At 58.0% G+C, this 47,923-nt stretch carries 43 protein-coding genes and 2 tRNA genes; 11 read left to right on the forward strand and 34 right to left on the reverse strand.

Going from position 1 to position 47,923, the window contains the following annotated elements:
• The coding region (locus tag BSU04_RS05460) for a transposase (RefSeq protein ID WP_144021129.1) at positions 1-283 on the forward strand (283 nt) is incomplete at its 5' end.
• Between the two features lie 280 nt (positions 284-563).
• On the opposite strand, the gene BSU04_RS05465 is transcribed toward BSU04_RS05460, so the two are convergent.
• Positions 564-1,736: a glycosyltransferase family 4 protein gene (locus tag BSU04_RS05465; protein WP_089159650.1), complete on the reverse strand. Its 1,173-nt coding sequence runs from the start codon at positions 1,734-1,736 to the stop codon at positions 564-566.
• Positions 1,737-2,037: 301 nt separating this feature from the next.
• On the opposite strand from BSU04_RS05465, the gene BSU04_RS05470 reads away from it, so the two are divergent.
• Entirely contained in the window at positions 2,038-3,288 is a 1,251-nt protein-coding gene (locus tag BSU04_RS05470; RefSeq protein WP_256982194.1) for a glycosyltransferase family 4 protein, read from the forward strand.
• Positions 3,289-3,409: 121 nt separating this feature from the next.
• Here the strand turns inward: BSU04_RS05470 and BSU04_RS05475 are convergent, their stop codons facing one another.
• The 6 genes from BSU04_RS05475 to rnr form a co-directional block, all read right to left on the reverse strand.
• Positions 3,410-3,646 (reverse strand): hypothetical protein, encoded by a 237-nt coding sequence (locus tag BSU04_RS05475; protein ID WP_089159652.1) that lies wholly within the window; start codon positions 3,644-3,646, stop codon positions 3,410-3,412.
• A 329-nt stretch (positions 3,647-3,975) separates the two neighbouring features.
• On the reverse strand, positions 3,976-4,671 hold the full coding sequence (rpiA, locus tag BSU04_RS05480) for a ribose-5-phosphate isomerase RpiA (protein ID WP_089159653.1): 696 nt from the start codon (positions 4,669-4,671) through the stop codon (positions 3,976-3,978).
• A gap of 88 nt (positions 4,672-4,759) precedes the next feature.
• Positions 4,760-5,152 carry a SirB2 family protein gene (locus BSU04_RS05485; protein WP_089159654.1) on the reverse strand — a complete coding sequence of 131 codons (393 nt, stop codon included), beginning with the start codon at positions 5,150-5,152 and terminating at the stop codon, positions 4,760-4,762.
• A 15-nt stretch (positions 5,153-5,167) separates the two neighbouring features.
• The gene (locus BSU04_RS05490; RefSeq protein ID WP_089159655.1) at positions 5,168-5,998 is read right to left on the reverse strand and encodes an N-acetylmuramoyl-L-alanine amidase; all 831 of its coding nucleotides are present in this window, start codon (positions 5,996-5,998) and stop codon (positions 5,168-5,170) included.
• Between the two features lie 9 nt (positions 5,999-6,007).
• A complete protein-coding gene (gene rlmB / locus BSU04_RS05495) occupies positions 6,008-6,751 on the reverse strand; it encodes a 23S rRNA (guanosine(2251)-2'-O)-methyltransferase RlmB (RefSeq protein WP_089159656.1) in 744 nt (247 codons plus the stop codon).
• Between the two features lie 113 nt (positions 6,752-6,864).
• The gene (gene rnr, locus BSU04_RS05500; RefSeq protein WP_089159657.1) at positions 6,865-9,381 is read right to left on the reverse strand and encodes a ribonuclease R; all 2,517 of its coding nucleotides are present in this window, start codon (positions 9,379-9,381) and stop codon (positions 6,865-6,867) included.
• 325 nt (positions 9,382-9,706) lie between these two features.
• Between rnr and BSU04_RS05505 the strand changes: the two genes are divergently transcribed.
• A tRNA-Leu gene (locus tag BSU04_RS05505) sits at positions 9,707-9,791 on the forward strand.
• Between the two features lie 261 nt (positions 9,792-10,052).
• Here the strand turns inward: BSU04_RS05505 and BSU04_RS05510 are convergent.
• The 14 genes from BSU04_RS05510 to BSU04_RS05575 all read right to left on the reverse strand — a co-directional run bounded on the left by BSU04_RS05510 (position 10,053) and on the right by BSU04_RS05575 (position 23,689).
• The gene (locus tag BSU04_RS05510; RefSeq protein WP_089159658.1) at positions 10,053-10,436 is read right to left on the reverse strand and encodes a nuclear transport factor 2 family protein; all 384 of its coding nucleotides are present in this window, start codon (positions 10,434-10,436) and stop codon (positions 10,053-10,055) included.
• Between the two features lie 33 nt (positions 10,437-10,469).
• Complete coding sequence (locus tag BSU04_RS05515; RefSeq protein WP_089159690.1) at positions 10,470-11,408, reverse strand: aldo/keto reductase; 939 nt, start codon at positions 11,406-11,408, stop codon at positions 10,470-10,472.
• A gap of 552 nt (positions 11,409-11,960) precedes the next feature.
• On the reverse strand, positions 11,961-12,269 hold the full coding sequence (locus BSU04_RS05520; RefSeq protein ID WP_089159659.1) for an H-NS histone family protein: 309 nt from the start codon (positions 12,267-12,269) through the stop codon (positions 11,961-11,963).
• Positions 12,270-12,579: 310 nt separating this feature from the next.
• Positions 12,580-13,752 carry an NAD(P)/FAD-dependent oxidoreductase gene (locus tag BSU04_RS05525; protein WP_089159660.1) on the reverse strand — a complete coding sequence of 391 codons (1,173 nt, stop codon included), beginning with the start codon at positions 13,750-13,752 and terminating at the stop codon, positions 12,580-12,582.
• A 227-nt stretch (positions 13,753-13,979) separates the two neighbouring features.
• Positions 13,980-14,777: an NAD(P)-binding domain-containing protein gene (locus tag BSU04_RS05530; RefSeq protein WP_179258214.1), complete on the reverse strand. Its 798-nt coding sequence runs from the start codon at positions 14,775-14,777 to the stop codon at positions 13,980-13,982.
• A gap of 23 nt (positions 14,778-14,800) precedes the next feature.
• Positions 14,801-15,169 (reverse strand): cupin domain-containing protein, encoded by a 369-nt coding sequence (locus BSU04_RS05535; protein WP_089159662.1) that lies wholly within the window; start codon positions 15,167-15,169, stop codon positions 14,801-14,803.
• Positions 15,170-15,200: 31 nt separating this feature from the next.
• The gene (locus tag BSU04_RS05540; protein WP_089159663.1) at positions 15,201-16,037 is read right to left on the reverse strand and encodes a substrate-binding periplasmic protein; all 837 of its coding nucleotides are present in this window, start codon (positions 16,035-16,037) and stop codon (positions 15,201-15,203) included.
• Positions 16,038-16,106: 69 nt separating this feature from the next.
• On the reverse strand, positions 16,107-16,769 hold the full coding sequence (locus BSU04_RS05545) for an amino acid ABC transporter permease (RefSeq protein ID WP_089159664.1): 663 nt from the start codon (positions 16,767-16,769) through the stop codon (positions 16,107-16,109).
• Positions 16,770-16,869: 100 nt separating this feature from the next.
• Complete coding sequence (locus tag BSU04_RS05550) at positions 16,870-17,400, reverse strand: amino acid ABC transporter permease (protein WP_256982199.1); 531 nt, start codon at positions 17,398-17,400, stop codon at positions 16,870-16,872.
• Positions 17,401-17,405: 5 nt separating this feature from the next.
• Positions 17,406-18,221: an amino acid ABC transporter ATP-binding protein gene (locus BSU04_RS05555; RefSeq protein ID WP_089159665.1), complete on the reverse strand. Its 816-nt coding sequence runs from the start codon at positions 18,219-18,221 to the stop codon at positions 17,406-17,408.
• A 243-nt stretch (positions 18,222-18,464) separates the two neighbouring features.
• Complete coding sequence (locus BSU04_RS05560) at positions 18,465-18,983, reverse strand: MarR family winged helix-turn-helix transcriptional regulator (RefSeq protein ID WP_089159666.1); 519 nt, start codon at positions 18,981-18,983, stop codon at positions 18,465-18,467.
• An 85-nt stretch (positions 18,984-19,068) separates the two neighbouring features.
• A complete protein-coding gene (locus BSU04_RS05565) occupies positions 19,069-20,028 on the reverse strand; it encodes an ornithine cyclodeaminase family protein (protein WP_089159667.1) in 960 nt (319 codons plus the stop codon).
• Positions 20,025-21,338, reverse strand: a complete 1,314-nt coding sequence (locus tag BSU04_RS05570) for a M24 family metallopeptidase (protein WP_089159668.1) — start codon at positions 21,336-21,338, stop codon at positions 20,025-20,027. The genes BSU04_RS05565 and BSU04_RS05570 overlap by 4 nt, the downstream gene beginning before the upstream one ends.
• Positions 21,339-21,649: 311 nt before the next feature.
• Entirely contained in the window at positions 21,650-23,689 is a 2,040-nt protein-coding gene (locus BSU04_RS05575) for an NADH:flavin oxidoreductase (protein WP_089159669.1), read from the reverse strand.
• 264 nt (positions 23,690-23,953) lie between these two features.
• Here BSU04_RS05575 and BSU04_RS05580 point away from each other — a divergent pair, with 264 nt between their 5' ends.
• The 4 genes from BSU04_RS05580 (at position 23,954) to BSU04_RS05595 (ending at position 26,620) form a co-directional block, all read left to right on the forward strand.
• Complete coding sequence (locus BSU04_RS05580; protein ID WP_089159670.1) at positions 23,954-24,580, forward strand: TetR/AcrR family transcriptional regulator; 627 nt, start codon at positions 23,954-23,956, stop codon at positions 24,578-24,580.
• Positions 24,581-24,810: 230 nt separating this feature from the next.
• Positions 24,811-24,895 (forward strand) — tRNA-Leu (locus BSU04_RS05585).
• A 418-nt stretch (positions 24,896-25,313) separates the two neighbouring features.
• Positions 25,314-25,985 (forward strand): cation diffusion facilitator family transporter, encoded by a 672-nt coding sequence (locus BSU04_RS05590; RefSeq protein ID WP_089159671.1) that lies wholly within the window; start codon positions 25,314-25,316, stop codon positions 25,983-25,985.
• Positions 25,986-26,233: 248 nt separating this feature from the next.
• Positions 26,234-26,620: a nuclear transport factor 2 family protein gene (locus BSU04_RS05595; protein ID WP_089159672.1), complete on the forward strand. Its 387-nt coding sequence runs from the start codon at positions 26,234-26,236 to the stop codon at positions 26,618-26,620.
• Between the two features lie 4 nt (positions 26,621-26,624).
• Here BSU04_RS05595 and BSU04_RS05600 read toward each other — a convergent pair whose 3' ends face one another.
• Both BSU04_RS05600 and BSU04_RS05605 read right to left on the reverse strand, forming a co-directional pair.
• Positions 26,625-27,014, reverse strand: coding sequence for a VOC family protein (locus BSU04_RS05600; protein WP_089159673.1), 390 nt, complete (start codon positions 27,012-27,014; stop codon positions 26,625-26,627).
• Between the two features lie 157 nt (positions 27,015-27,171).
• Entirely contained in the window at positions 27,172-28,737 is a 1,566-nt protein-coding gene (locus BSU04_RS05605; RefSeq protein ID WP_089159674.1) for a methyl-accepting chemotaxis protein, read from the reverse strand.
• Between the two features lie 523 nt (positions 28,738-29,260).
• Here BSU04_RS05605 and BSU04_RS05610 point away from each other — a divergent pair.
• Positions 29,261-30,358 (forward strand): DNA alkylation repair protein, encoded by a 1,098-nt coding sequence (locus BSU04_RS05610; RefSeq protein WP_089159675.1) that lies wholly within the window; start codon positions 29,261-29,263, stop codon positions 30,356-30,358.
• 3 nt (positions 30,359-30,361) lie between these two features.
• Here BSU04_RS05610 and BSU04_RS05615 read toward each other — a convergent pair whose 3' ends face one another.
• Positions 30,362-31,255 carry a LysR family transcriptional regulator gene (locus BSU04_RS05615; protein ID WP_089159676.1) on the reverse strand — a complete coding sequence of 298 codons (894 nt, stop codon included), beginning with the start codon at positions 31,253-31,255 and terminating at the stop codon, positions 30,362-30,364.
• Between the two features lie 158 nt (positions 31,256-31,413).
• Between BSU04_RS05615 and BSU04_RS05620 the strand changes: the two genes are divergently transcribed.
• Positions 31,414-32,163 carry a sulfite exporter TauE/SafE family protein gene (locus BSU04_RS05620; protein WP_089159677.1) on the forward strand — a complete coding sequence of 250 codons (750 nt, stop codon included), beginning with the start codon at positions 31,414-31,416 and terminating at the stop codon, positions 32,161-32,163.
• Positions 32,164-32,412: 249 nt separating this feature from the next.
• Here the strand turns inward: BSU04_RS05620 and BSU04_RS05625 are convergent, their stop codons facing one another.
• From BSU04_RS05625 to mdeB, 3 genes are all read right to left on the reverse strand, one after another.
• A complete protein-coding gene (locus BSU04_RS05625; protein WP_089159678.1) occupies positions 32,413-33,759 on the reverse strand; it encodes a pyridoxal phosphate-dependent decarboxylase family protein in 1,347 nt (448 codons plus the stop codon).
• Between the two features lie 22 nt (positions 33,760-33,781).
• Positions 33,782-34,552, reverse strand: coding sequence for an AraC family transcriptional regulator (locus BSU04_RS05630; protein WP_089159679.1), 771 nt, complete (start codon positions 34,550-34,552; stop codon positions 33,782-33,784).
• Positions 34,553-34,684: 132 nt separating this feature from the next.
• The gene (mdeB, locus tag BSU04_RS05635; protein ID WP_089159680.1) at positions 34,685-37,405 is read right to left on the reverse strand and encodes an alpha-ketoglutarate dehydrogenase; all 2,721 of its coding nucleotides are present in this window, start codon (positions 37,403-37,405) and stop codon (positions 34,685-34,687) included.
• A 152-nt stretch (positions 37,406-37,557) separates the two neighbouring features.
• On the opposite strand from mdeB, the gene BSU04_RS05640 reads away from it, so the two are divergent.
• A complete protein-coding gene (locus BSU04_RS05640) occupies positions 37,558-38,088 on the forward strand; it encodes an Lrp/AsnC family transcriptional regulator (protein ID WP_089159681.1) in 531 nt (176 codons plus the stop codon).
• A 115-nt stretch (positions 38,089-38,203) separates the two neighbouring features.
• A complete protein-coding gene (locus BSU04_RS05645) occupies positions 38,204-38,455 on the forward strand; it encodes a hypothetical protein (protein ID WP_089159682.1) in 252 nt (83 codons plus the stop codon).
• A gap of 175 nt (positions 38,456-38,630) precedes the next feature.
• Here BSU04_RS05645 and BSU04_RS05650 read toward each other — a convergent pair whose 3' ends face one another.
• The 7 genes from BSU04_RS05650 to BSU04_RS46245 form a co-directional block, all read right to left on the reverse strand.
• Positions 38,631-42,305, reverse strand: coding sequence for an ImcF-related family protein (locus tag BSU04_RS05650; protein WP_089159683.1), 3,675 nt, complete (start codon positions 42,303-42,305; stop codon positions 38,631-38,633).
• Complete coding sequence (locus tag BSU04_RS05655) at positions 42,302-43,540, reverse strand: hypothetical protein (protein ID WP_089159684.1); 1,239 nt, start codon at positions 43,538-43,540, stop codon at positions 42,302-42,304. The genes BSU04_RS05650 and BSU04_RS05655 overlap by 4 nt, the downstream gene beginning before the upstream one ends.
• 3 nt (positions 43,541-43,543) lie before the next feature.
• Positions 43,544-43,801, reverse strand: coding sequence for a PAAR domain-containing protein (locus BSU04_RS05660; protein WP_089159685.1), 258 nt, complete (start codon positions 43,799-43,801; stop codon positions 43,544-43,546).
• A gap of 103 nt (positions 43,802-43,904) precedes the next feature.
• Positions 43,905-44,450 carry a hypothetical protein gene (locus tag BSU04_RS05665; RefSeq protein WP_089159686.1) on the reverse strand — a complete coding sequence of 182 codons (546 nt, stop codon included), beginning with the start codon at positions 44,448-44,450 and terminating at the stop codon, positions 43,905-43,907.
• A 646-nt stretch (positions 44,451-45,096) separates the two neighbouring features.
• On the reverse strand, positions 45,097-45,651 hold the full coding sequence (locus BSU04_RS05670; RefSeq protein ID WP_089159687.1) for a hypothetical protein: 555 nt from the start codon (positions 45,649-45,651) through the stop codon (positions 45,097-45,099).
• Positions 45,652-45,922: 271 nt separating this feature from the next.
• Positions 45,923-46,915 (reverse strand): hypothetical protein, encoded by a 993-nt coding sequence (locus tag BSU04_RS45220; protein WP_144021130.1) that lies wholly within the window; start codon positions 46,913-46,915, stop codon positions 45,923-45,925.
• 45 nt (positions 46,916-46,960) lie between these two features.
• Positions 46,961-47,923 (reverse strand): hypothetical protein (locus BSU04_RS46245; RefSeq protein ID WP_179258215.1); only part of this gene is annotated, 963 nt, incomplete at its 5' end.

The raw sequence follows: 47,923 nt of genomic DNA on the forward strand, positions 1-47,923 counted from the left end.
GCGTAAGCCCAAAATTGTTCAGGGCGACCGAGGCTATAGTTCGGAGTCACACCGGCGACGCTTTCGCGAACGCGGCATCACTCCTCAACTCGCGAAACTGCGCTCACCCCATGGCAGCGGCCTAGGCAAAACACGTTGGCCTGTCGAGCGTACGATCGCTTGGCTGCACGCCTATCGCCGCCTGAAGATGCGCTACGAGAAATATGCGCACATGCACGAGGCCTTCCTCACGCTCGCGTGTGCTTTAACTTGCTGGACCCGGCTAAAAAATATGCAAACTTAATTCTGCAACAGTCTCTTAGGGTAGCGTGGTTTGAAAGCGTTTTCTTTGCTTCGTTTCTTTGTCGCTAAGGACCAGGAAATGACGCGCCGCCACGCGCAGTGGCTAATAGTGCTAAAGAAATAAGCCAACTCAAGCAGACCGCTAAGGCCGAAAGCAGCAACCCGGCATTAACTCCGACCGCTAACCCTGGAACCTGGCAACCGGGCATCAACCCCGACCACTAAGCCCGAAACCACCAGCACCCGAACCCGTCCGCCGGTGCGAACGAAAAACCACCGCCCTATGCGGCCCTAACATACGCCGGCGGCATAACGCTCGTCAGTTCGCTTTCCCGGCTAGGACCAGCCTTGGCCATCGCGTTCAACACCTCAACAATGAACCGGCGACGGAAATCAGCAGCACCGAACCGCTCAGCATTCCTGCGGCACGCAGTAGTCGTAAACGCATGCGAGCAATCCTCGAACCGCTCCACGGCATCACACAACGACGCAGGTGTCTGGGTCATGAAATGCAAACCCGTAGCCCCCGGCGATCCAAGCGGAACCACCGACTCAAGCGCCCCACCCTTGCCATAAGCAATCACCGGCGTGCCACACGCCTGCGCTTCCACTATAGCAATGCCAAAATCCTCTTCGGCGGCATACACAAACGCCTTGGCCCGTTGCATATGATCCTTCAAGACCTCGAACGACTGATACCCCAAGATACTCACGTTAGGCGTCGCCTTCGACCGCACCAGATCCATCTGCGGACCATCGCCAATCACCACCAACTTGCGATCCGGCATGCAAGCAAACGCTTCCACGATCATATCGATACGCTTGTAAGGCACCATTCGCGAAGCGGTCAAATAGAAGTCGCCCTTCTTGTCACCCACCGCGAATGCCTGAACATCAACCGGCGGCGCAATGACCGCCGCTTCACGCCTGTAGCTCTTCATGATCCGGCGAGCAACGAACTGCGAATTCGCAATCATGCGGTCCACGCCGTTAGCCGAGCGCGCGTCCCAATTACGCAAATAATGCAGCAACATGCGCGCAGCCCATGAGCGCGGTCCATGCTCAAGACGCGCCTCACGCAAATACTGGTGTTGCAAATCCCACGCGTAACGAATGGGCGAATGCACATAGCTCACATGGGTCTGATCAGGCCCGACCAGCACCCCCTTCGCGACCGCATGCGAACTCGAGAGCACAAGGTCATAGCCGGACAAGTCGAACTGTTCGATAGCAAGCGGCATCAGCGGCAAATAGCCCCGATACTTTTTCTTCGCGTAGGGAAGCCCCTGAATAAAGGAGGTCTTCACTGGCTTGTTATGGACAATGGAGCGGTCTTCGAGGAAGTCCACCAGACTGAAGATATCTGCCTGCGGAAAGCACACAATCATCTGCTCCAGCACCTTCTCCGCTCCGCCCGATACCACCAGCCAGTCGTGAACAATAGCCACTTTCATATTGATGAAACCCGTCTGCCGCAGCCTTTGCTGCCAATGAAGCGAGTTTAAAGACAGTCACTACACGCTTTGGTGCGTACGCCCACACACCTCGATCATCGCATTGCGAATAATGAGCGCTGTGTCCACTTGCCCACGGTCGGTATCTTCATCGGCTCAGTGCTTGCCCATCGTTCATTCGACTATTCGCACCGCCCTGTCATCGATGCCCACAAAATCCGCAGCCAGCTTATCAATTCCATCCACCACGCTGCTGCGTGACAAGGGCCCCTCAACGGCCACCAACATACGCGAATCCGCTGTGCAACGCACAGATTCAGCCACTGCGTCGTTATCGAAGAGAGAACCTCGCATTCTCTTCGTCGATCAAAGCGGGCAGCTCGGCGGTGCCGAGATCTGCCTTCTGCCGCTTGCCATTCAATGCACCCGGCGCAGCGAGGTCCTGTTGCTATCGGATGGCCCATTTCGCGAACGGCTCCAGGCTGAAGGCGTGCGGGTATCGGTAGACACGGACGCACGTGTCTCAAACATCAAGAAGGACCGCATGGGGTTTGCCGCGCTTGGCTCATTGCCGGGCATCGTGCGCCAGGTCCGCTCGATTGCAACACGTGGGAAGTCCTTCGATATCATCTTCCTCAACACGCAAAAAGCCTTGATTCTGGGCGCGTTTGGCCGCGTACTGCATCGCAAGCCTACGATCTGGCATGTGCACGACATCGTCTCGCGCGATCACTTCGGCCGCCTGCATCTGTTGCTGATCAAATGGGCCGTGAAGGTTGGTGTCGATCATCTGATCGCCAATTCGCGCGCCTCCGCCGATGCGCTCATCGAACTGACCGGTTTGCCGCCCAGCGCGGTGCCGGTCGTTCATAATGGCGTCGACATGGCACGTTTTCGCGGCAACACAGTGCAAGCGCCTATGCCAATGAACCAGCGCCGTGCAGCGCTTGGGCTTCCTACCGACACTTTTCTCGTCGGCTTGTTCGGTCGCTTCACCGCGTGGAAGGGTCAGCATGTAGCGCTCGATGCGATTGCACGCATACCCCATGCTCATCTTGTTCTTGTCGGCGATGCACTCTTCGGCGAGACCGACTATGCACAGGGTCTGAGAGCACAAGCGAAAGCGCTTGGCATCGAGGAGCGCGTGCACTTCGCAGGTTTTCAACACGACGTAGCGTCATGGATGAACGTGATGGACGTGGTCGTTCATGCGTCCACGCAACCGGAACCGTTCGGCCTTGTGATCATTGAAGCCATGGCCGCAGGCAAACCCGTGATCGCCTCTGACGGAGGCGCAGTGCCAGAAATACTGAGGGATCGCGAGAACGGGTTGATCGTCGAACCGGCCAATGCGCCTGAGCTCGCAGATGCAATCAGCAGGTTGCAGCGTGAACCTGAACTGGCATTGCGTCTTGCTGCCCAAGGTCGTGCCGATGCAAGCCAGCACTTCTCCATCGAACGATATCTACGCCAGATGACACGTGTGCTTTTCGATATCGCAGCACCGGCGCCCAAAGCCGGCAGTGATATGAACCTGGCGAAACATCGCTAACCGAAATGCTAAAGCAAAGACCAAAAGACACGCAAAGGGAAATTGAACCAAACAGTTAAAGATTGAAAAAATCCTGATACATGAAATACCGGACTTTCCGATCACTGCTTGCCTGACTGCTTCAACGCTTGCTTAGATTGCGCGGCATGGCGAGCTGGATCTCGTAGAGGGCGGCTAGCATCGCCAGGTAAGCGCGCTCACTCTCTGCTTCCTGGACCGACATCCCCTTGCAGGTCTGGCCGCCCATGATCATGCCAAGACACAACGCGTAGTTGCCGGCGAATGCCGTGGGTGACGGCTCCACGTGCTTGAGCCGCGAGTAAGACGCGTCGAGCGTCTTGCGAAGATTGGTTTGCATTACCGAACTCCCTTAATTGTTAAGACTATTGACGCCACGCCCACGCATCAGCGGCTATACAAGCTATTACGCTTTCTAACGCAGACAGAATGTTCGCGGTCGCGCAATCGAGTGGGCTTAGAGCGCGTGCTCTAGGGACTGCCTTATTTTGACTGACTGCCTGTTCTTCTCGATCGGAGATATCTTACTAATCGCATACCGAATAGAAACAGTCTGTTCGGGACATACGCGCGTGAATCCGTGGTCAAACCGGCGTTCTTCATCGCAGCAAATAAAAAAGCGCGGCAAGCCTGAAGGCCTCCGCGCATTGTCAAACCTTACCGCAGGCCTTAGCGCTGCGTGTAATCGATCCGCTCCACACCGCTCGAGGTCCCGAGCAAACACACATTCGCCCCGCGCGCCGCGAACAAGCCCACCGTCACCACGCCCGGCCACGCATTCAGTTGTGCTTCAAGCGCGAGCGGATCGGTGATCCTCAGCGTCTTCACGTCGATGATCTCGTTGCCGTTGTCGGTAATAAACGGCGAGCCGTCCTGCTGCACCCGCAGCACCGGAACGCCGCCCAACGCCGTGACGCGCCGTCCGATCGCCGTGCGCGCCATGGGCACGACTTCAATGGGCAACGGGAACGTCCCAAGCACCTCGACGCGCTTGCTTGCGTCCGCAATACAGAGAAACACGTCCGCTACCGACGCCACGATCTTCTCGCGCGTAAGCGCCCCGCCTCCGCCCTTGATCATCGCGCCATGCGGGTCGATTTCGTCGGCGCCGTCCACGTACACAGGCAACGATTCGATCTCGTTCAACTCCAGCACCTTGAAGCCATGCGCTTCGAGCCGGGCGGTAGTGGCAAGCGAGCTCGATACCGCACCGCGATACCGCGACTTCGTACTGGCGATGGCATCGATAAAACAATTCGCCGTCGTGCCCGTGCCGATGCCGATAACTGCACCTTCGGGTACGTTGGCATGGACATAAGCGGCCGCTTCGGCGGCAACCAGTTGCTTCAGTTCGTCTTGGGTCATGGCAGGGGTGACAGCGTAAAAGGGGGAACCTCAATTCTAGCTGAGCGTGGCCGTACAGCGTTTTCGCGGCAGCAGCGCCGCCGTCCGCTCAGACGTGCATGAAAAACCCGAGCGGATTATGCGTATGCGCTACCGACGCAATAAATGCGAACACGATGATCGCCAGCAGACCGGACACCGCTCGCGCACCCTTCGTGCGAGCGCGTTTGAGCGCGAGCGTACCCAGCACGACATACACGATCAATCCGACAATCTTCGCCGACAGCCACGCCGCGTTTGGTCCAAAGCCGATGATTCCCACCAGCCCGATAGCGCTCAACAGCAGCAATGTATCCACGATATGCGGCACGATCTTCACCGCGCGGTTTTGCAGCAGCGGCGATTCACGCAGCATCCAGACATAGCGAATGACAAAACCCAGGATGCTAAGCGCCGCACAGGTCATATGCACGGAGCGCAGCGGCAAAAAAAGATTGGACATGAGCGCGAAGAGCCTTTAAGGAAAGTATTTATCGAGCAATGCGGCCGCGATTGCATCTGTTTGCGCGTCGGGATTGCCCGCGTAATCAGCAGGGCGAAAGTGCATCTGGAATGCAGCGATCACGCGGCGCGACTTGTCGTCGAGCACCCCGTCGGTGGCGACGTCATAGCCGTATCGCTGAAGTTTTTGCTGCAGGGAAGCGACGTCGACAAGCGACTTGGGATCGCGTCCGGCGAGATGCTGTGCCACCGTCGCGTCATCGGGCCACGCGCCAATACCGTTGTCGTAAAGCGTGCGCCAGGGGAATGCCGGACCCGGATCGGTCTTGCGTTGCGGCGCGATATCGCTATGACCCACCACGCGCGTGGGCGGAATCTTGTAGCGCGTTACAATGTCTTTCGCGAGCTTAACGAGCGCATCGACCTGCGCCGGCGGATACGGCTGCCAGGTGCGTCCCTGCGGTGTATCGATCGGACCCACGTTGACATTTTCAATGCCTATCGACGCGGCGTTGAGCTCCGTCGTTCCCTGCCATTCGCTTTTGCCCGCATGCCACGCGCGCTCCGATTCGGGCACGAGCTGATAAACCACCGGCTCGCCGTTCTCGATGGGCGGATTGTCGGGCACGACGTAATGCACGCTGACGTCATCACCCGTCAGGACTGCGAGTGATCGCGCTTCGTTGCCTTGCGTGTAATGCATGACGAGAAAGCGTACACGCGAGTCGGCGCTTGGCGCGTGATAGCGCGTGTCGGCAATATACGCGCCGCGGTTGATCTCAGTGCTGGAGCACGCCGCGAGCAGCGCGCAGCACACACCGCCAATGACGGCAGAGCTAAATCGCATGACGTGCGCTTACTTCTTCACTGACCGTTGCCGCACTGCTTCGAACAGACAAATTCCGCTCGCCACCGACACATTCAGACTTTCGACGCTGCCTGCCATCGGGATCTTCATGATCTCGTCGCAGGTTTCGCCGGTGAGGCGTCGCATGCCTTCGCCTTCCGCGCCGACCACGATCGCCACCGGACCATCAAGCTTCGTCTCGTAGACGCTCGCCGTGGCATCGCCTGACGTACCGATCACCCATACGCCGGCGTCCTTCAACTCGCGCAACGCACGCGCCAGATTCGTCACCGTGATGTACGGCACGGTTTCAGCGGCACCGCTCGCGACCTTCGCGGCGGTTGCATTCAACCCGGCCGAACGATCGCGCGGGGCGATCACCGCATGTGCGCCGGCGGCATCGGCTACACGCAAACACGCGCCGAGATTATGCGGGTCGGTGACGCCATCCAGCACCAGCAGCAAGGGTGTGCCGCTCACGCCGTCGAGCAGCTCAGCCAGGTTCTGCGCGAGCGGCATGTCGGTCGCGCGCGCCACCACGCCTTGGTGACCGACGTTGCCCGACAGGCCCCACAAGCGCGCTTCGTCGGCAGCGATCAGGCGAATGCCCGCTTCCTTCGCCGTGCGCAGGAAATCCGTCATGCGCCGGTCCTTGCGGGTCGGATCGTAGAGAATTTCCTCGATCGTCGATGCGTCGGCGCGAACCCGTGCGGTCACCGCGTGAAAACCATACAAAACTTTGAGACGTGACATGACTGGACCAGACCGTATTCAAACAAAACAAAATGGAAACGCGGCCCGGTGCATGATGCATCGGGCCGCGCATTTCAAACTGAGGCGCGTCGCCTTCGTCGCTACTGCGCGCCTCAGCGCTTCTTGCGTGGCGGGTGACTCTTGGCCGCCGCCTTCGGGGCCGCACCGCGTTTCTTCGCCACCGCTACGTCCTTGGCGATAGTAGGCGGCAGGGCAGCAGCCGCAGCGGCCTTGCCCGCAGCCTGCGACGCCGCCTTCTTGCCGCCCCGATCGCGACGCCGGCTATTCACGCTACTGCCCTCGTCCGACGGGTGCGGCCGCACACGCGGTCCGGCGCCCGCACCCACGCCATTCATGGCCGAATGCTCGACGGCCGGCGCCGAGGTCCGTCCTGGCGGCTTGACGGGGGTATCGCGGACCAGCCGGAAGTCGATCTTGCGTGAATCCAGATCGACACGGCTGACCTGCACGCGCACCCGGTCCGACATCCGGTACCGAATGCCCGTGCGTTCGCCGCGCAACTCGTTCTTGATCTCGTCGTACTGGAAGTAGTCCGCGCCAAGTTCGGTGATATGCACCAGCCCTTCGATGAACAGCGAATCCAGCTGCACGAAGATCCCGAACGTTGTCACGCCGTTCACCATGCCGCCGTATTCCTCGCCGAGCTTGTCGCGCATGAAATAGCACTTGAGCCAGGCTTCCACGTCGCGCGATGCTTCGTCGGCACGTCGTTCATTCGACGAACAATGCAGTCCCAGTTCTTCCCAGATCGCGACGTTGTTGCGCTGACGGCTGCGCGATTCGTCGTCGGATTTCTGCATGGCCCGCGCGGCCTTCGTCAGGCCCGTGCTGAGCGTGATGTCGTGGCCAACCTCGGGCTGATATTTCTTGCCCTGCAAGATGGCGTAGATGGCGCGATGCGTGAGCAAGTCGGGGTATCGGCGAATCGGGCTCGTGAAGTGCGCATACGCTTCGTACGCGAGCCCGAAGTGACCGATGTTGTCCGGACTGTAGACGGCTTGCTGCATGGAGCGAAGCACCATGCTCTGCAGCATCTGCGCGTCCGGCCGGTCGCGAACCATCGCCATGAGCGCGGCGTAATCGCTTGCATGCGGCTTCTCGCCGCCACCCAGCGACAAACCCACGCCACGCAGGAACGCCCGCAGGTTTTCGAGCTTTTCGGGCGTTGGCCCAGCGTGCACGCGATACAGCCCCGGATGTTTGTGGCGCTTGAGGAAGTCGGCGGCGCACACGTTCGCGGCCAGCATGCATTCCTCGATCAACCGGTGCGCGTCATTGCGATGCCGCGGCACGATCTGCTCGATCTTGCCCTGCGCATTGCAGACGATGTACGTTTCGGTCGTATCGAAATCGATTGCGCCACGCTTCTGGCGCGCCGCGTGCAGCGACTTGTAGACACCGTACAGGTTCTGCAATTGCGGCAGGAGGTCGGCGCGCTTCGCAGCTTCCGGTCCCTTCGTGTTGGTCAGAACCGAGGCGACTTCCGTATAAGTCAGCCGGGCGGCCGAATGCATTACCGCCGGATAGAACTGGTAGGCCTTGATCTCGCCGCGCGCGGTGATCACCATGTCGCATACGAGCACGCAACGGTCCACTTGCGGATTCAGCGAACACAGCCCGTTCGACAACTTCTCGGGCAACATTGGAATCACGCGACGCGGGAAATACACCGATGTGCTGCGATCGAGCGCATCAACATCCAGCGCCTCGTTCGGGCGCACGTAATGCGACACGTCGGCAATCGCGACCAATAAACGGAAGCCCGTGCCGCGGCCGACCGTCATGGGCTCGCAATATACGGCGTCGTCGAAGTCGCGGGCATCTTCGCCATCAATAGTGACCAGCGGCATATCACGCAGATCCACGCGATGCCGGATATCGACGGGGCGCACTTCGTCCGGCAGCTTCGAGGCCTGCTCGAGCGCGCGGTCGCTGAACTCGTGCGGCACGCCGTATTTGCGCACCGCGATCTCGATCTCCATGCCCGGATCGTCAATGTCGCCGATCACTTCCGCCACGCGTCCTAGCGGCTGCGAATGGCGGCTCGGGAAGTCGGTGAGATCCACCGAGACCACCTGACCGACTTTCGCCTTCTTCGGATTCTGCGTGATCAGGATGTCGTGGCCGATGCGCTTGTCTTCGGGCACGAGGATCAGCGCGCCGTTCTCGCTGATCAGCCGGCCGATGATGCGTTTGTTCGCACGGTCCGTGACTTCCACGATATGGCCTTCAGGCCGCCCGCGACGGTCATACCCGACAATGCGCGCGAGCACGCGGTCGTTGTGCATGACCTTCTGCATTTCGCCGTTGGGCAGGAACAGGTCGTCCTGGCCGTCGTCGCGAATCAGGAAGCCGAAGCCGTCGCGATGGCCTTGAACGCGGCCGGCAACGAAGTTCGAGGGATGCGTGAGTTGGTAATAGCCGCGTTTGTCGAGACGGACCTGGCCGTCACGCTCCATGGCTCCCAATCGCTTGAAAAATCCTTCGCGCTCCTGGCGCTTGATCGACAGAGCTTCGGCGATGTCGTTCGCGGCGAGCGGTGCCTCGCTCGTGCGCAACACGCCGAGAATTTCTTCGCGGCTCGGAATCGGATACGGATATTTGTTCAAGGGCTTATCGATGATCTCTTCTCGTCTAACTGAATGTCGCGGTTAATGGGGGATCACCGTCGGTCATTACCTCTGGGCATCCCATCCCAGCTTTACTATCCGGCCCCCAGGGGCCGGATCGGCGCGTTGCCGGGACGTTGCACTTAACGTTGTTCCGGTTCGTTCACGAATAGTTTGCGAACTATTCTAACACCCGCCCACCGGGCCACATCGGCGCAAAAGCCATATGGGCAATGGCTCGGAGCCACGTTTCACTTTGGGTCTCAAAATGCTTGACAGCGCGATACGCCCGGCTATAATTGCGTTCTTTGCTGCACACGCACCTGCCCAGGTGGCGGAATTGGTAGACGCACATGGTTCAGGTCCATGCGCCGCAAGGCGTGGAGGTTCGAGTCCTCTCTTGGGCACCAAGATTCAAGTTCGGAGCAATCCGAAGAAGTCCCGAAAACCCCGTCAATCCTTGTGATTACGGGGTTTTTTGTTTTCGGCTATCAGAGGTGTATCGAGGTATTCCGGCAAAGTCCAGCACTGTTGCCCATACCCATTTCTGTGCAACGCCAGGCCCGGATACGTCGAACCGAAGTCGGAAACGGCGTTTCGACACAGTAGTCCGCGACGTCGGCGTCAACGAGATGCGGGTGACCGCAAAACAGCAATTCCTCCACCTCGATTCACGTGATCTGCTCCACCCATCGACTTCGCCAACCCGGTGCCGCGAAGGGATCCGAAAAATACTGGGTCTCGTGAACGACCTTGTCGTTGCAGAACTCCATGATGCTCACCGTGAATGCGGCTCGCCCTTCATAGGTGATCGTGTACTCCGTGATCCAGAGATTACCGTTTCCTTGAATTCGCCTGACGTCGAAACCCGATGGCTTTTCTGGATGATGACTCCGCAATGCCTGCAAATTGATCCGCCCGAGGATCCGTTCACCTGATTGCGGATAATCGCAGATGGCATTGTCATCATAAATATCGTGTTCCGCGTCGAGGTCGCCGGTTGCCGACGCATGCCAGTGCGCATTCAGGGCTTCACGTATTTTTTCCTCATGCATCGGCTGCCTCCGGACGCGGTCCACGTTTCACCATCATTTACTTTGCGGGAGAAATCCCCCGCTGCCGGTGTTGACGACCTCGTTGAACCGCTGCCTGGTCTGGATCCGATTGATCTCGTCAAACGCGTCTGCCGGCAGCGCGGAGATGTCGAAATTTTCTCTCGCGCGCTCCGCTGTCTTGGGCGTGGTAAGCAAAGCCCCGCCACGCTGCAGCGCCCAGGCAAGCAGCACCTGTGCTGGCGTCTTTCCAATTCGCGCGGCAATCTGGGAAACGACTGGGTCCTCAAGCGGCCCCGGCCTTATTCCGTGACCCAATGGCGCAAAGGCCAAAAACAGTATTCCTTTTTCCTTGCAGAATTCCATAAGTTCCGTTTCCGGAAGATACGGATGTGCTTCGACCTCCACCACCGCCGGTTTGATTCGTGCCGATTCATAGAGGGGCCGCAATCGGTCCAGGGTGATGTCAGACAGTCCGATGGCGCGGCATTGTCCATGGTCGACGAGATCCTCCATCGCCCTCCACGTATCGAGCAACGTCACGCCATTATCGTAGATGACATTGCCGTTTTCATCGCGCGGATCCTGCTCCTCCCCTGGCTGAAACGCAAACGGCGTATGAACGAGATAGAGATCCAGATAATCAAGCCCGAGCCTGCCACGACTCGCCTCGAAAGCCGGTCTGACACGCTCGGGCCGATGATTGGAGTTCCACAATTTCGTGGTCACAAAGATGTCTTCGCGCGCGACTCCTCCAGCAGCAAGCCCTAACCGCAGGCCCTCGCCCACTTCACGCTCGTTCCGATATCGCTCGGCACAATCGACGTGTCGATATCCGGCTTCCAGCGCGTCTCTGGTAGCACTGGTAGTCGTAGCTGCATCGGAAATAAGCGTGCCAAATCCGAGCGCGGGCATACGGCCGCCTCCGTGATTAAGCGCAATCCTTCTGTTACGAAAATCGGCCAGCCCTGTCATGACGACACCTCCGCACCATCTCGCACCCAGCGGGCCGGTCCGATGCTTGAGCATGCGATTGTGGTCCCGGTTCCATCAACAGAAAAAACGTCAACCTGGTTGAGTCGGCTAACTGCTCCATAGCGAATCCCTGGCTAAAGAGTTCGTGAACTGCCTACTGAGTCTCGTTATTTGAAGGAATGCCCAGTGCCTCTTCGCGGTGCCTCTTCGCAGTGCCTCTTTATTGGCAGGAACGACTTTTAAACGATACATGGCATTGCTGAGTAAGTACAAGGCGTGCTGCGATATTTTTCATTGACGGGAGAATCGCCGCGCGCATAACCGCGCCGACCGATGCTTCATACGCGGGCTGAAACGCACTGCCGTTATCTGCACGCGCTAAATTGGCGCGAGATCACAATCAGTTGCGTGACATACAGGTTCTGCTTCGGATATTGGAGGAGAAAAGCATGTCCGGAGACGTCGCGGCCTTGCCGGAACAGGCATTACGCGCCGTCAAAGCGAGACCAAAGGGCTGCGTCTTCTCGGGCGGCCGAGCACCCCTGAAAAGCCTCACTGACTCCGAAACAAGGACGGCTGAATCAGGAAATCGTCGCGGTTCTTGTCTGCGATCCACTGTGGCGCCCGTCCACGCCCGCTCCACGTCGCCCCGGTGGCCGGGTCGCGGTACTTTGCGTTCGGCACCGGCGGAACCAGACGGGCGTGAGCCCGGGTGCCTATCAGTTCTTGGAGGGAGATTTTATATTCCCTCATTTTCGCGACGATCTCGCGCAGCGCGCGATCTGCTTCTTGCTGACGTGCTTGCTCCAATTCCTGTTGAAGCGCTTCGCGCTGCGCCAGTAGTTCCTTCAAACCAGGCATTACCGTTTCCATAATTTTCGAAAATAAATTGGAGCGAATTTGACACAGCCAGGGCCCCCTGACCGCCGAATATTAACCGCTGGCGCGGGGACTTGTACCGGCGATTGTGAAGGCGCGCTTCGCGAGTGAATCCGGCGGTCGTGCCCTCATTACGTTTTGGCAATAGCCTCGGCGAACATCGTGTCGGACACCGCGTGCTCCTCGATGAAGCTTAAGTTGCGGCTCGGTCCGTTGTCGATGCAATCCCTTAATACCACAAGCCCCCAGCGCAAGCTCCGTCGTTACCCGGTCAACAGATGATCCGTCCTCCCTAAACAACGTTCTTTTCAACGATCGGACGGCCCTCCAGCACCCGCTCCCAGCTCAGCGACGACAGGTCAAGCGATGTGTATTTCCCAGCGAGAATCAACTCGCTCACGCCACGTCCGGTGGCTGGCCCTTGCTGAAGCCCGTGACCGCTGAAGCCATTGGCGAATACACAATTCTCGACGTCGGGGTGATAACCGATAATAGCGTTCTGGTCGAGCACGTTGTACTCGTAGTAGCCGGACCAGCAGTTTTCAACGCGCAGGGCTTCGAACTCCGGAACACGGTGAGCGAGCGTCGGCCAGATAACTTCGTCGAAGATAGCGTGGTCGACTTCGTCCAGCGGCAGGTCATCCGGGTCGTTGTCCGCGCTCGGCGACGTACCGCAAATATACGTCTTTCCCTCCGGGCGAAAATAGACCCCGGTCGGATCGATGAGCAAAGGGCAGTGCTCCAATCTCGCGGGAGACGACACGTTGAAGATGCTCCGGCGCCGCGCGAAAACAGGGATGTCGATACCCATCATTGCCGATGTCTTGCGCGCCCAAGCACCCGCTGCATTAACCACCGTGTCGCATGCGTAGCGCTCGCCATTGCTCGCAACGGCGTGCGTGACGCGTCGACCGTCCCGCACCAGTCCTGTCACATCCGCCGCAATGTAACGCGCGCCGAGCGACTGTGCCTTCTTGCGAAGAGCCTGCACGAGACCGTAGCCGTCGAACCACCCTTCTCCGCTCTCGCCAAACGCGCCGGCTGCGAGATCCTCGACATTCAACCACGGGAACTTCGCATGCAGCGCGTCCTGACCCATGAGCGTGATGTCCGCTCCAAGCTTCCTTTGTAGCGCGTGGTTTTCACGAAGTGTCGCGTCCCCTGCCTGAGTGGCGAGGAAAAGGTAACCGCCTTCGTGAAGATCAATAGCCGGCTTGAAGCCTTCTACTTCAAGAATGTTCCCAATCCCGCGAAGAAACTCGATGCCATACAACGACATTTGGATGGAAAGCGGCGTGGAGAACTGCTGCCGGATCGATGCGGCCGACAATGCCGACGATGACTTCACATAGCTCGGGTCACGCTCAATAACGGTCACGTCAACCGTCGGGTCCGAAGCACGCAGAAAATAGGCGATGGAACTACCAATGACCCCGCCGCCAACTATAACGACCTTAGAACTCACGACTCACTCCAAATTTATATAACCCAACGACTCGCGTTCGCAAGCACATTCCCATTGAACATTCCCTTTGAACATTCCCTTTGAACATTCCCTTCAAGCAGCCTTCATCTCCCATCACACCTGTCGCAGATTGATAACGTAGCACCAGAGTCGTCACGCGGGTAGCTTTAGCATTTGCGCAAGGCGTGCAATGGCTTCTTTCCATGGGTCGTCAAAATGACGCGCCTTCAAATGATCAAGTCCGGTCTTGGTAAATGTCTGCTCGGTCGCAATACCTGCAGAGATATCAAGAAGGCTTCTTTCCATGGGTCGTCAAAATGACGCGCCTTCAAATGATCAAGTCCGGTCTTGGTAAATGTCTGCTCGGTCGCAATACCTGCAGAGATATCAAGAAGGCTCCTTTCCGGCACGCCCAAGGCGAAGCTGGCCGGGCCCGCAATATTGCCAAGCGTCAGCGCACGAGCAACGTCCGGCTCAAGACCATGCCGCTCAAGCTCCGCCGCAAGCGCATGGGCGAGGTTGTATATCCACGTCGACGCGCAGAGGGATACCATCGCCGCGTTGAACGCAGTCTCGTTCGGCAACGCAACGACATCCCCGGCGAAAGAGAGCAACGACATGAGCCCCGGCGCGGGCGGATAGAGCGCAATGGGCCCCGGCGCGATTTCGATGTAGCTCCCCGCCATGAGCAGATGGATACCCCCCACGTCAGGCAGCAACGCGCGAAGGTCGTCGAGGCGGATACCTGCCATTGCGGAAAGAACGGTATGGCGACGCTCCCAACGAAGATCCGCCAACGCGCCTTCTGCATATTCCGGTCTCACGCTCACGAGGACCACGTCGGCACCAGCCAACACCTGTTCGGCAGACGCGGCCACCACGCAGTCGTGATTGCGCGCCAGTGTGCTGGCGATGTCGGCATTGCGCGGCGAAAGCAAAGCCTTACCGTTGTAACCTCCGCGACGAAGCGCCGCAATAAAATATGCGGCGAATTGTCCCGTTCCGATTACGCCGAGAGTGATCATGGATGGGTTCGATATCTGCATGGTTACGGCGACACCGCCGCTGTACTCCGGTAGATCAGCATAACTACACATCCCCGTTCCGACGCTGCTGTATGAAGCGTTCCCGGCGAACGCACGCAATATTGCCCACGCAGGTACGTACGCTCCTCATCCGAGAAATCGCCTTCGAGGACGTAGATCTCCTCGAACAAGGCATGACTGTGCGCGCCCGTACCTGCGCCGGGCTCAACTCTCATCATGGCAGTCGATTCGCCGGTGAACGGATTCTCGAACAAGGTCACAATATCGAATCCCGGGGTATCGGTCGGCTGCCATTGAAGCGCTGTCGCATCGAGAAAATGCGAACCCTGCACATCAGGACCCAGCGCGACTCCCGTGGTTGAGCTAATCATTTTCTTCTCCTCGATACGAGACGGAAATGGGTTACTGAATTAGCCGCGGTTGGCCAACGTCGGCGGCTGAAGGCTCCAGACCGTGCGCTTTCAGAATCCGCGCGATATCGCCAGACTTGTGCAGATCCGCGATGTCAGCACTCAAGGCGTCGCCCAGGGCCTGATTCGACTTCGTGTACGGAAATGCGGTCTGGCCCGGCTGAACCGATGCCGGGACCCTTGGGTCCGGCTTCACCGCCATGATCTTGATCGCCGAATAGCCGCCCTTTTTCTGGTCGTATTGCGCAACGGCGTAGCTGTCCGTCCCCACGTCGATCCGGCCAGCCGCCAGATCCTGAGCCATCGTGACCGGATTGGGATAGAGCGTCACCGAACTGCCGAGTACTTTCTGGAGGTCACCCGTCCAGAGATAACCCTGAACCGATCCGACGCGTTTGCCCTGCAAACCGGTGATTGTGTCTATACCTTCCTTGGAGATAACGCCCATCTGATCGAGGTACATCGGGCCGCTCAAGCCCAGGACCTTCGCGCGGTCGGCCGTCCTGTACCAGTCACCCATCCCTATGTCCGCTTTCCCCGACACGACCGACTGGATGACGGCTGCCGGATCCACCGTACTGATAGAGAGCTTCAGGCATTCCTTCGCCGCGATGAGCTTGACGATATCTCCGTCAACGCCACCGATATCGGTGCTGCCCGCCGGAATCGAATACGGAGGAAATACCCATGCTGCAACCGACAACGTGCCGGACGTAATAGTCGGGAACGTGTGAGCGGGCTTGCACTGATCCGCGAATGCAGAATAGGTGACACAGGATAAAAGGAGGCTGGCGCACAGCCTCCCCAAAAATTTCGCGGACGTTTTCATGTCGTTTTCCTATCGTGGCATCAGTGGAGGGATATTCACGGGCAGCTAAGCGGCAAAGATCGAGCGAATCTATCGAACGGCATGACGTCCCAATCTTCGTTCCAGTACGGAGACCAACAGCGTTGCGGGAATGCAGATGACAGCGAACATCAAGCCGGCGAGGATCAGTACCGGCATGTATTCAAAGGTCGTGGACCCGATATTCGATGCCCGGCTGACCAGCTCGGGAAGCGCGATCGTGAAGCAGAGAGACGTTGCCTGAAGCATCATTATCGAAAACCCGAGAAGCGCGGGCAGCGCGACTCTCAAGCCTTGAGGAACGATCACAAAGCGCAGTGCGTCGAGGCCGTTGAGTCCGATCACTAACGCGGCTTCTTTTTGTCCGTACGGCACGGCCTCGAATCCCGCCCGGATGATTTCGCTTGTATAGGCACCGGTGCAGCACGCCAGCGCAACCACCGCCGACGCGAACGATGTCAACGTAAGACCCGCCGTCGGCAAGCCGAAATAAACAAACTGGAGCAGGATAAGAACCGGCGCCCCTCTTCCGATTTCAACGAACGTCAACGCGCTGATCCTGATCGCCTTCGACTTGGCCGGCACCGCAAGCGCGAGCACGAGCCCTAGCGGAACGCCTATCCCGAGGCTCAGAGCGGTCACCTCGAGTGAGAGGCCATAACCGTCGATGAGCTCCGGAAACCAGCCCTTCCAGAGAGTCAGAAGTTCCATCATCTCGATACCCTCGAACGCAATTGAACGTCAGCCCGGCGCGACAGCCACGCAATCGGCAAACTCAGGAGTATGTAGAGAAGCGCCGCAGCCGCGTAGACGCTCAGCCCGCGAAACGTCTGTTGAGAAATGTGATACGACTGATAGGCCAGATCGGTGCGCCAATAGTCGACGCAACGGCGGAGTCCTTCAGCAAGCCAATAAGATAGGTAGCGCCCGACGGCAAAGCGATCCTCGTCAACTGCGGGAGAACGACGTCACGAAACTGTTGGCTTCTGGTCAGGTTCAACACCTTCGCCGCTTCGAACTGCCCCGGGTGAATAGCAGTCAGCGCACCTCGATAGATCTCGGACATGTTGGCGGCGGTCACCACACCGAGTCCCACCACGGCTGCGGTAAACGGGCTCATGGCTATGAGGCCGTTGCCAATGCCGAAGAACACAAAGAACAGCCAGACGATGGGTGGGATCGATCGGCAGGACACGACTATCGCCGTCGAGGTCAAGCGCAACGCACCGATAGTCGAAAGGCGCATCGCGCAAAGCGGCAATCCGAGTGACGCGCCCACAATAAACGACGCCAGGGTGAGCGCAATTGTCCACGGGACGCCATTCAAGATTGCAGTGAGATCCATGATCATTACCGGTCCCTCACTGCGCTAAGGAACTTGGCTGCTCGTTCGGTTTTCGGCGCACGCATGATTTCAGCGCTGGGTCCTTCTTCGAGTATGTGACCTTCAGCCATCAGGATCACACGATCCGAAACGTTCTCTGCAAAATGCATCTCATGGGTGACGACGATCATCGTCATGCCCGACAGCGCGAGTTCCTTCATGACCGCCAGTACTTCGAGGCCCAACTCCGGATCCAGTGCGGACGTGGGCTCGTCGAACAGCATGATCTCCGGTTCGAGGGCCAATGCACGGGCAATCGCGATCCGTTGCTGCTGACCGCCGGAACATCGCGCGGGATACTGGCTCGCTTTGTCTGCCAGGCCAACGCGCGCTAGTAGATCCATCGATCGCTCGTCCGCCCCCTTTCTGGAGCGCCCCATGGTGCGCTCCTGCGCAAGACTGACGTTGCGCAGCACAGAAAGGTGGGGAAACAAATTGAACGACTGGAAAACCATGCCGATCTTCCGGCGCAAGGCGACGAGGTCCCGCCGGGAGGGTGAACGTCCAGCGTCGATCGTTACGCCTCCGATTGTCACCCTGCCTTCGTTCGGCGGCTCGAGTTGATTGATGCACCGAAGTAACGTGCTCTTTCCGGAACCACTGGGGCCAATGATCGCGATGACCTCCCCGGCACGCATCTGAAAGGTGATGTTCTCGAGTACTCTGTGCGTGCCGTATGTCTTGCTCACCGCTTCGACGCAAAGTACGGGCTCGCCCGCTAACCCCGTGCGCTGCGAGGCGGCCGGCCCGGACTCTAGAAAGGGAGAAGCGATACTATTCATGGAACTCACTCCGTGAACTTCATGCAAAGCCGGTCTCGGTCGCTTGGGCGTTCATCACTGCCTTCCAGGGGCGCCGCGCAGCACCACTCGCCCAGTTGATTTGACTAAGCCAAAAAGCGGACCTCAAGTGATGCTTTCGCACCATGTAGTGCAAAAATTGAATCAACTATTCGCGAGCGGGCTTCGTGTGCTTTTTACAGCACGCCCGGGAACTCCCTCGGCAGCCCCCTTCGCTCGGTGTCTTCACCATTCATGGCGAAACTGCATCAACTTGTTCAAGACCTGATCGAGCAAAGCGCGCTCCGATGAACTCAACCCACTCAACATGGTCGATTGCCGCTCGATAGCAACGGGTACCACGCGTTCATAGAGCTTCCGCCCGCTTTCGTTCAACATGAGCGAACTCTCACGCCGATCAAGCGGGTTGATCTTGCGCCGGATCATCTTCCTTTCGCTTAGTCGCGTTACGGCACGGCTGATGCTGTTTTTAGGGCGGCCCGTCACCTCGCAAATTGTCTTGGCAGCCATTGGACCGTAGGAACTCAGGCAGCTCATCACGTTAAACTCGTCACGGCCAACATCGAAGTCACGGCTCATCACTGAAAAGCACGGCTCGGTGTAGTAGTTAGACCAGAGCGTGAAGCGCCATGCGTCGCTGATCGGTCCGTTCGTGACCACTGCGGTGAACACGTCTTGGGCACTGACGGTGCTTTCGGACACTTTCAGTTCGGTTGCCTGAATATCCTCAACTGTACTAACCATATCTGTTTATCCTTAAATTCAACAACCAGGAAAAGTCATAAACAGACCGCATCTGACAATACGGCACGCAACACTCGCTCCATCATCAACGAAAGGACTCCGACAACCATTCCGCCACCATCAAATCCAGATGCCCACCGCCTCCGTTTTTGAACAGAGTAATTTCCTGCGGGTCGCCTCGCCCGGGCACTTCCTTTCTGCATAAGTCAAAGAGGTCTCCCCGGATGTCCGACAGGGTGATGGTTCCGTTCTTCAGTGGTTCAACGATGTCGCCGCAATGCTCCGCCGTGAGCCCCAGATGGTCTACAAAAACACTTGAGCGAAGAATGGCGGCGTCGTTTGTCTCACGCATGTCCGGAGTGAAGCCTCCGACAAGATCGACATGACACCCATGTTTCAGCCACTTCCCGTCGAGCACGGGCGTTGATGACGACGTCAGGCACACCACGATGTCAGCACCCGAAACACTCGCCTCGATATCATTCGACACCTGAAAATCGACGGGCAGAAAACGTTCTTCTATCAACTGCTCTGCCCGGCTTCGGTTCCGGTTCCAAACGTCGATCCGTTCAATGGTCGGACAAACCGCATGCAGGTAGGTCAGATGGATCCTCGCCTGCGCGCCGGCACCGAGCACGACCAGCTTTGTCGGGTTGACCGGGGCGAGGTAGCGGGCCGCCAGCGCGGAATCAGCAGCCGTCTTGCATCGGGTAAAGCTTTCTCCCACTATAAAAGACCTGAAGCGCCCATCCTGCCGGTCGACCAGTGCAAACGCGGAATGAACCGTAGGCGAAGGCTTGCTCAATTGACCGTTGTCCGGAGAGATCGCAACGATTTTCGCCCCCATCGACCCGTCCGTACGCGCACCCGCCCAAATGAGCAACTCGGCGCTAGGCCGGTCGACCCTCGATACCGCCGTATAGAGCCGGCCGATGGATTGGTAATCCTCCTGGTGCTTCTTTTCCATTGCATCAATCAGAGCAAGAGGGGAAATCCGAGACAGCACCGAGTCGGAATCAATCACGCGAGGAAGGGCTTCGGTCATGATGAGTATCGGCGGCCTATGAGCGGACTTTGCGAAAGGACGATCGAACCGCTCGCGGTAATCAGGACCTGCTCCTCAAGCTTGACACCTTCTTTACCGCCCTGCTCACCGATGTAGCTCTCCACCGATACGACCATGTTTTCCTGGAAGGTCCCGTCGTACCCCCAGGCGTCGAAGTCGACGGCATAGGCGACACTCGGATACTCATCCACCAGTCCAACGCCGTGAAGCATCATCATGTATCGGTTATGCACGTAACGCTCGGGAACCGGCCAGCACTGTTCGGCGAATTCGCGGAACGAAAGCCCCGGCCGAAGCAGACCTACATTGTGCATGATCTGGTCTTGCGCGAAGCCGAGAAGATTTCCCTGGCTTGCCGACATGCCGCGACCCGGACAAACAAAACTTCGGGAGATGTCGGACAGATAGCCGCCTGGCCCGACCATATCGGTGTCGAAGCAAACCATGTCTCCCGCCTCGATCACCCGGTTCGTTGCATCCTGGAACCACGGGTTGGTCCGCGGCCCTGAATTCAGTAATCGACTTTCGGCCCACTCGCCTCCATGCGCGATGTTTGTCTCATGCAGGATGCTCCATAGCTGGTTCTCGGTCACACCCGCATGAAGCGACTCGACCATGCGGGATATGCCTAGATCGCACACCGCCATGGACACCTCGTGCTGCACGATTTCCTCCGGCGACTTGATCAGCCTTGCTTGTTCGGTGAGCGGTTGCGCGTCGAACAATTCGATGCCATGTGCCTTCAGGCGCTCTGCGCCCCAGGGATCGCAGCGATCAACCGCAAGCCGGCGATTGCCCGCGCCGTAGGTAGAAACCAGGTCGGCAACTTCCTTGGCCCATAACGTGGCTTTTTCTTCGACCCTTGGGCCGGCTAGGAAGTACAGCCACGGAATGGCTGGACGTATCTCGTCGATGGTCTCAATGCCTTCGCTATTGTGTCGACTGCTAACGAAGTCGAACAGGATGACCGGCCCGTCTGTAGCGATATACACGTAACGACTCGGCGAATGCATGACCCACAGCCCGAGATTATTCGTATCAGTGGCATAGCGGATGTTCAGTGGATCCGCCAACAGGATTCCGCCGTAATCATGCGAACGCAGTTGCGCGCGAATTCTCTCGAGACGATAAGCGCGGAGCGAGCGCCGATCAATGCGCTCAACCCTTTCAATCAGCGACCGGTCGACAGGCGCGATCTGGTGATCCTTGACCGCCCGATCCTCTCGATACTCGCGGCCGTCGCGAGGACCTTGCAGGGGCAGGCCGGAGAGGCGCGCGTCACGATCCATGGTTACGTCCATCCAATTTCGAAGGGCCGCGGCTTGTATGAATGCGTCGAACGCCCAAGGCACGCAAAGGGACCGCCACCTTTTCGACTCGTTGTCCGACCACCGATAAATTCAGATTAGTCCCACGTGGAACCATATGTCAAGGTATCAAAAACGCCAATTTTGCGCGGACCGAATAGTCACCTTTTGAAGCGTTCGCGTAATAAATTGACGCGTCCGGAGGATTGCGGCGAAGCTACGATAATCGCAATAATTAGTTATCCAAATCTTTGTAAAAACCGATACAGGCTTTGATGAAACTGGCGCCGTCCTTACAGATCCTTGACCAGACGAAGCGCGTCGTAGATTGCCGCATGCGTGTTGCGCGCGGACACAGCGTCGCCTATACGAAAAAGCTGGAACGCGCCTTCCGGGTTGGACTTGCGTGACTGTTTCGTCCCGCCAATAAGATCGTCGTAGTCAAGCGCACCGAGGTTGCTCGACATCGGCTTCAGTTCAAAATACAGATCATCCATCGGAATGGTTCCGTGGTTCACGACGACCTGGTCATGACGCTGCTCGTTGCGGATGCCGCCGTAGTCACTGCCCACGACCGCAACGAGCCCGTCTTCGTCGCGATGTACCGAAGCGAGCCGATAGGTCACGGTGAACTTCACGTCCAGCTTCTGAAGCGATCGCATATAGGGCACGAGGTTCATGCTCATCACCTCGGGCGAGAACGAGCGGTCCGGCGTCATGATCTCGACCTTTCCTCCGGCTTGCGCGATCACTTCGGCTGCCTGCAATGCGGCGTGGTCACCCGCGTCGTCGAAGACCAGAACGTTTGAGCCAGGCTGGACGTCGCCGGAGATGATGTCCCAAGTCGATACAACCAGTTCGTTTCCGTCGCGCAAAACATCGGTGCGGGGCATTCCCCCTGTTGCCACGATCACCACGCCCGGGCCTTCGGCTTGCACTGTCGCTGACTCTGCCCACGTGTTGAACTTGAACTTCACACCGAGCCGCTCACATTGGGACATCCGCCAGTCGACTATGCCGATCATCTCCTTGCGTCGCACGTTTTGCGCGGTCAGGCGAATCTGGCCGCCGGGGTGATTCGTGGCCTCGAACACGACGACCTCGTGTCCTCGCTCACCGGCCACACGAGCTGCCTCGAGTCCCGCCGGGCCTGCCCCGACGATCACCACTTTGCGCCTGGTTGGCGCACGCGCGATATCGTGAGGCATGGTGGTTTCGCGGCCCGTGGCGGCGTTGTGGATACAGTAAGCGGCACCGCCTTGATAGATACGGTCGAGGCAATAGTTGGCGCCCACGCACGGTCGAATATCGTCTTCCCGGCGCTCGATGATCTTGCGGACAATGTGCGGGTCTGTCATGTGCGCACGCGTCATGCCGACCATGTCGATCTTGCCTGACTCGATAGCATGCCGCGCTGTCGGCACATCCTGGATTCGCGCGGCGTGAAAGGTGGGGAACTCGGTCGCCTTGCGGATCTCTCCCGCGAAGTCCAGGTGGGGCGCGCTTTTCATGCCCTGGATCGGGATGATGTCGGTCAATCCGGCATCGGTTTCCAGGTGGCCGCGAATCACGTTGAGAAAGTCGACGAGACCGCTTTCTTTCAGCTTCATCGATATATACAGCCCGTCCTCTTTCGTAAGGCCGCCTTGAATAATTTCATCGGCGGTGTATCGGATACCCAGCAGGAACTCCGGCCCCACGCGTTTGCGCATGGCGCTCAGGACGTCGAACGTGAATTTCATCCGGTTGTCGAGCGAGCCGCCGTAGGGCGCATCCAGCGTGTTCGTCAGTGGCGACCAGAACTGGTCCATCAAGTGTCCGTAGGCCTCAAGCTCGAGCCCATCGAGACCGGCCGCCTTCATCCGCTCCGCGGCGTCCGCGTAGTCCTTGATGATGCGCTCGATATCCCAATCCTCGAGCTTCTTCGGAAAAGCGCGGTGCGCAGGCTCCCGATTGTGCGAGGGCGACACCGCCGGAAGCCAGTCACCCTTATCCCAGCGCGTGCGCCGTCCGAGGTGCGTCAACTGGATCATGACCGCTGCGCCGTGCTCGTGGCATTCGTCAGCGAGATCCTTCATCCAGTGCACGACCTCGTCCTTGTACGCTAGGACGTTGTTGAACACCGGTGGGCTGTCCTTCGATACCGCCGCCGACCCCGCCGTCATCGTGAGCGCGATGCCCGCCTTCGCACGCTCGACGTGATATGCGCGGTACTGCTCCTTCGGCATGCCGTCCTGCGCATACGCCGGCTCGTGCGACGTGGTCATGATGCGGTTGCGGAACGTCAGATGTTTGATGGTGTAAGGCTGAAGGAGCGGATCGCTTGACGACATGGTGTGGCCTTTGACGATTTTGTTCGGGGGGACGCAATGAAGATTATTCACTGTGTACACCTGTGTCAAGTATCTCGACTATGATGAACATAAGAATGCTGAACGGGTCATCGACGCGACGTTGCGCCGTGGGGGGAAAGGACAACAGAAGGGGCGAAAGCGCTTTGACCGATACCGGCCCACACGCCAGAATATCGTCGCTTTCGTGATGGACCGTCGCTCCGCGAACCGGCGATCACGGCTGCTTTAAGGAATTTTTTACCTATGGATCAACCAACTGCGGATGCGGGGCGAGGGTCGCCCGAAGCATGGCTCGAGGTAGCTTACGAAAGCCTTCGAGACGCCGGCGTCGAGTCCGTTCGCATCCTCCCGTTGGCCAAGAAGCTGAATCTGTCGAGAACCAGCTTCTACTGGTTTTTCAAGGACCGCGAGGAGTTGTTGGCCGCCTTACTGGAGCGCTGGCGCGACAAAAACACCGGCAACTGGGTCAAGCAGACCGAGGCCTACGCCGAAACAATCTGCGAGGCGGTTCTGAACGTGTTTGATTGCTGGCTCGACGACCGGATCTTCGACTCACGGTTCGAAGCCGCGATCCGGAGCTGGGCACTGCAGTCGCCTGAGATTGCTGCCGAGATTCAGGTCGCGGACCAACTTCGCATTGCCGCGCTCACTCAATTGTTCGAGCGTTACCAATACGAACCGATCTCCGCCGATGTGCGCGCGCGAGCAATCTACCTGACGCAGATGGGCTACATTTCGATGAAAAGCGAAGAGGAACTATCGGTACGCATGATGCGTATCGCTGAATACGTCGAGGTCTTTACGGGCCGGCGGCCGGAAGAGCGTGAACTCGATCGGTTTTTTATGCGGCATCACTATGAAGCAGCTTGATCTTCGCTGAGCGGACCGGTTTCGCTGAATTTTGAATCGACAGATCAGTGGAGAGGTAATACTCGATACTGGCTTTTCGCGCCCAGATCGGGGGCGTGAACACTTCAATCGACGGCCGCTCGCCCCCTTCTTGCCGCCGCTGTTTTCGCTCTACTTTTGATCCATTTCTTACGCGGCCATTGACAGGTTTGAATCGTTCGCTAAAATAGCACTCTTAGCTGTATCGGTTGGCCCAGGTGGCGGAATTGGTAGACGCACATGGTTCAGGTCCATGCGCCGCAAGGTGTGGAGGTTCGAGTCCTCTCTTGGGCACCAACAAAAGTAGTCAGTAAGACAGTGGTCGGTAAGACAGTCAGCGTAGTAAAAGAAAACCCCGTAACGCCTTGAGCCTGCGGGGTTTTTTGTTTTTCAACGGCCGCACACTTCTATCAGAAGCTGTTTCGGGACGCACGGCTAGCGCTGGTTGCATCCTTTGCGGCCAAGACGGCATGCTCTCCCGGCGAGCGTTGCTTGACGCCCTCCGCCGGCTCAATCGCTCGATTACTCCACGCAAGCCGCTCCCCCATTCGCGACACAGCGGCACGATGCCCGTCAGTGCCAATCCGCTCCACAGCAGCCACGCCTCGCTGACAGTCAATCGACAAGCCCCCTCCATTCGAGCTCGGCCAGTGTCATATCTTCGCCACGTAGGGCGGTTACGGTGCTGTACCTACACTAATCATCTCCCTCCACGATGTCGTCGACGTCCGAGCACGGCCGCGAGAAGCGCAATGCCGCCTTCAAGGCAGCCCAGGTGAGCGTCCTGTTAAACGCGGCCTTGATGATCATGCAGATTGCCATTGGCTGGCTCGCTTACTCGGACGGTTTGCTGGCCGACGGGGTTCATACACTCGCGGACCTCGCAGCGGATGGAATGGTGCTGGCGGTCTTGCGCCTGAGCGCTACGGCAGCGCACCGAAGCGTCAACGATCAATATGACCGCTACGAAACCATAGGATCACTACTGATCTCCTTCCTCTTGATCGCGACGGGAATGGAAACGCTCTGGAGCAGCCTCGGGCACGTGGCCAGTGCAGCGACTACTTCCAGCGTTCACGCGAGCGCGCTGGTCGTCGCGGTGTTTGTCATCGTCGCCAAAGAGGCGCTGTTTCGGTACATCATGTCGGTCGCTAAACGCACCCGTTCCACGCTTCTCGTGGCGAGCGCCTGGCACGCGCGCTCGGACGCTATCTCGGCGCTGATAGCGGCAGTTGGTATTCTGGGCTGCATGGCCGGCTTGGTGATATCCGATCGCCTGGCCGCTGCGATCATCGGCATCATGATTGCGCGGATGGGCTTTAACCTCGGCTGGAAAGCCTTCAAAGACTCGTTCGATCGACCCGCCAGCGAGACTGCCGGGCAATAAATCCGCCTTTCACTCTCTTCGCTAGTAAAAGAAAGGTCGACATCTGTTTTCCGACGGCGCGTACAGGCAACGAAGCATGACGCTCTTCATGCTCGCCGCTATGATGTTGTTTTTTCCAAGGTCGAGCATGCTGCGGCTATGGATCGCTGCAATGCATCGCTACACTACTGGGCACTGACACCCGGTGTACGCGCTCACCACACAGCGCGTAGCCGAGGTCATTTACTACGCACAAGGAACATCACGAAATGAACGGAAGCGAGTTGAGCGACGTCGAATTCCCGGTGCAAAAACAACTCGAGGCTTATAACGCGCGGGATATAGAAGACTTCATGCAGTGGTGGGCCCACGACTGCGAGTACTATGAGTTCCCATCGCGTTTGCTGGCTAGCGGCGCAAACGCGATCCGCGAACGGCACGTCGCCCGCTTCAGCGAAGCCAATCTTTACGGCAAGCTCGTTAAGCGAATATCGGTTGGCAACATGGTGGTCGACCAGGAGGTCGTCACTCGCACCTTTCCTGACGGCCCCGGTGAGATCGATGTCGTCGCTATTTACGAAGTCGAGAATGGGAAAATAGCCAAGGCGTGGTTCAAGATGGGCGCGCCGAGGCTGCACACGGCTGAGGTGCGATAACCGCTTAGGCTCCCAGGTTGTCCGGGTCGGATTGCGAAAGCTGAAACACATTGCCCTCCGGATCCTGACCGTCACACATCGTGTAGGCAAAACCATCGTAGCGCTTCGGCGCACTCATTTGAACGCCTGCACGAAGGAGTTGCTCTCGTAGTGCCGCCATTCCTGACGGCATCGAGAAAACCAGTTTAGCGTTCCCACTGCCCGGCGCGAGCGGTCGGTCTCTGTAAGGCCGCCCCACCAGATGAAGCGCAAGTTCAACGGGCCCCGCTTTGAGCACCACCCATTCCCCTTCAATTTCCTCAAGTACGTCAAAGCCAAAGAACGTTTGATAGAACGACTTCAGCGCAGTGACGTCCCGGACGTAGAGAATCAATCTCGTCATTGCAATCGACATGAAGACCCCGGTAAATTGCGCTGCGATAACACAGCGCCAATCACGATAGGCGGGCTGATTGCGGTTAGCCCCAGGGCTTGCAATATTAGCCCAGCTTTGGCCAGCGTGAGGCCGCCGCGAACGCACGCTATCGAATTCCTTGTAGCGGCTTCAGCCCTCAGTACCGCGTGCCCCTTCCCTCGTCCGGAATCTTGAACACGGATACCGCTGCCTTCAGGTGACGCGTCTGCTCATGCAGCGACGCGGCTGCCGACGCCGCCTGCTCCACCAGCGCCGCATTCTGTTGCGTCATTTCATCCATCTGCACGACGGCCTGGTTGACCTGCTCAATGCCCGTGCTTTGCTCGTGCGACGAGGCGCTGATCTCGGCCATCATCTGCGTGAGGCGCGAGATTGACGTCGATACCTCGCGCATTGCCTGACCGGCGCGTTCTGCCAATGCCGAACCATCATTCACCTGAGAGACCGATTCGCCGATCAGTTCCTTGATCTCCTTGGCCGATTGCGCGCTGCGTTGTGCAAGCCCACGCACCTCGCTGGCCACGACCGCGAATCCGCGACCCTGCTCACCCGCACGCGCCGCCTCGACGGCCGCATTCAACGCAAGAATGTTGGTCTGGAACGCGATGCCGTCAATCACCGAGATGATCTCCGCGATCTTGTCGGAGCTCCTCGCGATGCTGGTCATCTTCTCGACCACCTGATCGACGACCCCCGTGCCGCGTGATGTCGCAGACAGCGCGTCACCTGCAAGGCTGTTCGCGTCGCGGGCATGCTCGGCGTTCTGGCGCACCGTCGCGGTCAACTCCTCCATGCTCGATGCAGTCTCCTCCAGCGATGCGGCCTGGTTCTCCGTGCGAGCCGACAGATCCGCGTTACCTGTGGCGATTTCATCGGCGCCAAGATTGATCGAGTCCGACGACTCGCGCACCGTCTTCACCGTGTGCGCGACGCTTGCCTGCATCGACGCGAGACCGGCGAACAAGCGGCCAATTTCGTTAGTGCCGCGATCGGCAATATGCTCATCGAGCTTGCCCTCGGCAATCCGTTCGAAGTGGCGGCCGGCTTCTTCGAGCGGGGCGACCACGCCGCGGCGCAACGCAACGTGGACGAACACGACACCCGCCGCGAGCGCCGCAAAAATCGCCAGACCGACGCCGCGGAAAAGGCCAAGCCGTGCATCGATGGAATCCAGATACGACTGGCTCGCTGCATCGCCAAACCGGGCGAAGTTTTGCTGCTCGGCGAGGTAGCGGTCCTGGAACCCTTGCGTCGGCTGGTCGAGGAACGCCTGGAGATTATTGGCGTCGAGGTACTGGGTCAGCTCACTCAATGCACCGTGATATGCCTGGAATTTTTCCTGCAATGCAGCCGTGCGCGCCCTGTTTTCATCGCCGGTTTTGGGCGCATTGACGAAGGCGGTAAACGACTTGTCCGCCAGCGCCAACTGCTCGCGCGCATGCTGGACAATGTCGACCGGTTCGGAGCCGCCGCGCGCCATGCGGGTACCGGCGCGCGACAGGTTGATCCGTGCATCCATCAGTCGCTGAGTAGTTTCATTGACCTCGTTGACTTGCTTGAGCGCGATGTTCGACAGGTTACCGACATCATCGTGAGTGGCGGTCAGCGACCAGAAACCAAGCCCTTCCGTGACGACCTGGAAAAGACAGAACACGACTAGAACGACCAAGAGGCCGGAGGAAACACTCGCTTTTTTAAGCATATTGACGACTCTTCGTAACGTTGAATTCGATATGGCCCTTCAACGTGTCTTAGGGTGTCAAACAATCAATATCTTTCTGCAGCACCCATCCACTGCACCCGTTCGCGCCAGTACGAAACTGCGCGAAAGTGTCAGCGGGTACGTATTGAAAAAGCGATTGCAGGATGGTCGTCGAGTGATCTAAGACAGCGTTGAAACCTGACAGGCTGGCCTCTTGTTAACGGCGGTATCGACGGATACTTAAGCTTGCGAAACAGGTTCGGCTGACGTTGAATTTCTTCTGAACTGACCCTAAAAATACGGCTCCTGACAAGATCTGACAGAGGTTGCAGATACACTTCTCTTCCGGCGTTATGAGAGGCACCCTCATGGCGGGCTTTGGCACAGGTAATCAACAAGCCAGCAGCTAAGCGGCTGAATGATCGAGCGCGCCTTCGGATAGATCCAGACCAGACGAAACACCCGTTTCAGCCGACAGAACCGCCTGCAAACCCAGTGCATTTTCAACAAGAAAACGATAACGATGCCGGACACCGAAAACACCGCACTAAAAGAGATCTTCAACGAGCGCCGATTCCGCGATATGGCGCTCGACATCAAAACGGTTTATCCGCCATTCGACACGCGGCGTTTTCTCAAGATCTCGCTAGCCGGGCTCGACGACCTGACGCTGATGCAGCGTCTGCGCCGCATGACTCAGGCGCTGCATGCAACCCTTCCTGCGGACTATCGCCAAGCGCTCGAGGTTCTTCGAGCGCTGGCACTGCGCATCGAGAACGGATTCGCAACGCTCGTCCTTCCCGACTACGTTGGGCAATACGGCCTGGGCGACTTCGATGTATCGATGGACGCGCTGAAGTTTTTCACGGCCTTCGGCTCGTCCGAGTTCGCGGTGCGCGAATTCCTGCGCAAGGATCTGAAGCGGGCGCTTGCCATCATGAAAGTATGGTCACGCGATGACAGCGACGCCGTGCGGCGCCTCGCGAGTGAAGGAAGCCGTCCGCGCTTGCCATGGTCGTTCCGGCTCGACGCAATCCAGGCTGATCCTTCGCTGGCTGCGCCGATTCTGGAAAACCTGCGCTCGGACGCGAGCCTCTATGTCCGCAAGTCGGTCGCCAATCATCTGAACGATGTGACCAAATCGCATCCGGAGTGGGTGCTGGACCGGCTGGCGACGTGGCCGGTCGACAATGCTCACACAGCCTGGATCGCGAAGCGCGCCCTGCGCTCCTTGATCAAGGCCGGCAATGGCCGTGCGTTAGCTGTTATCGGAGCGGGCGGCGTCCCCGATGTGAAGATCAGCAAGTTCGCCGTGACACCTCGCCGTGTTGCACTGGGCGAGCGTGTGACCTTGTCATTCGATCTTGCCTCGAAGTGCCTGGAAAGCCAGCGGCTAGTGATCGACTACAGGATGCATTACGTGAAGAAGTCGGGCGTGACGGCCGCGAAGGTTTTCAAGCTCAAGGAGTTGACCCTCGGCGGCGGCCAAAAGGTATTGATAGAACGCACGCAGAACATACGGGACTTCACCACGCGCGTGCATTACGCCGGGCGGCACGACGTCGAGATCCTGGTGAACGGGGTATGCCTCGCCAAGGGATATTTCGATCTGAGTTGCTAACGTTCATGCGTCAGAGGCAGCAACAAGCTCCTCAACCAGCGCGCGCTCCGGTCGTTGCAACGCCTCCAGATCGCGAACGCAGATCAGGAGCTGGCGCGTAGCCCAGCGGTCAGTCAACTCCACCGTGTGCACGCCCGGCGTCCCTCGATGCCGTTTCGCGGCGGTCGCCGGCACGATCCCCAGACCGGCGCCCTGCTCGACCATGCAGCAGATGTTTTCGAAGGTCCGCACCCGCGCGCGAAAATAGAACTGCTGCCCGGCAAATAGCGCCTGCTCGCCCAGATAGTCCTGCAATGCGCTGCCGGCGCTCAAGCCGATGAAATCTTCCTTGACCACGTCCCTGAGCGCGACGCGACGACGCCCACTGAGCGCGTGATCACGCGCGACGATCAGAACCAGTTTGTCGGTTGCGAACGGAAACGTCTGCAATGTCCCGTGCTCGAGCGCATCGGAAACAATGCCTATCTCCGCGGAACCGTTAAGGACGGCCTTGACGGTCTCGGTGCTCTGCCGCTCCTTCAAATCGATGTGCACGTTCGGGTTAAGCCGAAGAAATCCGGCGAGGGGACGAGGCAGGAACTCCGTTATCGCTGCAGTGTTCGCCCACACTCGAACACGCGTTCTACGGGCCTCGGAGTGCTCCCCCAGTTCACCCTGCATCCGTTCGATCTGGCTGAGTACCAGACGCGCATGGTGCGCCAACGTGTCCCCTGCCGGCGTGGATTCGACACCACGGCGGCCTCGCTCCAGCAACGGTAGCCCGAGCGCTTCCTCCATGCCGCGCAAACGCGCACTGGCAGACGGCAACGACATGTTTGCTTGAGCCGCGCCGTGCGTGATGCTGCCGGTTTCGAGGATGAACAGGAAAAGGCGCAGGTCTATCAGATCGAAGCGCATGGCCGAAGGTATTTTGTTGATCAGCCTTAGTTATACCCTAAGGCACGGTACGTATCTTCCGCATTGTGGGCGTTGCGAATCCGGGGAAAATAAGGGCAGGTCATTTTCCTGCGAAGTTTTCCTCCGAAGCACCACTGACAGCACCCATGACAGCATCAATGACCTCTCCTGACACCGCGCGCATCGCTGCCATTACGTTGACCTTCCTGCTGGCCGGCACTGTAAAAGGCGTCACCGGCATGGGCCTGCCGACCGTGGCAATGGGTGTGCTCGGAACGCTCATGCTGCCCGCCGAGGCAGCTGCCCTGCTGATCCTGCCGTCGCTCGTCACCAACGTCTGGCAGCTTCTCGCAGGTCCGCGCCTGGGTGCGCTTGTCAGGCGCTTCTGGCTGATGATGACGGGCATCGTGATCGGAACGGTAGCCGCGGCGTCGTTCATAGCCGGCAGCGGCGGCGTCTGGGCCACGACCGGGCTTGGAGCCGCGCTAACGCTCTATGCGGCCTCCGGCTTGCTGTCCTGGCACTTCACCGTGCCGCCACGGCATGAACGGCGCCTGTCTCCCGTCATTGGCGTGGTGACCGGACTTGTCACTGGCGCAACAGGCGTGTTTGTTGTACCAGCGGTCCCCTATCTTCAAGCGCTTGATCTAAAAAAAGAAGATCTCGTCCAGGCCCTCGGACTATCATTTACGGTGTCGACCGTGGCATTGGCGATCGGGCTTGCTCGGGCAAGCGCGTTCACAACCACCGATCTCACCAGTTCGCTGCTCGCCGTCGTCCCTGCGTTGCTCGGCATGTGGGCCGGTCAACGCATACGCGGCCACATCAGTCCCGCGACCTTTCGCCGATGGTTCTTTTTCTGCATGCTGGCGCTCGGTCTTCAGCTGCTGTTGCGGCATTTGATTTAAGCGTTGCACCTGGAACATGCCACCGGCTTCGACCGTCTGGGAGACCTGACGCAATGCTCTCGCCAATACTCGAAACGCTGGGCGCGCTGGCAATATTGGCCAGCCTCGCGATCCACCTTCGCACGTTTCTCGGTAGGCACCGCTAGTCTGGACGAACCGCACCCAATAGCTCGATGAATGCCAGCCTGCTTAGCGCCGTCCTGCTTAACGCCAGCCTGCTTAGCGCCGTCCTGCTTAGCGCCGTCTTGCTTAACGCCGTTCCGCAATCCCGGTCAGCAATTCGACGAGCGCGTCTGCATCGGATTCCGTTGTGCGCCACGACGACACGCTGATCCGGAACGCCGGCCTCCCCTCCCAGACTGTCGCGCCAAACCAGGCCTCGCCGGATGCCTGGACCGCTTCCCGGGCAGCAACGGTGAGTTCATCGGTATGGGCGCGAACCAGGATCTGGTTCAGCGTGACGCGGTTCAGTATTTCAAATCCCGCCTGCTCCAGACCCTGTGCAATACGACGCGCCAGCGCACAATGTTTGTTCACCATTGACGCCACTCCCTCACGCCCCAGCGATCGCAACGCCGCCCACACCGGTATTCCGCGAGCCCTTCGCGAAAACTCGAGGGTCAGGTTTTTCTGGGCGTCTCTCGCCCCGCTCAAATAGACCGCGTCGCTGTTCATCGCGGCGGCAAGTGCTTCGCTGTCGCGGCAGATTGCCATCGCGCAGTCATAGGGTGTGTTCAGCCATTTATGGGCGTCGGTAGTCCAGCTATCGGCCCCTTCAATGCCTTTCGTCAGTCCCGCATGCGAGGACGCACGCGCCCACAGACCGAACGCCGCGTCGACATGAACCCAGGCACCCGCAGCCTTCGCTTGGGGAATGAGCATGTCGAATGGATCGAATTCGCCCGTGTTGACCTCACCCGCCTGCAAACAAAGGATGGTCATGTCATCCAGCGCAGGCAAGCGTTCCGCGTCTACTTGACCATGATGGTTGACCGGTGCGAACACTATGTTCTTCATGCCGAAACCAAGCAAACGAAGCGCTTTTTTCACGGTGATATGCACGAGCTCGGACACCACGACCTTGACCTCCGGAGCACCTGTCAGTCCGTCGTTGTCGAAGTCCCAGCCCTGGCGTGCAAGCAGTACGCGACGCGCGGCGGCAAGGCAGCTTAGCGTGCACGCCGTCGCACTGGTTCCAAATCCCACGGCGCTCTCGCGAGGCAGATCCAGCGCGTCGAGCACCCACCCCGCCGCCACGCGTTCAAGCGTGGCCGCGACCGGCGAATTGTCGAATGACGATGCGCATTGGTCCCATGCCAGCATCAGCCGTTCTGCGGCAGCAGCAGCGGGCAACGCCGCGCCAATCACAAAACCGAAGTAACGAGGTCCGTTCGAGACCACCGTGCCGGGCGAACCGATGTCGTCCAACATCTGCAGCACATCTTCTGGCGCATGCCCGCGTGCCGGTAGCGGCTCGTTGAATGCGGCAAGCGCCTGCAGCGCGGCTTGATCGGGAAATACTCGTCGCGCCGGGATGGACTCGGTATAGCGTCGAGCGCGATCATCGGCGTCGGTCAGCAGTGTTAGCTCGTTCATGGACTTTTCGATTAAGGATTAGCTAGGCAAAATATTGGGTCGGCGTCACGCCAAAGGTCCGGCGAAACATTGCAATGAACGCGCTGACGTTTTCATATCCAAGGTCGAGCGCAATCGTCGTGACGGCCACGCCCGATGCAAGCATCTCCAACGCCCGCATCAGACGCGCGCGTTGCCGCCATTCGGAAAAACTGAACCCCGTCTCATCGATAAACCGTCGAGTCAAGGTTCGCGTCGCAACGCCACCCCATTGGGCCCACTCTTCCAGACGGCGGTTATCAGCGAGATTGTCGGCAAGCGCGCGAGCGATCCTGAGCACGCGTGCATCACGCGGCATTGGCAAGCCAAAGGGTTCACGCGGTAACGAGCGAATTTCATCGAGGATGACACCTGCCACGCGCATCTGCGCGTCGTCCAGCATGTCGTCGTGCCAGCTAGCCGCGCGGCTCACGGCCTCGCGCAACAGGCCGGAAGTGCGAATCGTGCAGGGTTCATCGGGAAGATCCGCACAGGCGCTTTCGGTGACGTAGACGCTCCACCCTGCAAAGGCTCCGTGTGAACGAACTGAATGCGCACGCTCCGGCGGAAGCCAGACTGCGTGGATAGCAGGCACGACCCATTGGCTGTCACCGGTTCCAACGGACAGCAACCCGCGAAGCGCACCGAAGATCTGACCACGGGCGTGACGATGAGACCCGGTGACACGCGCGGCGTCGCCGGTCAGCTCGACGGCGAACAGCACGGGGCCGTCGGCCGTAAGCGTTTTTGCAGGATCAAGAAGCGGAGCGGACATGGCCGGGAAATCCTCTGGAGCGTCTTTTATACCGCAGCGCCAAGCCTGCGCACAATATAAAAGTCCCTTTCATCGGGCGGCATGTTAAGCGCGCAAGTCATCGGATTCCCGTTATCCGCGCTCCCTGTCCACCTACCGTTGCCAAGGAGCTCCCGATACCGACGCCACCTTCCCATATTGCTGCGACGCTTTTCGCACTATTGCGATATCGATCTCACCGTCGTCGGCCAGCGCTTTCAGCGCTGCAATCACAATAGACGCACGATCCACTTCAAAGAACTCGCGCAATGCCTGACGGGTGTCGCTGCGACCAAAGCCGTCGGTGCCAAGCGTCACATAACGACGCGGCACATAGGCGCGGATCAGTTCGGGCACGGCGCGAACATAGTCGGTTGCCGCGATCACCGGGCCGCGCGATGCGCCGAGCATCGTGCCCACATATGGCGCGGGCGCCGTCTCGCCAAGACGCGCAAGCCGCTCAGAGCCCATGCCGTCGCGCTGCAACTCAGTGAAGCTCGTCACGCTCCATACCGCCGCCTCAATGCCCCAATCGTCGCGCAACATCCGCTGCGCCGCGATGACCTCGCCGAGAATCGCGCCCGCACCGAGCAACTGCACCTGCGCCGTGGCGTCCGGTTCCGTCGCAAGCGGATACATGCCTTTGAGAATGCCGTCGCGCAATGTATCGAGGTCACCGCCGGGCACCGATGGCTGCGCGTAATTCTCGTTCATCACCGTGACGTAATAGAACACGTCGCGTTGGCGCTCGACCATCTCGCGCATGCCTTCGTCGACGATAGCCGCAACTTCATAGGCAAACGCCGGATCGTATGCACGGCAGTTCGGTATCGTCGATGCCACGAGATGGCTGCTGCCATCCTGATGCTGCAGCCCTTCGCCGCCGAGCGTCGTCTTGCCCGCGGTCGCGCCGATCAGGAAACCGCGTGCGCGCTGGTCCGCCGCCGCCCAGATGATGTCGCCAATGCGCTGGAAGCCGAACATAGAGTAATAGATGTAGAACGGCAGCATGGGCAGGTCGTGCACGCTGTAGGACGTCGCCGCGGCAATCCACGACGACATGGCCCCCGCTTCCGAAATGCCCTCTTCGAGAATCTGTCCCTTGGTGTCCTCGCGGTAATACAGCATGGAACCGAGATCTTCCGGCTCGTACAACTGCCCGAGCGGTGAATAGATGCCGACTTGCCGGAACATGTTCGCCATGCCGAACGTACGCGCCTCGTCGGCAACCACCGGCACAATGCGGGGCCCAAGTGTGGCGTCTTTCATCAGCGTGCCGAACATGCGCACGATCGCCATGGTGGTCGACATTTCCTTGCCCGCCGCGTCGATTGCGAACTGACCCCAGGTTGTCATCGGCGGGACGATCAGCCCCTTCGACGCCACTCTCCGCCTTCTGGGCAGATAGCCTCCAAGGCCTGCGCGTCGTGCGTGCAGGTACTGCATCTCGGGGCTGTCTTCGGCAGGTTTGTAGAACTTCACTGCCTCGACATCGGCGTCAGACAGCGGCAGGCGAAAGCGATCGCGAAACGCCTTGAGGTCGTCGAAGCCAAGCTTCTTTTGCTGGTGCGTGGTCATTCTGCCCTGGCCCGACGTCCCCATGCCGAAGCCCTTCATCGTCTTGGCGAGGATCACCGTTGGCTGGCCTCGGTGACCCAGCGCTTTCGCATAAGCCGCATGAAGTTTGCGCACGTCGTGGCCACCGCGACGCAAGCCGTCGATATCGTCGTCACTCAGATGCGAAGCCAACGCGGCAAGCTCGGGATTCTGGCCGAAGAAACGTTCGCGGTTATAACCGCCATCGTTGGCCGAGAAGGTTTGGAACTGACCATCGACGGTATGCGCGAACGCGCGCAGCAACGCGTTCGTCTGGTCCCGTGCGAAGAGTGCGTCCCAGTCGGAGCCCCATAACACCTTGATCACATTCCAGCCAGCGCCAATGAACTGCGCTTCGAGTTCATCGATAATGCGACCGTTGCTGCGCACCGGACCATCGAGCCGCTGCAGGTTGCAATTGATGACGAAGACGAGATTGTCGAGTTGTTCGCGCGCGGCCAGCGACAACGCACCAATCGATTCCGGCTCGTCCATCTCGCCATCGCCAAAGAAGCCCCACACCTTGCGGTCCTGCGTCTTTGCCAAGCCACGGTTTTGCAGGTAACGCATGAAACGCGCTTGATAAATCGAGTTGATCGGGCCAATGCCCATCGAGCCCGTGGGGAACTGCCAGAAATCCGGCATGAGCCACGGATGGGGATACGAACACAGCCCGGGTCCCGCTATCTCCTGCCGGTAGTGCTGCAAATGTTCTTCGCTAAGAAAGCCTTCGAGGAACGCGCGAGCATAGACACCCGGCGATGAATGCGGCTGGAAATACACCAGGTCGCCACCCGTGCCCTCACCGGCGTCGGGCGCACAGGCGCGGAAGAAATGGTTGAAACCCACTTCGAAGAGATCGGCCGCGGAGGCATAGCTCGCAATATGGCCGCCGAGTTCGCCATAAGCCTTGTTAGCGCGCACGACCATCGCAAGCGCATTCCAGCGCAAGGCGCCGGCAAGCTTTTCCTCTATCTCCAGATTGCCCGGATAACGCGGCTGCTCTGCAACAGCAATGGTGTTGATATAAGGCGTGACGCGCGCCCGCGACGACTCGATACCCAGCGACAGCGCATGTTCCGCGAGGCGGTCATAAAGGTACTGCGCACGATCGCGGCCCACGTGTTCCGTGACTGCGTCCAGCGCCTGCAGCCATTCGGCGGTTTCCTCGGGGTCGCTGTCTTCTCGACCTCGGGATATCGACAGAATCTGTTCGCTTCCGCTGGATAAATCAGTCATGGCACGGCTCCGCATTGAATGAGGGAATAGCGTTGGCTTTTCAATACAGCTTAACTATTGCGCCGCAGAATGTGCCACTGATTTGCTTTTAATCAGACTCCGGGATAGTGTATTTATTCCGTGTATGCCCACTTCTCCAGAATATTCGAGCTATGACCACATCGCCTAAACGCCTGGACCGTATCGACATCGGCATCCTGAACCAGTTGCAGCAGAATGCGCGCATCACTAATTCGGAACTGGCGCGGGCGGTCAACCTGTCGCAGACACCTTGTTTTAACCGCGTGCGAGCGCTCGAAAAGCTGGGACTGTTCAAACAGCAGGTCACGTTGCTGAACCCCGAACCGCTCGGATTGCGGATCAACGTGTTCATTCAGGTCAGCCTGACGAAACAGGACGAAGACGCGCTGCGGCGTTTCGAAGAAGCGATCGGCGAGCGGCCCGAGGTCATGGAGTGTTACCTGATGACTGGCGACGCGGACTACTTGCTGCGCGTCATGATGCCGGACATCCAGTCGCTGCAGCGCTTCATCATTGAGCGGCTTACAAAGATCCCGGGGATCTCGAACATCCGTTCAAGCTTCGCGCTCAAGCAGGTGCGGTACAAGACGGCGTTGCCGCTGCCGCTGTCGGGCTTGACCTTGCACGAACCTGACGAGAACACGGATACGGAGTGGAGTTAATGGCTCGATGAACGATCCCATTGGCGTGGAAAGCGTATCGAATGGCATGGTTGCCGCAGCGCGTTCGGTTGCCGCTCGGTAGAGTCGAGGGGGTCAATCACACCAGGAGTACATGATGCGCGCTGAAGATATCCTTCCCGATCACGTCAACGAGACCACGCTTAACGGCATCGCCATTCGCAAAGGGACTGTCGGTGCTTTCATCGCCAATGCGCGAGTCTGGGCCGATCCCCTGACGCCTGAGAACGGGCGTACGGCGGCGGAGAACGATATTGTCGAGGCCCTGCCCGCGTTGCGCGCGCTTGGCTTGTTCGATTTGCTGGAGATTCGCGACCCCGGCTTAAGAGCGCTGGTCGACTCGCACTAACTCATCGAACGCACTGGCACTCCAGCGCTCCCCTGCCGAAAGTCCCGCGGCGACATTCCGAAGGCCGCGCGAAAGCGACGATCTGTCGAAGATCTCGATTCTCAAATCGATCCACACAGTTCGAGTGCGAAACTTGAGGAAGTCAAAAATTATGTTTCGAGTTCCGCGTGACTACCTAGTTTGACCAGGGATCGTCCTTCACTACAACGGCCTTCGCCGCTTGCGGACTTACCATCTCCGCGCGCATCGCTGAAGCGCCCGAGGCAGGCTGTGACGGTTGGGGCGGCGACAGCGACGGTTTGCCTCCAGGTAGCGGCATCGCGGCATGCTCTGCTGCTTCGAGCGCATCAGGCGGCAACGGCGGAGGACCGGCCAGGGTCCGCACGGGCGCGCCCGTTGATTTGTCCTTGGCCGAGCCCGTTAAAAAAATCCGCGATGGCAACGAGAAATGACGCAGCGTGAGCACCTCAAGCGGCCCGGCACCTGCGTCGCTGCGCAGTATCACCCGCAGCGGCACGCCCAAGCTTGCGTCCGGGGTCCACGAGAGCAGGTACCGAGCGCTGTCCAGCGGCGTGATCTTAGCTCGCTCGAGCAGGCGAATCAGACCGAAGCGGCCCTGTGTGTCGAACGCGGAGCGCACGCCGCTCTGCTGCGTCTGCCATTCAAGGCGCGTGATGTTCTCCAGCGATTCGCCCGGCCAGATGAACGGCATCCACTCTTCCTTCTGATTGAAGTAGTGCAACTCGCGCCCCGACAGCACGAACCTCACGTCAATCACCTCAGGCGTCGCCACTGCGCGCAGCTCGTAGCGAACGTTCGCGTCTCCAGATGGGAAGAGCACGGCGGAAGCCCGAGTAAGCGTGTTGAGTGCCGCGAGGAAGTTCGGATCGACCGTCAACGCGCCGTGGTTCGCTCCTTGCGCAAGCACCCAGCGGTCGCCCTGACGCTCGATGATGCCCGCCAATTGCGTCGTCACGAACTGGGCGATCACGCCGTTGTCTATCCGCATGAAGCGCGCCATCTCCGGCAGCGACGCGTCGTTGTCCGAATCGGCGAACGGGTAGCGGCCCTTCAGGAGACGATCCCAGTCGGAGACGATGCCGCTGCGCCAAGTGTCGTTCAGGTTCGATGCCGCAGGCTGCAGCACGACCTGCCAGGTCTGCTCGAGCGGCGCCTCGAAGAGACTGCCGAAACCGCCCCATTGTTCACCGAGGCTGGCGGCAACCCGGCTCGCATAGTCGCGGCTATCCGTTATGTCCGACGTCTTGCCTTGCAGGACGGCCTGAGCGGCTGTGCGGGACATGGCGTCAGGGTCGCGGCTCGCCATGGTCTGCTGCAACTTCAGCCGCATCGCGGTGACTCGTTCCAGGTAGCGCGGCACGCTGAGCTTGCCTGTCGCGGTGATTTGCCCCGCAGACTTGCCGTTGCTATCAGCGTTTCCCGATCCGACCAAATTGCTGCCACTCAGGCGCAGCACCGGCCCGAATGCTGCCGCAAGCGGTGCGGCGTTCTGCGGTGGTGCGACCTTCGAGGGGTCTTTTTCGTCAGCACCGACCAACTGCTGCGCCTTGCTTATCAGCGAATCGGAAAGGGACTGAGAAGCCGCGCCCGCGCTTGCCTGATACACGATCACGTTCACTAGCGCCGCGAGCGGCGAGCGCTGCGGATCGGCCAGCAAAGTCAACTGGTCGATCGTGCCCGAGAGTGTCGTATCCGGCTGCCAGCGGATGCTGTTGAGGAACTGCTGCCACGCGCTCGCGTAGTCGGCGAAATACCGTTGTCGCAGCTCGGCTTTGAGCGACTCCGTTGACGCCGTGATGGCCTTGGCGTCCGACATCACCCAGTCGCCCGCAACGGTGCGGTGCTCGCTCGCCTCATCGATGGCCTTGGAAATGCGCTCGTCCCAGGCCGCGCGCGTGAACACGCCCGCCACGGTTGCCGTCGTATTGAACAGGCCTCTGCTGCTCGTTTCCCCCAGCAGCGTGGCCAGCGACATGGGCGGGTACTTGCTGCGGTTCTCGTCGAGAACCTGCTGGTAGATGACGTCCGTCGAGTTCTGCAGACCGATCACACCAATGATGGTCTGGCGCGTCGCGTTGATGAGCGACGCGTCTGGGGTGATCGCACGCAAGGCGCCATCCGGGCCGGCATGCTCGCGCAAGTGGTCCGTGTAGAACCCGATAAGGCGGTGGCGCAGATCGTCCCAAGCGCCATCGCTCAACGTTGAACTGGCAAGGCGAGCGGGCTCATCCGTTGCGAGCAGTTGCGCCTTGAGGAACGGCGCGTCCGCATGCTCGGGTCTAGCGAGCATCAGGTACGTTTTGAGCGTCGCGTAAGCGCCTTCTAACTGAGCTTTTCCGCCGCTGGCAATTTCTGCATCGGATAACGAAGTGAGTTGCTGTAGCTTGCCCTCAAGCCGAGTCTGGATCGGCTGAATCAGGATGCGGCTGCTCGCGATTCCGTAGGCAGGCCAGAGCGCCGTGAGCAGCGCCTCGTCGCGGTTTAGACCGAAACGCGTGTACCACGGTGCGCCGTCATGTTGACGGACTTCGAACGTGTCGATTTGCTTTTGCAGGCGATTCAGAGTGAGTGCGGACTGCGTGCGATCGTGCACGGTCGAGAACTGGGTCAGCGTGTCGCCGGCGCTCTCGATCGTGGCGCGGTTGTTCACACCGGACACTACGGCGCCCGTTATCCAGATTGCCGCCGCGCCAGTCAGGAGCCACGCGGTGGTCATCGACAACGAGAATCCGACGCGGCGGCCGTGGACCCGACGGCTGTGAGCGGCGATGGTCTGCCAGACGCCCCGAGGAAAATCCCCTTCGGTCGCGATATGCGGCTCAGCGGCACGGAGTTTGTCTTGCAAGGCGTCTGCGGTGCTCTTGGTGGATAGCGGCGCGAAGAGAATGCCCTGCACTGCATTGCGCCAGGTTCGCGACTGGCTGATCTGCGCAACCAGCCCTGACAGGGCACTGCCGTACTGCGCGATATGCTGCGATAGCTCAGCGGGATACCGGTCTGCCCGGCTCTTCATAAGACGCAGGACGCCAGCATCGGCGAGGTTGTCGGTGAGAGCGCGCAGCGAGGCATCGATGTTCTCCGTACAGGCTCGCCCAGACCACGTGCAGCCAATCGCCTCATCTGGACTCGATGTTTCTCTTTTGAACTCGGTCGCGTTGAGCAAGTAGGCAGGCGCGGCCCAGCGCAGCGCACGGGCGTTGCGCGCGAGCAGTTGAGTGGTCCGCCCGGCGTCGAATGGCTGTTCGCTGGTGGTGGCGGCCTGTACGACTGCCACGATCGCGTCAACCGGACGCCAGCGGCGCAAGCGGCGGATTCGGTCGAGCCATGCCGTGTCTACCTGTTCACCAACCCGCGTCGCGTACAGCAGGACGGTGTCGCCCGAGATCGTGTAGCCGTTTTGCGCAAGCTCAGGTGAGAGGCGCTCGATGAGCGGTTGATCTCCAGTAACCGCTATCCATCGATCCCGGTATTGCCACCAGCAGCCGTGACGTTCGCGAAGAATGTCGCGTAGCGCCGTCGCCCGATCGTGTGTTTTGTTGTCTTCGGATGTGCCGCTCTCAACACCTGCCCGTTTGTCCATATCGAAGCGAGCTAACCATCGTGCCGCTCTCAGGGACGCGATCCAGAGCAGAACCGCCTCAAAGTATTTCACGAATATGATCGACAGCAGCAGGGCACTTAGCAGGCACAGTTCGACGACGATCCGGATTTCGAGGGACCATCCGTGACGCGCCCCCTCAACCCATGCTGCGATATCCAGCGCGACGAAGATGATGCCGATCGCGATGCCAATGAAAAGCCCGACAGGTAGTGTTTTATGTTCGTTCATATCGATTTTCTGCACACGAGGGCGACCAGCTCTCCATCGTGATGGCTCACGACTAATTGCGGATCGCCGGTCGACCCGGCATTCGCGGCTGCAAGGGCGGTCGCGAGCCATGCGCCGCCTCCCGAGCAATCGCCTACCGTCGTCTCAAGTGCTATCCACTTCGTTTGTTCGGGTAACGCGGCCGATTTCCTGATGGCGCTTGCCTGCTCGCTGGAAACGCCATGCACCCATGCCGTGCTCACCTGTTCGATGGTCGTCTCACCCCAACGGGCCGCGAGTCCAGTTGTGTTGGCGATTGCATCCAGGCCGCCTCTTGCAGGACGATGCAGACGTAGCGCCGACAGTGTTGCCGCCTGCGCAAGGCGCGGGGCTCCCACCAGCAGCGCCGCACCCATCTCCGCTACGCTGTCACCTAACATTTGGCTAATGGCATTGCGAAGCTCGATCGCAACGACAAGATGGGCAACACCGCTGTCCCTATCGTCGAGCCATGCGTCGGTGGTGAACAGCGGAACCCCTCGTTCGTTTTCTACGATCTCCACGCTGAGCGCAGGCGCGTTCTTGACGAGCAGATCTCTTAGTCGCGTTTGCACCACTGCGAACTCAAGCTTCGAACGCAAATGTAGCTCGACGTGAAGCGAAGTTCGCGATGGCAAGGCATTAAGCTGTTGGGTGATGTCGCCGATCAGTCTCTGCAGGAGCCATTCGCAGACGGCTTTGTGTCGTGCGTATTCGTCCAACTCATTGCCGGGACAAAACCGCTTATCGGGAATTTCGATCCAGCGTGCGTTCACATCGCTATCAGGCATTGCCGCGCTCTGCCGCGTTTTAACTTGCACGGAACCGTCGCGGACACTCTGCAGCAGATTGTCTGCATCGTTAGAAGCGAAACACCACGCAGTGCCCAAGATCGCAAGCGGCACGCTCGCCACCGCGTGGCACGACTGTTCGATCCGCTCACTGACGCGATTGTTCGCAATCGCTCCACTACGTCGAACGTAGCCGTAGGCGAGCCACAAGCAAAGCAAAAGCGCCCACAGGAGAAGCGGATAGCCGGCTACGCAGATCCAAAACGACGGGGTATTCGTGGGACGGCCCGGTGGCCACAGGGTGATCGTCAGCGCGGGGCCTGCGCACATAATCATCAGCAACAACGCAGCCCAGAGGGGCTTTAATGGTTGCGGCGGAAGCGGCACAGTTACCCGCGGCGGAATGCGATTGAAATCGACGGGCATCAGTTACCGAACCTGTGCGCCGTCTGACGAACCGATAAGGTACGCGCCACATTGCGTGTGATCACCCTCGCGCGAAAGCGGCGTGGCGCCGTCCTTCATGCGGCCGCTTCCTTCGGTGATTTCGTTGTCGCCGTGGATCGGGCAGGACACCTTGTCGCCAATGCGCGCGGCACGCCGTCCCTTGACTTTGATGCGGTCTGAGCCGGTGAGAATCTTTCCGCCGTGGCTCGTGTCATCGCCTTCGTATGCTAGTTTCTTCATAAAACCCTATGATTTGTGGACTTCTGCTAAAAACCTATTTGCAAAGAATCTTTTCAAAACACGTGCATCGCGTAAAAATAATTTGTATCAACCATGTGTATAGTCAGTAACCAAGCTTATCGAGCGCTGATCGAATGGATGCAGCATCTTTATATGGATAATGCACTTGCTTTTTGCCAATCATGCTGCCCCATCCTTCTCCGAGTTTTCTCATGATGTCGAGTTGAGGCATAAATGGTTTACTCGGATTTTTTTGTGTGTATCTATACACATAAATCTTGTAATAATCGCCCTGGAGGTCCGATGCCCACGAGTTCGTAGACCATTTCACCAGCACGATCACGTCTTGCCTTCTCCGGTAAAAAACCGTAACGATGTCCGGACTGCTACCTTCTATCTCGTAGTTATCGATGACTCGTGGAATTTGGCTTTCGCACATCCATCGTAAATTTACTGAGTGATTGGACTGTCCTATTGCTGGTTCTCCGTCCGGCAAAGCGCGAAATTCCAGGTCGCATCCTTCCTCCATCTGTTCTGCGGGGATTTTATGGAGAATGGATCCGTCACACCATCCAGGTACCGGCCATGCAACGGCGAACGCAAAAAATAGCTGTAAAATCCGCATTCGATTGCCATGCTCGTTATCCATTTAACGTCAATCTCCGTTTTTTGACCGCAAGGAAGATATCTCTGGTTAATCACCGGCAATGCCCGCTTTGCAGCATTTTCTGGCTGCCGAAGGTTTATTTTGACCCTATGCTTCGATAACTCTCTTTGGTGATGTCATCGTATGCATTTCGGCGAATGGAGGCATCGTTGCTACATATCAGATTGGATATTTTCCTCTCTCCCCTGTATACAACAATGCCAGCGGAGAATGCAGGACCATCCTCAGTCTTGACAGTCTTATCATATAGATAGTAGGTATACCCGGATCGCGAAATCCGAATGTGTGCCTCTCCGCCGCCGGCATATGGGGTATTAGAGAAATAAAAACTCTGTCCCTTAGATATGCCGCGATCTGAAAGCTCCAGATTAATCTGGCTACCAACACCATTTCGGTATGTAAAGATGCCTGAATCCTTGGATCTGCATAGTGACGAGACTGATTTCGGCATCTCGCAGTTGAATATGATAGCCTCATTGTCCTTGCATATTCCTTCGGAATGAACGCCTGAAATGGCAGCTAAATTAATTAACGAGATGAGGACAATTTTAATTTCGTTCACACCTTCCACCGGCTCTCAAGGTCGACCGTGGAACTAGTTCCGTCCGCTGATGATGACCGTCTAATATCAATTAGTTGCATCCGGTTTATTGCGCAAAAATCTCTTAACGTCTATGGCAGTTTTATACCGAAAACGCGACTGTCGGCCACCATCGTAGCCGTCTATTCCCGTCATTGCGTCGCTTTCCGAAATCTTCTTGTTTTCTAGCAATGAACCGTCCGCGCCCGTTTTATATGCATAAATTTGATACATTTTTCCATAAGTCCCAGCCCCTCTGTTATTGATAGACCACGAAATAATCGTAAAAATGTTGACTTGACTATGAAGTTTGAAGAAAAACAAAGAATCGATCGTGGGAGCAGAGCCTTCGATAGAGTACCGAGCAAACTCTTCCCTCCGACATTCTCCGTCGATTGGGCGATACATGATCAACGTTACGGGGTGTGCATCATCCGCATTCTCAATCGCGACACGTGAATTTTTATATATTGATGTGGCATCAAATATGTTCCTTGACCGCTGTACGTCCGGACACCCAGCCGTCTCGGCATTCACAAATCCTCCGAACATTACGAAGGAGGAGAAAACTATCATCAATCGAAAATTTTTGGTAATTTGCATGCTATGCCTCTTCGATTTGAAGACCAAGAATTGACTCAACCCTATTGAACGAATTTTCCTATCCTTGTAGAAGTTTCGCAGCCGAAACAGAGCACGTCACTTGCATCCGCAACTGAGCTTACGCTGTTAATCACAGTCCACCACGCGCACATTCGATCCCTTATGCAATGTCGATCAGCATCGAAGAATACTCGCACTTCCTCGGATGAGGATCGGGGACTACGTTTTTAGTGTTTGAAACTACCGCCTTCGCCATTAATCTCATTCGCGATCATTGGATTGATATGAACTGAATCCATTTATCGATAACAGCACCATTTATCCTGACATATTCAATTCGTGCCCAATCCTCAGACTTTTCTAGAATCTTGACCGCGTCGCCTCTTACCAAATACATTTTTGTTTGTGTTTTAGAGTCTGGAATATCATAAAGATAGGCTTTGTCAACTTTAATTGTCACCACTTGGTTCAGGTTTGCACTGATGGCTGTCGTGGCGAGTTTTTTTTCAATATATGTGGCATCGGAACGATCGCCCTCTTTTCTTAGCTGGCGAGCGATTAACGTATAAGAATTTTTGTTGCTCGGCGTCGGTGGTTCACATACCATTAAATTTGTGACACCCAAATTACTAACGAGATACTGTTTAATCTTTGCGGCGTCATTAATTTGCATAGATTTCACAAATTGACCCCATAGGTCGTTAGCCCCAGAGAATTCGGAATCGATCATAGGTTTGGTGGCGTTGTATCTGTATCCAGCTACCACCCAAATGTCCGACTTTTCGGACCAATCCCCACCACAAAGCTCGCCGGTTTGCATGCTAACTACGCATCCTGATGCAATATTTAGTACCGGACAGTATTGCTTGCTTGAGTTTTCTGCCATTCCAGACGGGCCGGGGTCCACGACTCCGGCTCGCAGCACGTCCAGAACTGCGTACTTGCCCGATGGGGAAATTCTCGGCCCATATCCCCGTGCAAAAATCACTCCACCCATTGCGGCGAAAAACTCCATTGGAAACAGGGGAGTCTGGCTTCCATACGCGTCTACGAAGACCGCCTTCTTCCACCCAGGCCCGAAGGTCTTCTCTTCAACGTGTTTTAGTGGTTGATCAAAAATCAGGGTTGATCCGCTTCGAAATTCTATTCGTGTTTTGTCGACGTTCGTATCGGTTCGTGCTTGCACCGGAATCCACGCACTCGGTACGAGTGTGATAATCAATGCTGCACAGATTTTCTTCCATATACCAATTCTATTAGTCATCGTCACAACTTAAGCCATCTCGCTGCATAGCGTCATCGGCCGTTTTTAATTGACGGATAAAGGATTTGCCGGTGGAACACTTATCCACACTCCACGCGCTCTCGGTTCGATTCGATTGAGCACGAAAAGGCCGCTTGAGATGCGATTTTTCCCAATTTCCAAAAAATTATATAAATCGCCATGGCGATATCCGATTATTTCGATATTTTCTTTTTTCCCGACGTAGGAATAATTTCCTGTCAAGCAATTTCCGATTGAGTCAATTGTATAATTGACGGTAAATTTATTTTTTATTTTTGCCGTGCCCACTAATCTAGTTGACGCACTGAATTTCTTCGAATGACACGCTAGATTGCCATTTAGCATAATAATAATATTATCAAGGTCAGAAGTTAGCATATATTTTGCACCACTTATCTTGGGAATTAGTTCATATCCCACGATAGAGAAGAGCAATTTATCTTGATTAGTGAATACCATGATTTTTTCATTTTTTGCATCGGACACCCCACCTTCACTACATCTGGCGACTCTATAAGGAGAAACCTCTAGGCCGACCGGGTTAGCGCAGACGTTCCGTGGGATCGACTTCAACCAATTGTATTTGTCCGTATAGGCAATGAGACCATCATCGTTAATGGCCGAATGAACATCGAATTTCTCAAGCTCGATCTTCTGGCAACTTTCTCCAACTGACCGGATTTCATCAACCGCGTCGTACACAGTTTTGTAGACGCAATCAATATGCGGCTTCCCGCCTATCAAACTTATCGGTGCGATGACGTGGAACTTATTTCGCGATCCTTCCGAGTCAATTTCGAGAGCGACGCCGTCCCCTGCCACAGTCACTAACGCGGACGTTAATGAAGATTCGTTGACGACGAGATTCTCGTATTTGCCAAGCAATTTGCCGTCTTCATAGAATAAAACGGAGCCTGCATGTGCGCGCTCCATGCTAAGTGTGACGAGTAAACGAATTTCAAAATATGGGGTCTGACAGGCAATGCG

Source organism: Caballeronia sordidicola (genome assembly GCF_002220365.1).
Taxonomy (GTDB): Bacteria; Pseudomonadota; Gammaproteobacteria; order Burkholderiales; family Burkholderiaceae; genus Caballeronia; species Caballeronia sordidicola_C.

Excerpts from the sequence above, each read along its gene's own strand:
- BSU04_RS05510 (WP_089159658.1), bottom strand. The coding sequence starts at position 10,436 with ATGCATGAGGAAAAAATACGTGAAGCCCTGAATGCGCACTGGCATGCG.
- BSU04_RS05545 (WP_089159664.1), bottom strand. The coding sequence starts at position 16,769 with ATGATGGAACTTCTGACTCTCTGGAAGGGCTGGTTTCCGGAGCTCATC.
- BSU04_RS05590 (WP_089159671.1), top strand. The coding sequence starts at position 25,314 with ATGTCGTCGACGTCCGAGCACGGCCGCGAGAAGCGCAATGCCGCCTTC.
- BSU04_RS05475 (WP_089159652.1), bottom strand. The coding sequence starts at position 3,646 with ATGCAAACCAATCTTCGCAAGACGCTCGACGCGTCTTACTCGCGGCTC.
- BSU04_RS05560 (WP_089159666.1), bottom strand. The coding sequence starts at position 18,983 with ATGGTTAGTACAGTTGAGGATATTCAGGCAACCGAACTGAAAGTGTCC.
- BSU04_RS05530 (WP_179258214.1), bottom strand. The coding sequence starts at position 14,777 with ATGATCACTCTCGGCGTAATCGGAACGGGACAATTCGCCGCATATTTT.
- BSU04_RS05465 (WP_089159650.1), bottom strand. The coding sequence starts at position 1,736 with ATGAAAGTGGCTATTGTTCACGACTGGCTGGTGGTATCGGGCGGAGCG.
- BSU04_RS05620 (WP_089159677.1), top strand. The coding sequence starts at position 31,414 with ATGACCTCTCCTGACACCGCGCGCATCGCTGCCATTACGTTGACCTTC.
- BSU04_RS05595 (WP_089159672.1), top strand. The coding sequence starts at position 26,234 with ATGAACGGAAGCGAGTTGAGCGACGTCGAATTCCCGGTGCAAAAACAA.
- BSU04_RS05540 (WP_089159663.1), bottom strand. The coding sequence starts at position 16,037 with ATGAAAACGTCCGCGAAATTTTTGGGGAGGCTGTGCGCCAGCCTCCTT.
- BSU04_RS05550 (WP_256982199.1), bottom strand. The coding sequence starts at position 17,400 with ATGGATCTCACTGCAATCTTGAATGGCGTCCCGTGGACAATTGCGCTC.
- BSU04_RS05520 (WP_089159659.1), bottom strand. The coding sequence starts at position 12,269 with ATGCCTGGTTTGAAGGAACTACTGGCGCAGCGCGAAGCGCTTCAACAG.
- BSU04_RS05515 (WP_089159690.1), bottom strand. The coding sequence starts at position 11,408 with ATGACAGGGCTGGCCGATTTTCGTAACAGAAGGATTGCGCTTAATCAC.
- BSU04_RS05605 (WP_089159674.1), bottom strand. The coding sequence starts at position 28,737 with ATGCTTAAAAAAGCGAGTGTTTCCTCCGGCCTCTTGGTCGTTCTAGTC.
- BSU04_RS05630 (WP_089159679.1), bottom strand. The coding sequence starts at position 34,552 with ATGTCCGCTCCGCTTCTTGATCCTGCAAAAACGCTTACGGCCGACGGC.
- BSU04_RS05660 (WP_089159685.1), bottom strand. The coding sequence starts at position 43,801 with ATGAAGAAACTAGCATACGAAGGCGATGACACGAGCCACGGCGGAAAG.
- BSU04_RS05640 (WP_089159681.1), top strand. The coding sequence starts at position 37,558 with ATGACCACATCGCCTAAACGCCTGGACCGTATCGACATCGGCATCCTG.
- BSU04_RS05575 (WP_089159669.1), bottom strand. The coding sequence starts at position 23,689 with ATGTCGTCAAGCGATCCGCTCCTTCAGCCTTACACCATCAAACATCTG.
- BSU04_RS05645 (WP_089159682.1), top strand. The coding sequence starts at position 38,204 with ATGCGCGCTGAAGATATCCTTCCCGATCACGTCAACGAGACCACGCTT.
- BSU04_RS05580 (WP_089159670.1), top strand. The coding sequence starts at position 23,954 with ATGGATCAACCAACTGCGGATGCGGGGCGAGGGTCGCCCGAAGCATGG.
- BSU04_RS05610 (WP_089159675.1), top strand. The coding sequence starts at position 29,261 with ATGCCGGACACCGAAAACACCGCACTAAAAGAGATCTTCAACGAGCGC.
- BSU04_RS05490 (WP_089159655.1), bottom strand. The coding sequence starts at position 5,998 with ATGCGATTTAGCTCTGCCGTCATTGGCGGTGTGTGCTGCGCGCTGCTC.
- mdeB (WP_089159680.1), bottom strand. The coding sequence starts at position 37,405 with ATGACTGATTTATCCAGCGGAAGCGAACAGATTCTGTCGATATCCCGA.
- BSU04_RS05615 (WP_089159676.1), bottom strand. The coding sequence starts at position 31,255 with ATGCGCTTCGATCTGATAGACCTGCGCCTTTTCCTGTTCATCCTCGAA.
- BSU04_RS05655 (WP_089159684.1), bottom strand. The coding sequence starts at position 43,540 with ATGCCCGTCGATTTCAATCGCATTCCGCCGCGGGTAACTGTGCCGCTT.
- BSU04_RS45220 (WP_144021130.1), bottom strand. The coding sequence starts at position 46,915 with ATGACTAATAGAATTGGTATATGGAAGAAAATCTGTGCAGCATTGATT.
- BSU04_RS05665 (WP_089159686.1), bottom strand. The coding sequence starts at position 44,450 with ATGGATAACGAGCATGGCAATCGAATGCGGATTTTACAGCTATTTTTT.
- BSU04_RS05570 (WP_089159668.1), bottom strand. The coding sequence starts at position 21,338 with ATGGATCGTGACGCGCGCCTCTCCGGCCTGCCCCTGCAAGGTCCTCGC.
- BSU04_RS05650 (WP_089159683.1), bottom strand. The coding sequence starts at position 42,305 with ATGAACGAACATAAAACACTACCTGTCGGGCTTTTCATTGGCATCGCG.
- rlmB (WP_089159656.1), bottom strand. The coding sequence starts at position 6,751 with ATGTCACGTCTCAAAGTTTTGTATGGTTTTCACGCGGTGACCGCACGG.
- BSU04_RS05565 (WP_089159667.1), bottom strand. The coding sequence starts at position 20,028 with ATGACCGAAGCCCTTCCTCGCGTGATTGATTCCGACTCGGTGCTGTCT.
- BSU04_RS05625 (WP_089159678.1), bottom strand. The coding sequence starts at position 33,759 with ATGAACGAGCTAACACTGCTGACCGACGCCGATGATCGCGCTCGACGC.
- BSU04_RS05485 (WP_089159654.1), bottom strand. The coding sequence starts at position 5,152 with ATGTCCAATCTTTTTTTGCCGCTGCGCTCCGTGCATATGACCTGTGCG.
- rpiA (WP_089159653.1), bottom strand. The coding sequence starts at position 4,671 with ATGACCCAAGACGAACTGAAGCAACTGGTTGCCGCCGAAGCGGCCGCT.
- BSU04_RS05600 (WP_089159673.1), bottom strand. The coding sequence starts at position 27,014 with ATGTCGATTGCAATGACGAGATTGATTCTCTACGTCCGGGACGTCACT.
- BSU04_RS05670 (WP_089159687.1), bottom strand. The coding sequence starts at position 45,651 with ATGCAAATTACCAAAAATTTTCGATTGATGATAGTTTTCTCCTCCTTC.
- BSU04_RS05535 (WP_089159662.1), bottom strand. The coding sequence starts at position 15,169 with ATGATTAGCTCAACCACGGGAGTCGCGCTGGGTCCTGATGTGCAGGGT.
- BSU04_RS05555 (WP_089159665.1), bottom strand. The coding sequence starts at position 18,221 with ATGAATAGTATCGCTTCTCCCTTTCTAGAGTCCGGGCCGGCCGCCTCG.